The sequence below is a fragment of the Streptomyces sp. NPDC085932 genome, assembly GCF_044540525.1.
Taxonomy (GTDB): domain Bacteria; phylum Actinomycetota; class Actinomycetes; order Streptomycetales; family Streptomycetaceae; genus Streptomyces; species Streptomyces levis.
In genome coordinates, this window is record NZ_JBITSJ010000008.1 from 394810 (window position 1) to 451824 (window position 57015).

Annotated in this window: 46 protein-coding genes and 1 pseudogene (2 of these 47 cut by a window edge); 23 read left to right on the top strand and 24 right to left on the bottom strand. The window is 73.3% G+C overall.

Features of this window, described 5'->3' with window-relative positions:
- Together ACIGAQ_RS34535 and ACIGAQ_RS34540 are read left to right on the top strand one after the other, a co-directional pair.
- Positions 1–486, top strand: partial view of a hemolysin family protein gene (locus ACIGAQ_RS34535; protein ID WP_399789995.1) — the 3' end only. The gene continues 849 nt to the left of window position 1, outside the view; only the last 486 of its 1335 coding nucleotides appear in the window; its start codon lies beyond the left edge, outside the window; it ends in the stop codon at positions 484–486.
- Positions 483–1559, top strand: a complete 1077-nt coding sequence (locus tag ACIGAQ_RS34540) for a hemolysin family protein (RefSeq protein ID WP_311687818.1) — start codon at positions 483–485, stop codon at positions 1557–1559. The genes ACIGAQ_RS34535 and ACIGAQ_RS34540 overlap by 4 nt, the downstream gene beginning before the upstream one ends.
- Positions 1560–1569: 10 nt before the next feature.
- Here ACIGAQ_RS34540 and ACIGAQ_RS34545 read toward each other — a convergent pair whose 3' ends face one another.
- Entirely contained in the window at positions 1570–3432 is a 1863-nt protein-coding gene (locus ACIGAQ_RS34545) for an AAA family ATPase (protein ID WP_399789998.1), read from the bottom strand.
- Between the two features lie 432 nt (positions 3433–3864).
- Positions 3865–4521, bottom strand: coding sequence for a uridine kinase (locus ACIGAQ_RS34550; protein WP_399790001.1), 657 nt, complete (start codon positions 4519–4521; stop codon positions 3865–3867).
- A gap of 239 nt (positions 4522–4760) precedes the next feature.
- On the opposite strand from ACIGAQ_RS34550, the gene ACIGAQ_RS34555 reads away from it, so the two are divergent.
- The 3 genes from ACIGAQ_RS34555 (at position 4761) to ACIGAQ_RS34565 (ending at position 7107) form a co-directional block, all read left to right on the top strand.
- Positions 4761–6137 (top strand): peptidase C39 family protein, encoded by a 1377-nt coding sequence (locus ACIGAQ_RS34555; protein WP_399790004.1) that lies wholly within the window; start codon positions 4761–4763, stop codon positions 6135–6137.
- A gap of 91 nt (positions 6138–6228) precedes the next feature.
- Positions 6229–6375 (top strand): SCO1431 family membrane protein, encoded by a 147-nt coding sequence (locus tag ACIGAQ_RS34560; RefSeq protein WP_399790007.1) that lies wholly within the window; start codon positions 6229–6231, stop codon positions 6373–6375.
- A 75-nt stretch (positions 6376–6450) separates the two neighbouring features.
- Entirely contained in the window at positions 6451–7107 is a 657-nt protein-coding gene (locus ACIGAQ_RS34565) for a helix-turn-helix domain-containing protein (RefSeq protein ID WP_311687823.1), read from the top strand.
- A gap of 51 nt (positions 7108–7158) precedes the next feature.
- Here ACIGAQ_RS34565 and ACIGAQ_RS34570 read toward each other — a convergent pair whose 3' ends face one another.
- On the bottom strand, positions 7159–8421 hold the full coding sequence (locus ACIGAQ_RS34570; RefSeq protein ID WP_399790010.1) for a glycoside hydrolase family 18 protein: 1263 nt from the start codon (positions 8419–8421) through the stop codon (positions 7159–7161).
- A 331-nt stretch (positions 8422–8752) separates the two neighbouring features.
- Between ACIGAQ_RS34570 and ACIGAQ_RS34575 the strand changes: the two genes are divergently transcribed.
- On the top strand, positions 8753–9925 hold the full coding sequence (locus ACIGAQ_RS34575) for an acyl-CoA dehydrogenase (protein WP_362283966.1): 1173 nt from the start codon (positions 8753–8755) through the stop codon (positions 9923–9925).
- Here the strand turns inward: ACIGAQ_RS34575 and ACIGAQ_RS34580 are convergent.
- A complete protein-coding gene (locus ACIGAQ_RS34580; protein ID WP_394814353.1) occupies positions 9888–10136 on the bottom strand; it encodes a hypothetical protein in 249 nt (82 codons plus the stop codon). The genes ACIGAQ_RS34575 and ACIGAQ_RS34580 overlap by 38 nt on opposite strands.
- Before the next feature lie 167 nt (positions 10137–10303).
- On the bottom strand, positions 10304–10738 hold the full coding sequence (locus ACIGAQ_RS34585; RefSeq protein ID WP_311687826.1) for a hypothetical protein: 435 nt from the start codon (positions 10736–10738) through the stop codon (positions 10304–10306).
- Between the two features lie 268 nt (positions 10739–11006).
- Between ACIGAQ_RS34585 and ACIGAQ_RS34590 the strand changes: the two genes are divergently transcribed.
- The 4 genes from ACIGAQ_RS34590 (at position 11007) to fxsA (ending at position 15130) form a co-directional block, all read left to right on the top strand.
- Positions 11007–11447 carry an Lrp/AsnC family transcriptional regulator gene (locus ACIGAQ_RS34590; protein WP_006136660.1) on the top strand — a complete coding sequence of 147 codons (441 nt, stop codon included), beginning with the start codon at positions 11007–11009 and terminating at the stop codon, positions 11445–11447.
- Between the two features lie 55 nt (positions 11448–11502).
- Positions 11503–13104 (top strand): amidohydrolase, encoded by a 1602-nt coding sequence (locus ACIGAQ_RS34595; RefSeq protein ID WP_399790015.1) that lies wholly within the window; start codon positions 11503–11505, stop codon positions 13102–13104.
- Between the two features lie 535 nt (positions 13105–13639).
- Entirely contained in the window at positions 13640–14470 is an 831-nt protein-coding gene (locus ACIGAQ_RS34600) for a polyprenol monophosphomannose synthase (RefSeq protein ID WP_399790018.1), read from the top strand.
- An 81-nt stretch (positions 14471–14551) separates the two neighbouring features.
- The gene (fxsA, locus tag ACIGAQ_RS34605; protein WP_362283957.1) at positions 14552–15130 is read left to right on the top strand and encodes an FxsA family membrane protein; all 579 of its coding nucleotides are present in this window, start codon (positions 14552–14554) and stop codon (positions 15128–15130) included.
- Between the two features lie 136 nt (positions 15131–15266).
- On the opposite strand, the gene ACIGAQ_RS34610 is transcribed toward fxsA, so the two are convergent.
- From ACIGAQ_RS34610 to ACIGAQ_RS34625, 4 genes are all read right to left on the bottom strand, one after another.
- The gene (locus tag ACIGAQ_RS34610) at positions 15267–15641 is read right to left on the bottom strand and encodes an RNA polymerase-binding protein RbpA (RefSeq protein WP_003977404.1); all 375 of its coding nucleotides are present in this window, start codon (positions 15639–15641) and stop codon (positions 15267–15269) included.
- 266 nt (positions 15642–15907) lie between these two features.
- Positions 15908–17254 carry an MFS transporter gene (locus ACIGAQ_RS34615; protein ID WP_399790020.1) on the bottom strand — a complete coding sequence of 449 codons (1347 nt, stop codon included), beginning with the start codon at positions 17252–17254 and terminating at the stop codon, positions 15908–15910.
- Between the two features lie 49 nt (positions 17255–17303).
- Entirely contained in the window at positions 17304–18071 is a 768-nt protein-coding gene (locus tag ACIGAQ_RS34620; protein WP_311687832.1) for a glycerophosphodiester phosphodiesterase, read from the bottom strand.
- On the bottom strand, positions 18068–18721 hold the full coding sequence (locus ACIGAQ_RS34625; RefSeq protein ID WP_311687833.1) for a hypothetical protein: 654 nt from the start codon (positions 18719–18721) through the stop codon (positions 18068–18070). Before ACIGAQ_RS34625 ends, ACIGAQ_RS34620 begins: the two co-directional genes overlap by 4 nt.
- A 101-nt stretch (positions 18722–18822) precedes the next feature.
- Here ACIGAQ_RS34625 and ACIGAQ_RS34630 point away from each other — a divergent pair, with 101 nt between their 5' ends.
- Positions 18823–20322, top strand: coding sequence for a PLP-dependent aminotransferase family protein (locus tag ACIGAQ_RS34630; protein ID WP_399790024.1), 1500 nt, complete (start codon positions 18823–18825; stop codon positions 20320–20322).
- Between the two features lie 37 nt (positions 20323–20359).
- On the opposite strand, the gene ACIGAQ_RS34635 is transcribed toward ACIGAQ_RS34630, so the two are convergent.
- Both ACIGAQ_RS34635 and ACIGAQ_RS34640 read right to left on the bottom strand, forming a co-directional pair.
- Positions 20360–22354, bottom strand: coding sequence for a hypothetical protein (locus ACIGAQ_RS34635; protein ID WP_399790027.1), 1995 nt, complete (start codon positions 22352–22354; stop codon positions 20360–20362).
- A gap of 52 nt (positions 22355–22406) precedes the next feature.
- Positions 22407–22601: a hypothetical protein gene (locus ACIGAQ_RS34640; protein WP_030843336.1), complete on the bottom strand. Its 195-nt coding sequence runs from the start codon at positions 22599–22601 to the stop codon at positions 22407–22409.
- A 298-nt stretch (positions 22602–22899) separates the two neighbouring features.
- Between ACIGAQ_RS34640 and ACIGAQ_RS34645 the strand changes: the two genes are divergently transcribed.
- The 5 genes and pseudogenes from ACIGAQ_RS34645 (at position 22900) to ACIGAQ_RS34665 (ending at position 28533) form a co-directional block, all read left to right on the top strand.
- A complete protein-coding gene (locus tag ACIGAQ_RS34645; RefSeq protein ID WP_311687836.1) occupies positions 22900–23292 on the top strand; it encodes an ankyrin repeat domain-containing protein in 393 nt (130 codons plus the stop codon).
- Between the two features lie 300 nt (positions 23293–23592).
- Positions 23593–25011 carry a HEAT repeat domain-containing protein gene (locus ACIGAQ_RS34650; RefSeq protein WP_399790030.1) on the top strand — a complete coding sequence of 473 codons (1419 nt, stop codon included), beginning with the start codon at positions 23593–23595 and terminating at the stop codon, positions 25009–25011.
- Positions 25012–25197: 186 nt separating this feature from the next.
- Positions 25198–26325 (top strand): glycosyltransferase family 4 protein, encoded by a 1128-nt coding sequence (locus ACIGAQ_RS34655; RefSeq protein ID WP_399790033.1) that lies wholly within the window; start codon positions 25198–25200, stop codon positions 26323–26325.
- Positions 26322–27632: a glycosyltransferase gene (locus tag ACIGAQ_RS34660; protein ID WP_399790036.1), complete on the top strand. Its 1311-nt coding sequence runs from the start codon at positions 26322–26324 to the stop codon at positions 27630–27632. The genes ACIGAQ_RS34655 and ACIGAQ_RS34660 overlap by 4 nt, the downstream gene beginning before the upstream one ends.
- A pseudogene (locus tag ACIGAQ_RS34665) lies at positions 27629–28533 on the top strand (SGNH/GDSL hydrolase family protein). Before ACIGAQ_RS34660 ends, ACIGAQ_RS34665 begins: the two are co-directional and overlap by 4 nt.
- Before the next feature lie 222 nt (positions 28534–28755).
- Here ACIGAQ_RS34665 and ACIGAQ_RS34670 read toward each other — a convergent pair.
- The 5 genes from ACIGAQ_RS34670 to ACIGAQ_RS34690 are packed head-to-tail and all read right to left on the bottom strand — an operon-like array spanning position 28756 to position 33134.
- Complete coding sequence (locus ACIGAQ_RS34670; RefSeq protein ID WP_399790039.1) at positions 28756–29625, bottom strand: biotin-dependent carboxyltransferase family protein; 870 nt, start codon at positions 29623–29625, stop codon at positions 28756–28758.
- Complete coding sequence (locus tag ACIGAQ_RS34675; protein ID WP_399790042.1) at positions 29622–30239, bottom strand: allophanate hydrolase subunit 1; 618 nt, start codon at positions 30237–30239, stop codon at positions 29622–29624. The genes ACIGAQ_RS34670 and ACIGAQ_RS34675 overlap by 4 nt, the downstream gene beginning before the upstream one ends.
- Positions 30236–30994 carry a 5-oxoprolinase subunit PxpA gene (locus ACIGAQ_RS34680; RefSeq protein ID WP_311687842.1) on the bottom strand — a complete coding sequence of 253 codons (759 nt, stop codon included), beginning with the start codon at positions 30992–30994 and terminating at the stop codon, positions 30236–30238. The genes ACIGAQ_RS34675 and ACIGAQ_RS34680 overlap by 4 nt, the downstream gene beginning before the upstream one ends.
- A 17-nt stretch (positions 30995–31011) precedes the next feature.
- Entirely contained in the window at positions 31012–31839 is an 828-nt protein-coding gene (locus ACIGAQ_RS34685) for a putative hydro-lyase (RefSeq protein WP_399790045.1), read from the bottom strand.
- Positions 31836–33134: an MFS transporter gene (locus ACIGAQ_RS34690; protein ID WP_311687844.1), complete on the bottom strand. Its 1299-nt coding sequence runs from the start codon at positions 33132–33134 to the stop codon at positions 31836–31838. The genes ACIGAQ_RS34685 and ACIGAQ_RS34690 overlap by 4 nt, the downstream gene beginning before the upstream one ends.
- Before the next feature lie 172 nt (positions 33135–33306).
- On the opposite strand from ACIGAQ_RS34690, the gene ACIGAQ_RS34695 reads away from it, so the two are divergent.
- The 4 genes from ACIGAQ_RS34695 to ACIGAQ_RS34710 all read left to right on the top strand — a co-directional run bounded on the left by ACIGAQ_RS34695 (position 33307) and on the right by ACIGAQ_RS34710 (position 41261).
- A complete protein-coding gene (locus tag ACIGAQ_RS34695) occupies positions 33307–34002 on the top strand; it encodes a GntR family transcriptional regulator (RefSeq protein WP_362283928.1) in 696 nt (231 codons plus the stop codon).
- Between the two features lie 69 nt (positions 34003–34071).
- Positions 34072–35598, top strand: a complete 1527-nt coding sequence (locus tag ACIGAQ_RS34700; RefSeq protein WP_399790049.1) for a hypothetical protein — start codon at positions 34072–34074, stop codon at positions 35596–35598.
- Positions 35599–35707: 109 nt separating this feature from the next.
- Positions 35708–36589: a hypothetical protein gene (locus ACIGAQ_RS34705; RefSeq protein ID WP_399790052.1), complete on the top strand. Its 882-nt coding sequence runs from the start codon at positions 35708–35710 to the stop codon at positions 36587–36589.
- Between the two features lie 37 nt (positions 36590–36626).
- A complete protein-coding gene (locus ACIGAQ_RS34710) occupies positions 36627–41261 on the top strand; it encodes a hypothetical protein (RefSeq protein WP_399790054.1) in 4635 nt (1544 codons plus the stop codon).
- Between the two features lie 51 nt (positions 41262–41312).
- Here the strand turns inward: ACIGAQ_RS34710 and ACIGAQ_RS34715 are convergent, their stop codons facing one another.
- The 7 genes from ACIGAQ_RS34715 to ACIGAQ_RS34745 form a co-directional block, all read right to left on the bottom strand.
- Positions 41313–42863, bottom strand: a complete 1551-nt coding sequence (locus ACIGAQ_RS34715) for a GMC family oxidoreductase (RefSeq protein ID WP_399790057.1) — start codon at positions 42861–42863, stop codon at positions 41313–41315.
- A gap of 16 nt (positions 42864–42879) precedes the next feature.
- A complete protein-coding gene (locus tag ACIGAQ_RS34720) occupies positions 42880–44442 on the bottom strand; it encodes an APC family permease (protein WP_399790060.1) in 1563 nt (520 codons plus the stop codon).
- A 39-nt stretch (positions 44443–44481) separates the two neighbouring features.
- The gene (locus tag ACIGAQ_RS34725; RefSeq protein ID WP_399790063.1) at positions 44482–45948 is read right to left on the bottom strand and encodes an aldehyde dehydrogenase family protein; all 1467 of its coding nucleotides are present in this window, start codon (positions 45946–45948) and stop codon (positions 44482–44484) included.
- A complete protein-coding gene (locus tag ACIGAQ_RS34730; RefSeq protein WP_399790066.1) occupies positions 45923–47071 on the bottom strand; it encodes an aromatic ring-hydroxylating dioxygenase subunit alpha in 1149 nt (382 codons plus the stop codon). Before ACIGAQ_RS34730 ends, ACIGAQ_RS34725 begins: the two co-directional genes overlap by 26 nt.
- A 14-nt stretch (positions 47072–47085) precedes the next feature.
- A complete protein-coding gene (locus ACIGAQ_RS34735; RefSeq protein ID WP_399790068.1) occupies positions 47086–49536 on the bottom strand; it encodes an FAD-dependent oxidoreductase in 2451 nt (816 codons plus the stop codon).
- Positions 49537–49729: 193 nt separating this feature from the next.
- A complete protein-coding gene (locus ACIGAQ_RS34740; RefSeq protein ID WP_399790071.1) occupies positions 49730–50815 on the bottom strand; it encodes an S-(hydroxymethyl)mycothiol dehydrogenase in 1086 nt (361 codons plus the stop codon).
- A gap of 300 nt (positions 50816–51115) precedes the next feature.
- Positions 51116–51946 carry an IclR family transcriptional regulator gene (locus ACIGAQ_RS34745; protein WP_311687855.1) on the bottom strand — a complete coding sequence of 277 codons (831 nt, stop codon included), beginning with the start codon at positions 51944–51946 and terminating at the stop codon, positions 51116–51118.
- Between the two features lie 308 nt (positions 51947–52254).
- Between ACIGAQ_RS34745 and ACIGAQ_RS34750 the strand changes: the two genes are divergently transcribed.
- Together ACIGAQ_RS34750 and ACIGAQ_RS34755 are read left to right on the top strand one after the other, a co-directional pair.
- Positions 52255–52578 (top strand): bifunctional 3-phenylpropionate/cinnamic acid dioxygenase ferredoxin subunit, encoded by a 324-nt coding sequence (locus ACIGAQ_RS34750; protein WP_311687856.1) that lies wholly within the window; start codon positions 52255–52257, stop codon positions 52576–52578.
- 238 nt (positions 52579–52816) lie between these two features.
- Positions 52817–53998, top strand: coding sequence for an NAD(P)/FAD-dependent oxidoreductase (locus ACIGAQ_RS34755; RefSeq protein ID WP_399790076.1), 1182 nt, complete (start codon positions 52817–52819; stop codon positions 53996–53998).
- Between the two features lie 62 nt (positions 53999–54060).
- Here ACIGAQ_RS34755 and ACIGAQ_RS34760 read toward each other — a convergent pair whose 3' ends face one another.
- Positions 54061–54585, bottom strand: a complete 525-nt coding sequence (locus tag ACIGAQ_RS34760; protein ID WP_399790078.1) for a hypothetical protein — start codon at positions 54583–54585, stop codon at positions 54061–54063.
- 421 nt (positions 54586–55006) lie between these two features.
- Between ACIGAQ_RS34760 and ACIGAQ_RS34765 the strand changes: the two genes are divergently transcribed.
- Positions 55007–57015: the 5' portion of a nitrate- and nitrite sensing domain-containing protein gene (locus ACIGAQ_RS34765; RefSeq protein ID WP_399790081.1), read on the top strand. The gene runs 952 nt beyond the window's last position; 2009 of the gene's 2961 nt are visible here — the first part of the coding sequence; the start codon lies at positions 55007–55009; its stop codon lies off the right edge, out of view.

Genomic DNA, 57015 nt, shown 5'->3' on the forward strand with positions numbered 1-57015 from the left:
GTCGGCCGTATCGCCCGCCCGGCGCTGCTCGTCCCCGAGACCCTGCCGGTCAAGCCCCTGCTGACCCGGCTGCGCAGCGAGCAGCCCATCGCGGTCGTCGTCGACGAGTACGGCGGCACGGCCGGTGTCGTCACGCTGGAGGACATCGTCGAGGAGCTCGTCGGCGAGGTCCGCGACGAGCACGACGGACACGACCTGCCCGAGCTGGCCTCGGCGCCGCCCGAGGACGGCAGACCCGCCTGGGACGTCGACGGCAGCTGCCGAGTCGACGTGCTCCGGCGCATCGGCCTCGACGTGCCCGAAGGCCCCTACGAGACCGTCGCCGGCCTGATCGCCGACCTGCTGGGCCGGATCCCGGCCGTCGGCGACAAGGCGGAGCTGCCCGGCTGGCGCCTCGCGGTCCGCCAGGTCGGGCACTACCGCGCGGAACGGGTCCGGATCGTACGGACGGCCCCCGTGGCCGCCAGGGCGGAGGCCGTCCGATGAGCGTGCTCCAACTGCTCTTCGCCGCGCTGCTCGTGCTGGCCAACGGGTTCTTCGTCGGCGCCGAGTTCGCCCTGGTCTCCGTACGCCGCAGCCAGATCGAACCCCTCGGCACGGCCCGCGCCCGCCAGGTCCTGTACGGCCTGGAGCGGCTGCCGCAGATGATGGCGGCGGCCCAGTTCGGCATCACGGTCTGCTCCCTGACCCTGGGCGCGGTCGCCGAGCCGACCGTGGCGCACCTGCTGGAGCCCGTCTTCGAGCGGGTCCACCTGCCCGAGGGCATGATCCACCCGCTCACCTACGTGATCGCCCTGGCCGCCGTGGTCTTCTTCCACCTCGTCATCGGCGAGATGGTCCCGAAGAACCTGGCGATGGCGGCACCCGAGAAGGCCGCGCTGTGGCTCAGCCCGGGCCTGGTCTGGTTCGCCCGCTTCTGCAAGCCGGTCACCTTCGCCCTCGGCGCCGTCTCCCAGGGCATCCTGCGGCTCTTCCACGTCGAGCCCAAGGACGAGGTCGAGGCCGTCTTCACCAGCGAGCAGCTCAACCGGCTGGTGGAGGACGCGGGGCAGGCGGGCCTGCTCGACCCGGAGGAGGCCGAACGCCTGGAGGACGCGCTGGAGCTGGGCTCCCGCCCGGTGACGGACGTCCTGCTCAAGCGCGAGTCCCTGGTGACGGTCAGCCCCTCGGTCACCCCGGCGCGGATCGTCGAGCTCACCGCCCGCACGGGCTACTCCCGCTTCCCGGTGGCCACCGACAACGGCGCGTTCATGGGCTACCTGCACGTCAAGGACGTTCTGGACCTGGAGGACTCCGAGCGGGCCGTGCCGCAGCAGCTGTGGCGGCCCATGACGACCCTGCGGTCGGAGCTGCCGCTGGACGACGCGCTGACGGTGATGCGCCGGGCGGCGACGCACCTGGCCCAGGTGGCCGACGGGTCCGGCAAGGTGCTCGGCCTCGTGGCGCTGGAGGACGTACTCGAACTGCTGGTCGGGGAGGTGCGGGACCCGGCACACCGCCAGGTGCGCGAGGTACGGCTGACCGAGCCGAGGTCGGGCGAGGAGGTACTGGCGACGTAGGGCCGGTACCTCACAGTCCGGGCGGATCCTGCGGGCCCCGCCCGGACAGCACCTCCCCGTACGCCTGCATCAGGTCCGGCAGCCGCAGCGTCGCCAGGTCCTCGCGCCCCAGCACGCCGGGGTACACCGACAGCCGCAGATCCCGGTACGCGCAGCTCTTCTCGTACAGCGTCCGCAGGAACCGCCCGTTGCCCAGCTCGTCGATCCACCCCTGGTCCACCACGTGCCCGGCGATGGACCGCAGCTCGTCGAGTGCCTCCTCGTCCCAGACGTCGCCGTTCTCCGCGGCCAGCACCTTGCCGATCTCGGTGAGTTCGAGGGGGCGGTAGGACGGGAAGTCGACGCGGGTGGTGAAGCGGGAGGACAGCCCGGGGTTCGCGGCGAGCAGCCGGTCCATGCCCTCCGGGTAGCCGGCCAGGATCACCACGAGGTGGTCGCGGTTGTCCTCGGCCCGCTTCAGCAGCACCTGGAGCGCCTCGTCGCCGTAGGCGTCCCCCTTGCCGTAGCCCGAGTTGGACAGCGCGTACGCCTCGTCGACGAAGAGGACGCCGCCGAGGGCCGAGTCGATCAGCTCGTTCGCCTTCACGGCGGTCTGCCCGAGGTACTCCCCGACCAGGTCGGCGCGCTGGGCCTCCACGAGATGGTCGCCGCCGAGCAGCCCGAGGGCGTAGAAGACGCGGCCGAGGATGCGGGCGACGGTGGTCTTGCCGGTGCCGGAGGGGCCGGAGAAGACGAAGTGGCGTTTCGGCGGCTGGACGGGCAGCCCCTGACCGGCCCGCAGCCGGGCCATGTTCAACTGCGCCGACAACGCCTTGACCTGGCGCTTCACCGGCTCCAGCCCCACCATCCGCTCCAGCTCGGCGAGTGCCTCCTCCAGTAACGCGGGATCGGTGGGCCCCGTGGGCAGGGACGGCGCCGGGCCACCCCGCTCGCGGACGGTGGCACCGGTGACCGGCGGCAGGGGAGCGGAGGCGGGCGGCTCCAGGTCGGGCAGGCGCAGGTCCCGCCCCTCGATGCCGAAGAGCGGATCGAAGCCGTCCGGCCCGTCCACGGCGTCCTGCCCGGTGCCGGTCAGGGTGATCGCCGCGAGGCCGGCGGCGTCCTCGTAGCCGTCGCCCTCGGCGATCGCGGCGAGCCGGGCCGAGGTGTCCATGAACGCCGGGTCGACCCGGTGCACGGCCCGGTACAAGGGGAGCGCGGCGGCGCTGCGGCCGGTGCCCTCGTGGGCTCGGGCGAGCCAGTAGCGCAGCTCCTTGCGCTGCGGCTGCTCGCTGCGGCAGCGCATGAGCGCGGCGGACAGCAGCGGCTCGGCCTGCCCGTACATCTCCAGCCGCACCCGGGCCATGCCGCCGAACAGCCCCGCCTCGATGCCGAGCACGGGGTCGTCGAGCAGCGGGTCGGTGTGCCGGACCAACTGCTCCCAGTCCTTGACCAGATAGGCGCGGCAGGCGTGCAGGAAGCGGACCTGGTGGTCGGTGTCCACGGGCGGCAGCCCGGCGAGGGCCCGGTCCAGCTCCGGGACGTGCCGGCCGTCCAGCCAGTGGGAGGCGTGCGCGAGCAGCAGGTCGCGCGGGCTCTCCAGCACGGGCTGCACCCACCAGCCCAGCCAGTACCAGGAGTTGAGCGTGCGGCGGTAGCGGGTGCGCTGTTCCCCGAAGCGGTCCCGGTGGTGGAACATCCGCAGTAGCGCGGTCGTCGTGTCGACGCGCAGCGCGTGCAGCCCGAGCCAGCCGTCGGCCATCCCGGGGTCGATCCGCACGGCGGCCCGGAACTCCTCCTCGGCCTGCGGATAGGCGCCCATGGTGTACGCGTCCACCCCGCGCAGCCAGGCGAGGTCGGCCGGGGCCTGAGGGCCCTGCGTGCCGAAGTCCATCACGTCCCCCACGAAGCGTGCCCCCGTCGGTCTGCCAACGAGCCGTCCCCCGGTCGGCTTCCCTGCTCGAACCGCTGTGCCACGGACCGGAGTTGCACCGTGCGCGCAGCAACCGTCCGCAGGTCGCGACGAGGGCATCGTACCCGCGGGGGCGGCGCGTCCGTAGGGTGCCGCACGGGCTGTCCGTCGAGGTGGGAGGGGCCGCGGCGCGGCCGCGGCCGGTGACCGAGGGTGAGCGTTCGGCGCCGCACGGCGGCCGGAGAAGCGCGAGAAGACAGAACGAAGCCCCCGATCACGGGGGAACAACCGGGGGCTTCGCGTCCTGAGGCGGCCCTCGACGGCCGCACATTGAGAACGTAAGACCTGTACGGGCCGTCGGTCAAGCCGAGTTGAGGCACTCCGGGAAGATGCCCGGCATGCTTCTTCACAAGTTCAGCACACCGCGGGCGGTTCGTCACCCTGAGTGAGGAGTTGGTCCGGTCCTGGGGTTCTCGCAGGCCCCGGCAGCACCTCGTACCCCTGTTCCCTCTGCCGCACCAGGGCGTCGGCGAACGGCCGCGAGGGGTCATCGGCGAAATGCCGGCGCTCCGCCGGGACCCAGCCGTTCCAGAACTCCCGCTGTTCCTCCCCGTCCCGGGAGCGCCCCCGCGCCCAGGCCTCCTCGCGCGGCAGGTCCAGCCACAACAGCAGGGCCAGGTGGGGGCGGAGGGCTCGGCGTCCGGCCCCGACACCCTCCAGGAGGAGCACCGGGGCCGCAGGCAGCGGGCGGGGCGGGCCGAAGCGGCGGGCCCGCCAGTCGTAGGGGGAGTAGTGCGCGGTGCGGCCGCGGGCGAGCGGTTCGATCACCTGCTCCAGCAGGCGTCCGGTCCAGTCGAAGAGCGCGTCGTGGCTGGCGATGTCATCCAGGCGCAGCACCGGCGCGCCACCCAGCGCCGTGGCCAACTCCCCGGTGAACGTGGTCTTCCCGGATCCGGCGTGCCCGTCGACGCCGACGAGCCGGACGGGACCGCAGGAGGGCGGCAGGCGGCGGATCCGGGCGGCCAGCTCGCCGAGGGCGGGCCCCGGTGCGGGGCGGAAGGGCGCGTTCATCTCGCACAGCACTCTAACGACGGGCTCGTGTCACCCCGACCGGCGGGCTCGTGCCGCTCCGGCGACGGTGCCGTGGGCCGGTGCCACTGGTCGACGCCAATATTGGTGGGCGTGGCGCGGGTCGAAGTGCTGGCAGGACCCGGCGGGCTGTGCTCATATGTGGCGCACACACGGATGCGACCGACCGTGTGCCGGACCTGCCCCGCCCCTGCCCGACTCCGACCATCGGGGGTCCTGTCATGAGCAGAGCCGATCAGCCGTCCCGCAGAACCGTCCTGGCCGCCCTGGCCGCCGCCACCGTCACTGCAAGCGCGGGTGTGGCGGCCGCCGATTCCGAGGCCCCCATGACGACCGACTCCGCCGCCGGCCGGGCGGCCCCGGCCCGGACCGTGGACAACCGGGCCTGGTTCTCCTACGGCGACTGGTGCTCCGGAACCGCCCGGGGCACCCGTGCCGTCGCCGGCGACCCGCCGGGCCTGGCCCTCGCCGCACCCGCCGGGACCACCGAGTACACGGACCCGCACACCGGGACCACCGCCTCCTGGCAGTACGGCACCTGGACGTCCCCCACGCACCGGCTCGCCGTCCCCGCGACGGAGGCGATCGTCTCCTGGAACGCGCACACCCCGCCCGGCACCTGGATCCAGGTCGAGGCCCGGGGCACCTACACGGACGGCACCAGCAGCCCCTGGTACGTGATGGGCCGCTGGGCCGCCGGCGACCAGGACATCCGCCGCACCTCGGTCGACGACCAGAGCGACGGCCGGAGCACCGTCTGGACGGACACCCTGGCGATCGACGACCCGTCGGCCGGACTGCGCCTGACCGCCTGCCGGTTGCGCCTGACCCTGTACCGCAGGCCCGGCACCCGGGCCACGCCCACCGTCCGGCGGCTGCACGTGATGGGCTCCGACGTCCCCGCCCGCTTCACCGTCCCCGCGTCCGTGCCCGGCCTCGCGAAGGAACTGGCCGTCCCGCGCTACTCGCAGGAGATCCACAAGGGCCAGTACCCCGAGTACGACAACGGCGGCGAGGCCTGGTGCAGCCCCACCTCCTCCCAGATGATCATCGAGTACTGGGGCGGCCGGCTCACCCCGGAGCAGCTGGCCTGGGTCAACCCGTCCTACGCCGACCCCCAGGTCTGCCACGCGGCCCGGTTCACCTACGACCACCAGTACGGCGGCTGCGGCAACTGGCCGTTCAACGCCGCCTACGCGGCCACCTTCGAGGGCCTCGGGGGCGTGGTCACGCGGCTCGGCTCGCTCACCGACCTGGAGACGCTGATCGCGGCCGGGATCCCGGCCATAACGTCCCAGTCGTTCACCAAGGGAGAGCTGACGGGAGCGGGGTACGGCACGGCGGGGCACCTGATGACCGTCATCGGCTTCACCGCCGGCGGCGACGTGATCGCCAACGACCCGTACTCCGAGAGCAACGAGGCCGTGCGACGCGTCTACCGGAGGCGCGAGTTCGAGAACATCTGGCTGCGGACCAGGCGCCACAACAGCTCCGGCTCGGTCGTCTCCGGCACAGGCGGCGTCTGCTACCTCTACTTCCCGGCGGACCCGACCGCGACGCAGCGCAGGGCCCTGGCGACCGTGGGCGTTCGCGTGTGACCAAGCTCTCGACCGCAAAAGCCGCCCCGGGTGGCAAGGTGGGACAGAACCTCGGGGGAAGTCCGTCCGCACCACCGAACGAGCGAGAACCATGACCGCGCACTCCGCCACCGCCACCGCCGCCCGCGTCCGCACCGGCGGCCCTCAGGACGACGGCCCGAAGATCGTCGAGCACGTCATGGGCTGGGCCCTGGTCGTGGTCCTCGCGATGCTCGTGACCCAGCTGGGGCTGTTGTGACCTGACCCACGCCGCGGGTGTGGGGCCTGCCATACTGCGGAGGTCCCGCCCCCGCCCGTGAGACCAGGGTCGAAAGTGAATATCAGCCCCCAGCCCGCCGCGCGCCCCCGGGCCCGCGGCACCGAGCGCTCGACGGCGCGTCGTGCCGAACTCATCGCCATCGGGCGGAGGTTGTTCGCCGACACGTCCTACGACGCCCTGTCGATGGACGACATCGCCCGGCAGGCGCACGTCGCCAAGGGGCTGATCTACTACTACTTCCAGTCCAAGCGCGGTTACTACCTGGCCATCATCCAGGACTCCGTCACCGAGCTGGTCACGCTGGCGGCGAGCGGGCTCGAACTCCCCCCGGTCGACCGGGTCCAGCGCACCGTCGACAGCTATCTGCGCTACGCCGAGCACAACCAGGCCGCGTACCGCACGATCGTCAGCGGCGGCGTCGGCTTCGACACCGAGGTGCACGCCATCCGTGACGGGGTGCGCGCGGCCGTGATCGCCGCGATCGCCGAGGGCGCGTACGGCCGTGCCGACATCACGCCGCTGGCGCGCATGGCCCTGCTGGCCTGGGTGTGCAGCGTCGAGGGCGCCACGCTGGAGTGGATCGACCGTCCGGAACTGCCCCGCGCGACCATGTGCGAGCTGCTGGTGAAGACGCTCGGCGGCGCCCTGCGGGCCATCGAGGAGCTGGACGCGGCCTACCGGGCCCCGGAACCCGCCCGCCGGGGCGCATGAGCAAGGGGCGGAGCGTCCGCTCGGACTCTCCGCCCCCTCGGTCGCCCGGGGCTACTTGATGGCCTTGATCAGCTCACCGTTCGCGGTGTCGCCGCTCAGCTCCCAGAAGAACGTCCCGCCCAGCCCCTGCTGGTTCTTGTAGTTCATCTTGGTCGCGATGGTGGACGGGGTGTCGTAACTCCACCAGTCGCTGCCGCACTTGGCGTACGCCGTGCCGGCCACCGTCCCCGTCGCCGGGCACTTGGTCTTGAGGACCTTGTAGTCCTCGATGCCCGGCTCGTAGGTGCCGGCCGCCGGGCCCGTGGCGGTGCCGCCGGGGGCCGCCTGGGTGACGCCGGTCCAGCCGCGGCCGTAGAAGCCGATGCCGAGCAGCAGCTTCGAGGCGGGGATGCCGAGGCCCTTGAGCTTCGCGATGGTCGCCGCGGAGTGGTTGTCCGCCTTCGGGATGCCGACGTACGAGGTCAGCGGCGAGTGCGGGGCCGTCGGTCCGGCGGCGTCCCAGGCGCCGAAGAAGTCGTACGTCATCGGGTTGTACCAGTCGACGTACTGGGCGGCGCCCGCGTAGTCCGCGGCGTCGATCTTGCCGCCCGGCGTGGCGTCGGCGGTGATCGCCGCGGTGACCAGGTTCTTCGTGCCGAACTTGGCGCGCAGCGCCTGCATCAGGTCCTTGAAGGCGGCCTTGCCGCTGGTGTCGCAGGTGGCGCCGCAGGCGTTCGGGTACTCCCAGTCGATGTCGATGCCGTCGAAGACGTCGGCCCACTTGGAGTTCTCGACCAGGTCGTAGCAGGACTGGGCGAAGGCGGCCGGGTTCTTCGCGGCCTCGCCGAACCCGGCCGACCAGGTCCAGCCGCCGAAGGACCACAGCACCTTGAGGTTCGGGTGCTTCTGCTTCAGCTTGCGCAGCTGGTTGAAGTTGCCGCGCAGCGGCTGGTCCCAGGTGTCGGCCTTGCCGTCGACGGACTCGGCGGCGGTGTACGCCCGGTCGGTGGCCGCGTAGGCGTCGCCCATGGCGCACTTGCCGCCGGTGACGTTGCCGAAGGCGTAGTTGATGTGGGTGAGCTTGGCGCCCGAGCCGGACGTCTCGATGTTCTTGACGTGGTACTTGCGGTCGTAGGTGCCCCATTCGGTGAAGTACCCGAGGACCTTGGAGCCGGCCTTGGCCTGCGGGGCGGCCTGGACGTCTGCGGCGGCCTCCTGAGCCGAGGTCGCCGCGGTGGCGGTGGTGCCCGCGCCGGCCAGCAGCCCGGCGCCGAGCACGGCGCAACAGGCGGCGGACACGATGGCCCGGAAGCGGGAGGGGTGGGGGGTGTGCATCCGGTGTCTCCTCGTGGGGAGAGGGGAACGCCGCGTTCATTGGCATGAACGCGGTGAGTCGGTGGAGCGAAACAGTAGGAGGACTAGACCAGTTGGTCAATGGTGCGGACCAATTTCGGGGCCCGGGGGCGCTCGGCCATTTCTTGGAGTAAGCGGTCGTTAACTGGTGACGGGATGCCTCCGATCGGGCATACTCACAGCGCACAGCCGCTGGTCAGCAGCTTCCGCGACCCGGGACTGCAAGCATCGGCCAGGCACCAGAACGACCCGGCGGCGCCGCCCCCACCCTTGGGCACGTCCGCCAGCGCCCGACAGGGAGGAGAGCGTCGCCATGCCCGACCGCGCCCCGCAGCCGGTGGACCGGCAACTGCCCACGGAGGAGGCCCGGGACCTGATCTCGCTCGTCCGCGACATCGCGCAGCAGGAGATCGTCCCGACCGCGGCCGAGGAGGAGGACGCCGGCCGGTTCCCGCGCGAGCTCTTCACCCTGCTCTCGCGCTCCGGCCTGCTCGGCCTGCCCTACGACTCCGAGTACGGCGGCGGCGACCAGCCCTACGAGGTCTATCTCCAGGTCCTCGAAGAACTCGCGGCGGCCCGCCTCACCGTCGGCCTGGGCGTCAGCGTGCACACCCTGGCCTCCTACGCCCTGGCCGCCTACGGCACCAAGGAGCAGCAGGTCGAGCACCTGCCCGCGATGCTCGGCGGCGGTCTGCTCGGCGCCTACTGCCTGTCCGAGCCGCACTCGGGCTCGGACGCCGCCGCCCTGCGCACCAGGGCGGTCCGGGACGGCGACGACTGGGTGATCACCGGCTCCAAGGCCTGGATCACCCACGGCGGCATCGCCGACTTCTACACGGTCATGGCCCGCACCGGCGCGGAGGGCCCGCGCGGGATCACCGCCTTCCTGGTGCCCGGTGACGCGCCGGGGGTGAGTGCCGCGCCGCCCGAGAAGAAGATGGGCATGAAGGGCTCGCCCACGGCCCAGGTCCACTTCGACGGCGTCCGCGTCCCCGACGCCCGCCGCATCGGCGAGGAGGGGCTGGGCTTCGCGATCGCCCTGTCGTCCCTGGACTCCGGACGGCTCGGTATCGCGGCGTGCGCGATCGGCCTGGCCCAGGCGGCGCTCGACGAGGCGCAGTCCTACGCGGCCGAGCGGCGTCAGTTCGGCAAGCCCATCGCCGACTTCCAGGGCCTGCGCTTCATGCTCGCCGACATGGCGACGCAGATCGAGGCGGGCCGCGCCCTCTACCTCGCGGCGGCCCGGCTGCGCGACGCGGGCCGGCCGTTCGCGCGGCAGGCCGCCATGGCCAAGCTGCACTGCACGGACACGGCGATGCGGGTCACCACCGACGCCGTGCAGATCCTCGGCGGCTACGGCTACACCGCCGACTTCCCGGCCGAGCGCTACATGCGCGAGGCCAAGGTGCTGCAGATCGTGGAGGGCACCAACCAGATCCAGCGCATGGTCATCGCCCGCCACCTGCTGGGTCCAGAGGAACGCTGAACTGGTCGAGGCCCCGCCAGGGCGCCGCGAGCCGCATCCACTCCGGGTCGTGCCGGCCCGGCAGGGTGCGGCCGCCCTCGGCCCAGGTCCGCATCAAGTCGCGGTAGATCGGCGGGTCCTGATACCGCGGCGGACCCGGCCGAACCGATTCTGCGGGCGGCGGGACGAACAGAAGGCGCTGACGCCCGGTCGCTGAGGAGATGGGGGTCATACCCGGGCAACGCGGCAGAGGCCGGACAGGTCACCGGGTGGGGGAATCGGGCGTGCGTTCCCCGTGCACCCGGCCCCGGACGCACCGGACCCGCACCACGGCAGTCAGGGCGCCGTGGCGCGGGGCCAGTCATCGGGGTGGAGCGAACGGGCGGTGAAGGCCCGCGCTCAGGCCGCGTCGCGGCGCATCACCGGGACCCTGATCGGGCGCGAGCCCGGGCCGCCGACGTGCGAGAAGGGCTGGGTGCGCCAGTCGAGCCCCTGAGGGAGCGTCAACAGCAGGGCGGTGTCCTGCTCCTGCGGCTCCACGGACTCGTCGGCGGGGCGGGCGTCAGCGGCCCTGCGGCCGGTGCCGGCACAGACCGTGAGCCCGAACGGGTTCCACGGGGAGGCGCACAGCGCGTGCTCCGGCAGCACCTCCTCGTCCGCCAGCAGGGCGATGGGCTGCGCGCAGTCCGGGCAGACGACCCGGAACATCTCGAAGGTGTCGTAGGCGTCGAGTTCGTCGTCGAACGCGTCGGGTTCGACGCCCTCCGGCTCGGGCTCGACGACGAGCTGGGGCCGCTTGGGTGCGGTGCGACCAGGGCGCTTAAGACTCTGCATGGGTTCTCCCCCTCGGGCTGGGCCGTATCAGGCGCTGCGGCCTCGACCACAGCAAGCACTTCCCGTCACCCCTGGGCGGTAATCACGAGAACATTACGGAGACTGTTCGAGCGCTGTGGCGTTCGTCACATGCCGAACGCAGGTGCCCGCTCCGGCGGGTTTGTCCCCCGGGCGGGTGACCGTCGCCTTCCGGCCAGATCACGGACCGGGCATGACCTGGGCTCCTCAGGTATCCCGGGAGATCGACCGCCCTGTAGGTTCTTGCGCCATGGAGGAGCTGGACCGACAGATCGTGCAGCTGCTCGTCAAGGACGGGCGGATGAGCTACACCGACCTGGGCAAGGCCACGGGGTTGTCCACCTCGGCCGTGCACCAGCGCGTGCGGCGGCTGGAGCAGCGGGGGGTCATCCGCGGCTACGCGGCGGTCGTGGACCCGGAGGCCGTGGGGCTGCCCATGACCGCGTTCATCTCGGTGAAGCCGTTCGATCCGAGCGCGCCGGACGACATCGCCGACCGGCTGGCCGGGGTGCCGGAGATCGAGGCCTGCCACAGCGTGGCCGGCGACGAGAACTACATCCTCAAGGTGCGGGTGGCGACCCCGCACGAGCTGGAGGAGCTGCTGGCGCGGGTGCGGTCGCTGGCGGGCGTGTCCACGCGCACGACCGTGGTGCTGTCCACGCCCTACGAGGCGCGGCCGCCCAGGATCTGACCGGCGGTCCCACCCCTTCGCGGGCGGGGCGGCGGGGCCTGTGAAACTGTGCTCCATGAGTGAGTCCCGTACGCCGCCCCGGACCGTCCTGCTCCGATGCGGAGAGGTCCACAGCCCCGCCGATCCCTTCGCCACCGCGATGGTCGTGGAGCGGGGGCAGGTCGCCTGGGTCGGTTCCGAGGGTGCCGCCGACGCCTTCGCGGACGGCGTCGACGAGGTCGTCGACCTCGACGGGGCGCTGGTCACCCCCGCGTTCACGGACGCGCATGTGCACACCACCGCGACCGGCCTCGCCCTGACCGGCCTCGACCTGTCGAACGCCCCCTCCCTGGAAGCCGCCCTCGCTCTCGTCCGGGACTTCGCCGCCGCCCGCCCGCGGGACCGCGTGCTGCTCGGGCACGGCTGGGACGCCGCGCGCTGGCCCGGCGGCCGCCCGCCCACGCGGGCCGAGCTGGACGAGGCCACCGGGCACCGGCCGCTGTACCTGAGCCGGATCGACGTCCACTCGGCGGTCGCCACGACCGCCCTGCTCGACCTCGTCCCCGACGCGCCCCGCGCGGACGGGCCGCTCACCGCCGACGCCCACCACGCGGTCCGGGCCGCCGCGTTCGCGGCCGTGACGCCCGCCCAGCGCACCGAGGCCCAGCGCGCCGCCCTCGCGCACGCCGCCTCCCTCGGCATCGGCACGGTCCACGAGTGCGCGGGCCCGGAGATCTCCTCCGAGGACGACTTCACCGGCCTGCTGCGCCTCGCCGGCGACGAGCCCGGCCCCCGCGTCGTCGGCTACTGGGCCGAGCAGGACGTCGCCAAGGCCCGGGAACTGGGCGCCGTCGGCGCCGCCGGGGACCTGTTCGCCGACGGCGCCCTCGGCTCGCACACGGCCTGCCTGCACGAGCCGTACGCCGACGCCGGCCACACCGGCCGGGCCTACCTAGACGCCAGTGCCGTCGCCGCACACGTCGTCGCCTGCACCGAGGCCGGGCTCCAGGCCGGCTTCCACGCCATCGGGGACGCGGCCGTGGACGCCGTGGTCGAGGGCGTGCGCGCCGCCGCCGACAAGGTGGGACTCGCCCGGATCCGGGCGGCCCGGCACCGTGTGGAGCACGCCGAGATGCTCACCCCGGAGTCGATCGCCGCCTTCGCCGAACTCGGGCTCACCGCCTCCGTCCAGCCCGCCTTCGACGCCCTGTGGGGCGGCGAGGACGGCATGTACGCCCAGCGGCTCGGGGTGGAGCGGGCCCGCGGCCTCAACCCCTTCGCGGCCCTGCTGCGCGCCGGTGTGCCGCTCGCCTTCGGCTCCGACAGCCCGGTCACGCCGCTCGACCCCTGGGGCACGGTCAGGGCCGCCGCCTTCCACCGCACGCCGGAACACCGCGTCTCCGTGCGCGCCGCCTTCACGGCGCACACGCGCGGCGGCTGGCGGGCCGTCGGACGGGACGACGCGGGGGTCCTCGTCCCGGGTGCCCCGGCCGACTACGCCGTGTGGCGCACCGGCGAACTCGTCGTCCAGGCCCCGGACGACCGGGTCGCCCGCTGGTCGACCGACCCCCGCTCCGGCACCCCGGGGCTGCCCGACCTGACCCCGGGCCGCGACCTGCCCGTCTGCCTGCGGACGGTGGTGGGCGGGCGCACGGTCTTCGTACGGCCGGGCGAGTGATCTACGGGGGTGGCGCGCACGCGATCCTGCGCCGCGCCCCCCGCGTGCGACCTGCGCATCCACCGCACTGACCAGGGCTTTGCCGCGGAATGCGCAGGTCAAACGGCTGTTGACAGGCAGCCGCAGGAGGCCGGTAGGTTCGGCCGAGTCCACCACCGGACGCCCGACCGGGGAGCGTTCGCACACTCGCCGCAGCGCCGCCGGGTCAGGGACGGTGTGCCGCACCGGGGCACCGCCACTGGGAGCCAGGCTCAGGCCGGCGCAGCGCCGAGGGAACGTTCCGGCCGGTCGGGGAGGTGTGACCCGGGTGGGGCCCGGGCGCTCAGTAGACAACGGCTTTCGGTCGATCCGCAGCCAGCGGATCCCAGGTCGGCCCGAAGGGCGCCGGGCCCCCATCCGCCGTCCGCGCGCGCCGCGAGGGCGCATTCCTACCCGCGTTCCGCGGATTCGACACCACCATTCGAACGTCCTGTCACGTCAGCGCAGGCGAGGGCCACTATGGTGGACCCCTGCGTACGGACATGAAGGGGCAGCAGTGAACGACGGCGACGGCACCCTCGCGGCAGGAGCCCAGGGGAGGAAGTTCGGCCCGCTCGGCACGGCCTTGGTGATCATCCCGACCTACAACGAGGCGGAGAACATCAAGAGCATCGTCGGCCGGGTGCGCGAGGCCGTCCCCGAGGCGCACGTGCTCGTGGCCGACGACAACAGCCCGGACGGCACGGGCAAGCTCGCCGACGAACTGGCGGTCTCGGACGACCACGTCCACGTGCTGCACCGCAAGGGCAAGGAGGGCCTGGGCGCCGCCTACCTCGCGGGTTTCCGCTGGGGCCTGGAGCGCGACTACGGCGTGCTGGTCGAGATGGACGCCGACGGCTCCCACCAGCCCGAGGAGCTGCCCCGCCTGCTCACCGCCCTCAAGAACGCCGACCTGGTGCTGGGCTCGCGCTGGGTGCCCGGCGGCCGGGTGGTGAACTGGCCGAAGTCCCGCGAGGTGATCTCCCGGGGCGGCAGCCTCTACTCCCGGCTGGCGCTGGACCTGCCGCTGCGCGACATCACCGGCGGCTACCGCGCCTTCCGCCGCGAGACCCTGGAGGGCCTCGGCCTCGACGAGGTCGCCTCGCAGGGCTACTGCTTCCAGGTGGACCTCGCCCGGCGCGCCGTCAAGGCCGGCTACCAGGTCGTGGAGGTGCCCATCACCTTCGTCGAGCGCGAACTCGGCGACTCCAAGATGAGCCGCGACATCCTCGTCGAGGCGCTGTGGCGGGTCACGGCCTGGGGCGTGGGGGAGCGCGTCGGCAAGGTCACGGGGCGCGGCGCCAAGCCGCCCGTCGCGGGGCGCGGCGGCGAGCCGCCGAAGCCGTAGCCGCTCCGGGTCCGGCCACGCACAGGATCGCCTGATCGGGGCCTTATCCCGTGCTGAGCCGGGGCCGGGCACACTGGTGTCATGACGACTGGCGCTCAGACCCCCAGCCACCCCGCCCGGCCCCGGCGCTCCCGCCTGCGCAGGTTCCTTCCGCTGGGCGTCGCCGCGTGGCTCGTGCTGGAGATCTGGCTGCTCACGCTGGTCGCCGGGGCGTCGAACGGCCTGGTGGTCCTCCTGCTCCTGCTGGCGGGTCTCGTCCTCGGCTCGGTGGTCATCAAGCGGGCCGGCCGGCGTGCCTTCCGCAGGCTGTCCGAGGCGCTGCAACAGCAGCAGAGCGGTGCGATGCCCGCTGCGGCCCGGCCCGACAGCGAGGGCAACGGCCTGATGATGCTGGGCGGCCTGCTCCTGATGATCCCCGGCCTGGTCTCCGACGCCGTGGGGCTGCTCCTGCTGCTGCCCCCGGTGCAGAAGGCCGTGAGCCGCTCCGCCGAGCGCACCTTCGAGCGCAAGCTCCGCGAAGCCGACCCGGGCACCCTGGGCGGCGCCTTCCAGCAGGCCCGCATGTACCGCCCCGACGGCAAGGTCGTCCAGGGCGAGGTCGTCCGCGACGAGCCGGGCGGCGGCGCCCCGGAGCAGCCGCGCCCGCCGCTGACCCGCTGATCCGGCCGGGGATCAACCGCGTTTCACTGATCCGGCCGTGAGAAGGAACCCATGAAAAACCGCGGGCGCCGTACTTCACGTACGGCGCCCGCGGTTGTCGATGTGCGCTGATCTGTCCGCCAGGCCTTGCGGGGACCTAGGCCGACTTGCGGCTGTCCCGGGGATGAACCGCGATGTTCATCGCTCCGGAGCGAAGAACCGCCAGGCGCTCCTCGAGGACCTCTTCGAGTTCCTCGCGGGTGCGCCGCTCCATCAGCATGTCCCAATGCGTACGCGCGGGCTTGGCCTTCTTCTCTTCCGGGCCGTCGCCGTCCACCAGGAGTGCCTGGGCCCCGCAGACCTTGCACTCCCACTCCGGCGGGATCTCCGCCTCGACCGAGAAGGGCATCTCGAAGCGGTGCCCCTTCTCGCATGCGTACTCCACGGCCTGGCGCGGGGCCAGGTCGATGCCGCGGTCCGTCTCGTAGCTGGTCACCACGAGGCGCGTGCCGCGAAGAGCTCGCTCACTCATGAATCGTGCCTCCCGGGCTTGTCGCCCACAGGACAGGTGTCGCTGTCGTCGTCATCCGGTCAACGTCCGGTCGGCGGTAAAGATTCCCGTTCCGAGTCCCGTTCCGGGTCATGCGTCGCCGTCGTAGCCGCCCTTGTTGTACCCACCAGCGCCCGGTTTGTCACATCTGCTAGCAGATGTAACCCAGCGTTTCGGCATCTTTGACGCGCAGTAACGGTACGCCTGGCAGGCCAAACGCGTACACTACAGCCCTTTCGCGTCGAGTGCTAAATCCTGTCAGGAACCGAATTCCCCGCTTCTTCGATCGCACGCCGTACCGGCACCCGGGCGAGCAGGGCGAATCCGAGTACGAAGAAGATCACCAGCGAGATGATCGCGTCCCGGTAGCTCCCGGTGAGCTGATAGGTCAGCCCGAACAGCAGCGGGCCCAGCCAGCTCATGCCGCGGTCGCTCAGCTCGTACGCGGAGAAGTATTCGGCCTCCTTGCCCGGCGGGACGAGGTGGGAGAACAGGGAGCGGGACAGCGCCTGGCTGCCGCCGAGCACCAGACCGATCCCGGCGGCCAGGACGAAGAACCACACCGGCGCGCCGGCCGGCAGGAAGAACCCGGCCGCGAGCGTCACCGTCCAGGCGACGAGCGAGCCCAGGATCGTGCGCTTGGCGCCGTAGAGCCGGGCCAGCCGGCCCATCGTCAGCGCGCCCGCCACGGCCAGCACCTGCACCAGCAGCACGGCCCCGATCAGGGTGGACTGCCCGAGGCCCAGCTCCTTCGAGCCGTAGACCGACGCCTGGGAGATCACCGTCTGGATGCCGTCGTTGTAGACGAGGTAGGCGAGCAGGAAGGTGAGCGTCAGGGGGTGGCGGCGCATGTCGCGGACGGTCGCGGCGAGCTGCCGGAAGCCCGGCAGGGCCGCCGCCTCCCGCGGCGCGGCCCTCCGGTCGCGCAGCCGGGTGAGCGGGATCAACGCGAAGGCGCCCCACCACAGCCCGGCCGACGCCAGACAGATGCGCACGGCCGTGCTCTCCGAGACGCCGAAGCCCTCATGGCCGGTGTACAGCACCAGGTTGGCGACGAGGACCAGCGCGCCGGCCGCGTACCCGAAGGCCCAGCCCCGCGACGACACCGCGTCCCGCTGCTCGGGCGGGGCGATCTGCGGCAGGTAGGAGTTGTAGAGCATCATCGCCACGGACTGCGCGGCGTTGGCGACGACCAGCAGGGCGCCGCCGAGCAGGTAGCGGTCGCCGTCCAGGAAGAACATGGCCGTCGTCGCGCCGGCTCCCGTGTACGCGGCGGCCGCGAGAAGCGGCTTCTTGCGGCCGGTGCGGTCGGCGGCGGCGCCCACCAGCGGCATCACCAGCACGGCCACGATCACCGACAGGGACACCGAGTACGCGAAGAAGGACCCGGCGCGCACCGGGATGCCGAGCGGGTGGACGTACCCGTCGCCGTCCGCGGCCGACTCCGCGACCGACGTCAGATAGGGGCCGAGGAAGACGGTGAGCACGCTCGTCGAGTAGACGGAGCACGCCCAGTCGTAGAAGTACCAGCCGCGTTGCTCGCGTCCGAGCTCCGCCCCGCCGGCGGGCGGTGTCCGCAGGGTGTCGGTGCCCACCCGTGCCCTCGCTTCCCCGTGTCCGCGCGAAGGCGTCGGGCCCGGGGTCTCAGACCCAGACGCCGCGGTCCTCCATGACCTTGCGCAACGTGTCGATGTGATCGGTCATGATGCCATCCACGCCGAGGTCCAGAAGCCGGTGCATGCTCTCGGGCTCGTTCACCGTCCAGACGTGCACCTGGAGCCCGCGCGCGTGGGCGGCGCGTACGAAGCGGTGGTCGACGACCTGGATGCCGGACTGCACCTCCGGCACCTGCGCGGCCACCGCCGAGCGGCGCACCGCCGCCGGCAGCCCCCAGGAGCGCAGCCGCAGACCCAGCACGCCCCGGGTGCCGTACGACGTGGCCAGCCGCGGGCCGGCCAGGCGCTGGGCGCGCACCACGCGTGCCTCGGAGAACGAGCCGAGGCAGACCCGGTCCCAGGAGTCGGTCCGGCCGACCAGGTCGAGGAAGGGGAGCAGGGCGGCCTCCGCCTTGACGTCCACGTTCCAGCGCACGTCCGGGAAGGCCTCCAGCAGCTCCTCGAAGAGCGGCAGGGGTTCCCGGCCCGCCACGCGCGCCTGCCGCACCTCCTGCCACGGGAGGTCCGCGATCCGGCCCGCGCCGTCGGTCACCCGGTCCAGGGTCGTGTCGTGGAAGGCGACGAGGGTGCCGTCCCGGGTGGTGTGCACGTCGGTCTCGATGTACCGGTAGCCGGCCTCGACGGCGGCGCGGAACTGCCGCACGGTGTTCTCCAGGCCGTCCGCGGCCCCGCCCCGGTGGGCGAACGGGATCGGACCGGGATGGTCGAGGTAGGGGTGGCGTATCGGCGGGGTCACGGACGCAGTATCGCCCCTTCCGGTTGACCGGTGGCAACGACCGTGCTGCCGACGGGTGCCGCGGGGACGGCGAACAGCCGCAGGAACAGCTGGGCGAGCGGCCCGATGGACAGCGCGTACAGCAGGGTGCCGACCCCGACGGTGCCGCCCAGGGCGAAGCCGGTCGCCACGACGGTGAGCTCGATGCCCGTGCGGACCAGACGGATCGAGACACCCGTGAGCTGGTGCAGTCCGGTCATCAGGCCGTCGCGCGGGCCCGGGCCGAAGCGCGCGGCGATGTAGAGACCGGTCGCCGCGCCGTTCAGGACGATCCCGGCCGTCATCTCGGTCACGCGCAGGGCCCAGCCGTGCGCGTCGGGCACCACGGCGAGGGTCGCGTCCATCGCCATGCCGATCACCAGCACGTTGGAGATCGTGCCCAGGCCCGGTCGCTGGCGGAGCGGGATCCACGCGAGCAGCACGGCCGCGCCGACGATCGTCAGGACGACGCCGATCGAGAGCCCGGTCCGCTCGGCGAGGCCCTGGTGCAGGACGTTCCACGGCTCCAGGCCGAGGCCCGACCGGACGAGCAGCGCGGAACTCGCGCCGTACAGCGCGAGACCGGCGTAGAGCTGGACGAGCCGCCGGGTGAGATGCCCCCGCGTGGCCATGATGTGCCCCCCGTGTGGTGGTAGTGGACTGATGCATGACACCCTGTGGCGTGGATGGAGCGGCCATCCAGGGCCAATCCGGGGAAGGTGGACTGATTCCGATGGCGCAGTGGACCTCGGCCGTGGGGGCGGCGCAGCTCGCCCGGTTGCTCAACAGCCAGCAGGACCGTCCGGCGGGTCCCGGCACGCGCCGCCCGCCGGCCTATCGCGCGCTCGCCGACGGCATCCGCCTGCTGGTGCTCGAAGGGCGCGTCCCGGTGGCCGCCCGGCTGCCCGCCGAACGGGAGCTCGCCCTCTCCCTCAGTGTCAGCCGTACGACGGTCGCCGCCGCCTACGAGGCGCTGCGCAGCGAAGGGTTCCTGGAGTCGCGGCGGGGCGCGGGCAGCTGGACCGCCGTGCCCGCCGGGAACCCGCTGCCCGCGCGGGGACTGGAGCCCCTGCCGCCGGAAGCCCTCGGCTCGATGATCGATCTCGGTTGCGCCGCGCTGCCCGCACCCGAGCCCTGGCTCACCCGGGCCGTGCAGGGCGCGCTGGAGGAGCTGCCGCCGTACGCGCACACGCACGGCGACTATCCCGCCGGGCTGCCCGCGCTGCGGGCGATGATCGCCGAGCGCTACACCCTGCGCGGCATCCCCACCATGCCCGAGCAGATCATGGTGACGACCGGCGCGATGGGCGCGATCGACGCGATCTGCCACCTCTTCGGCGGGCGGGGCGAGCGCATCGCCGTCGAGTCGCCTTCCTACGCCAACATCCTCCAGCTGATGCGGGAGGCCGGGGCCCGGCTGGTGCCCGTCGCGATGGCCGAGGGGCTCACCGGCTGGGACATGGACCGCTGGCGGCAGGTCCTGCGGGACGCCGCGCCCCGGATCGCCTACGTCGTGGCCGACTTCCACAACCCGACCGGCGCGCTCGCCGACGAGGACCAGCGGCGGCGGCTGGTGGACGCGGCACGGTCCGCGGGGACGGTGCTGATCGCCGACGAGACGATGAGCGAGTTGTGGCTCGATCCTGAGGTGGAGATGCCGCGGCCGGTGTGCGCCTTCGATCCCGCCGGGTCGACCGTGATCACGGTGGGCTCGGCCAGCAAGGCGTTCTGGGCCGGGATGCGCATCGGGTGGGTGCGGGCCGCGCCGGACGTGATCCGCAGCCTGGTCGCGGCCCGGGCCTACGCCGATCTGGGCACGCCCGTGCTGGAGCAGCTGGCCGTCAACTGGCTGTTCGGCACGGGGGGCTGGGAACAGGCCGTGCAGGTGCGCCGGGAGCAGGCCCGGTCGAACCGGGACGAACTGGTGGCGGCCGTGCGCCGGGAGCTGCCCGGGTGGGAGTTCGAGGTGCCGCGCGGCGGGCTCACCCTCTGGGTGCGCACCGGTGGGCTGTCCGGTTCGCGGCTGGCGGAGGCGGGGGAGCGCGTGGGCGTGCGCGTGCCGTCCGGGCCGCGGTTCGGGGTGGACGGGGCGTTCGAGGGGTACGTGCGGCTGCCGTTCACCGTGGGCGGGGCGGTGGCCGAGGAGGCGGCGGTACGGCTGGCCGCGGCGGCGGGTCTGGTGGAGTCGGGCGGCGTGGGGGGCACGGAGGCGCCGCGCACGTTCGTGGCGTAGGGAGGCGCGACGCCGCGTCCCTACGCCACGACAGGCCCTAGCCTCGGCCCTGCTGCGCCTCCGTCGGCTTGGTGAGGACGGGGACGGGGTCGGGCAGGGGGGCCTTGGCGAGGACCGGGGCCGGGTTGGGGGCGGGGTCCTTGGTGAGCACCGGGACCGGATCCGGCAGGGCGGCCTCGGTGAGCACGGGGACGGGGTTCGACACCGGCTCCCCAGTGAGGACCGGGACGGGGTTCGACACCGGCTTCTCGGTGAGGACCGGGACCGGGGTCGACACCGGCTCCTCGGCGAGGGCCGGTTCCGGCTGGGACTCCGGCTGGTCGGCGGTCACCGCCACCGCGGTGGGCTCGGTGGTCACGGCCGCCACGCTGGGTTCCGCCGTCACCGCCACCGCCCTGGGCTCCGCGGTCACGGCCGCCGGCTCCGGTTCCCGTTCCGTCGGCACCGGCTCCGTCGGCACCGGCCCCGTCGGCACCGGCTCCGGCTCGCCGGGTGACCCGTCCGGCTCCGGGACCGTCTCCCCGTCCGCCGGGGTCGTGCGGGGCGGGAGAAGGGCCAGGACCGCCTCGCGGTGCGCCTCGGGAGCCGCGTCGTCGAAGGGGTTCGGCGTGGCCGGGACCTGGAGGCGGTGGACCGGGCCGTTGCCCAGGCGGGCGTAGCCGCGCCCGGGCGGGATCAGGTCCACGGGCGTGGTGTGCGGGGGCGCGCCCAGCACCGACTCGAGCTGTTCGGCCGTGGCCGGGCCGAGGACCACGCGTGCGCGGGTGTGCCGGTGCACCGGCTCGCCGAGGGCCTCGAAGCCGTCCAGCTGGTCGGCCACCACCACGGTCACGTTCGCCGGCCGGCCGTGCCGCAGCGGGACCTGGAGAAGGGACTGCGGGTCCTTGCGGTCGTCCGCCGCGGCCAGGTGGGTGAACGCGGTGGGGCGGTCCAGGAGGATCCACAGCGGCCGCTTGGGCGGGGGATGCCCCGCCTGGTGGGCACGGTTGGCGGCGATGAGGCGGCGCTCCGTCTCCGTCGCGGCCCACTCCAGGCTGGCCGTCGCGCCACTGAGTCCGCACTCGACGGCCAGGACGCCGTCCCGGCCGGTCAGGCAGGCGTACTCGCCGGTGCCGCCGCCGTCGACGATCACCACGTCGCCGTGCCGGAGGGCCTGCAGCGCGATGGAGCGCAGCAGCGTCGAGACGCCGCTGCCGGGCTGGCCCAGGACGAGCAGGTGCGGCTCCGTGGAGCGCAGGCCCGTGCGCCAGACGACCGGGGGCACGTCCCGCCGCTGCTCGCCGTGGCCCAGGGGGAGCGTGCGCCGGACCCGGGTCGGGTCGGTGACGCCCAGGACCGTCTCGCCGGGGGCGGTGACGAAGCGCTGGGCGGTGATGTCGACGGGGAGGGGCAGCAGCACGCCGAACGTCAGCTGGTTGCCCTCCTCGTCCCAGGTGAAGTGGTACTCGCGGCCGCGGCCGGACTTGGCCGCGAGGAGGTGCTCGATCCGCGCGCGGGCCTCGGCCTCGCCGTCGGTGAAGTACGCCGGGTAGCGCACCACCAGGTGGGAGATCCGGCCGCCGCCGTCGAACGCGTAGGTGGGGAAGGCCTTGTCCCACGCGCCGCCGTGCGCGTACAGCGGCTCGGGGTCCTCGGCGGTGGAGAAGTACGGCACGAGCGCCTCGTACAGCGACTTCAGGCGCTCGCTCTGGGACTCGTCGGGCCCGTCGGGAGCCGCCGGCGTGCGGTCCCGGCCCTTCCAGGCCGCTGCCGCCATCAGGGTGATGGCGGCCAGCAGCGGCCCGTACGGCATCAGGGCCACCACGAGGATCACGGAGGCCACCAGGAACAGCAGCGCCCCCCGTTTCTCCTTCGGGGTCTCGGTCCATCTGCGCCGCCCGGCCGCTGCCAGCCGGCGCAGACCCCGCGTGATCGTGATCAGCGGGTGGAGGACGTCGGTGGCGCTGTCGGCGGCCGTCCGGGCCAGCTCCCGGCTCCGGGCGAGCTGGGCGCTGCCGTTGCTCAGAATGCGGGGGAGGGGGCGCCGGGCCACTGCTGCCTCCAGTCGATGCGTACGGGCGGGGTGCGTACGGGGTGCGGGGTCGTCAGAACTTGATGCCGCCGAGGAGGCTCGCCAGGCTCTCGCCGCCCGCCTTGATGCTCGGGGCGATGGCCGTGCTCGCCAGGTAGAAGCCGAAGAGCATCGCCACCACCGCGTGCGAGGCCTTGAGGCCGTCCTTGCGGAAGAAGATGAAGACGACGATGCCGAGCAGGACCACGCCTGAGATGGACAGGATCATTTGAGTTCTCCTGGTTCGCGGGGACAGTCACCATGAGTACTTCCAGGCTCACAGGATGTATCCATACGATAAAAGGTGCAACTGGGTGAAATTCGGACGATTTCCCCCGAGTGGCGGAGTGGTCCGTGGTCCCTGCGGGCTCGGCTGTTGCGCCCGGCCACGTCTGTGGTGATCTTTACCTCGGGCACATCGGGTCATGTGCCGCGCGAGCCAGTACCCTGGCGATTCACTCGTACGGCTGCACCCGGCGCGGCCGTACGCACCCGACGTGACGTGTAGTGGAGAGGCGGTCCGGCAGATGACCGAAGTCCCCGACCCCGAGGTCGTGGAGCTGGCGACCAAGGTCTTCGATCTGGCCCGGCGGGGACAGACCGAGGCGCTCGTGGCGTACGTCGACGCGGGAGTTCCGGCCAACCTCACCAACGATCGCGGCGACTCGCTCGTGATGCTCGCCGCCTACCACGGCCACTCCGACGCGGTGCGCGCGCTGCTCGCCCGCGGCGCCGAGGCGGACCGCGTGAACGACCGGGGTCAGACCCCGCTCGCGGGGGCCGCCTTCAAGGGCGAGACGGACGTGATCAAGGCCCTTCTGGAGGGCGGCGCCGACCCGGCCGCCGGCACGCCGTCGGCCGTCGACACGGCCCGGATGTTCGGCCGGACGGAACTGCTCGAACTGTTCGGCGAGCACTAGGCCGACCGTTCCGACCTGGAACGACACGAGAAACGGGGGAGGCGGAACGGGGCCGCCGAAATTTCGGTCGCGGCAGACGGAAGTGCCGAGTCATCATGACGACGTGGTTCACGGACGTGATGGTTGGGCAGGTGTTGCCGCACCGCGCGGGCCGTGACGCGGTCCGCAAGGGCCACCGACGAGAGGCAGAGGAAGATGGTCTACAGCAAGCAGGAAACGGCGGGCACTCCGACGTGTTGTCGCGCGGCCAGGTAGTACACGTCCCCGGTTGCGTCGACGCTTGATGTGAGGCTGTTTCCCATGTTCGATCCGGTCATAGCGCCCAGCGGTACGCTGCTCGGCCTGCTCCAGCGGGGCCGCGGCGACGGCACACTGCACGCGCTCACCGCCCCGCGCCCCGAGGCGCTCGCGGCGCTCAACCACTGCGTGCTGCGCGATCCCCGCCACGACTGGCAGGTGGAGAACCGCTCCCTCTACTACGCCCGCCTCTACCTCGACCTCGACGGCGAGCTGGACGAGATCGAGGCCCACCTCTTCGACGCCGAGGACGTCCTCGACACCGACGAGTCGCGCACCGGGCTCGCCCTCGCCGTCCTCGGGCACCTCGCCTCCTACGGCCGGCGGGACGCGCTCGAACTGCTGCGCAGGTACGCCGCCCACGGCACCAACTGGGCCTGGGCCCTCGACGAACTGGCCCTGCGGGACGACGACGCGGGCCTGCGCGCCCTCGCCGCCCCCGTCCTCGCCCGGTTCCCGGCCGACCCCGAGGGCGAGGCCGAGCTGGCCGCCGCCGTCCGGGACGCCTTCGAACCCCGGCCGTGGCGGCTGTGGGCCGAGGACTCCCGCGCCTCTGTCGCCACGCGCGTGCGTGCCGCCCACGAAGCCGGCTGTTTCGACCGCTGGCAGCGGCAGATGCGCCCGTCCGGGCCGCGCCCCGGCTGGAGCGTGCGAGCCGTCTTCGAATGGGCCCAGCAGGGCCTCGATCGCGGCGCCGCGCTGCACGTGCCGGCCGCCCGCTGCCTGACCGCGGTGGCGGGACCCGAGGACCGGGACGAGATCGTCCGGGCCGCGCGGGACGGCGGTGACGGCGCCCGGTGCACCGCCCTGCGCTACCTCGCCGACGGCAACGATCCCGACGCCCTCGACCTGATCGAGGGCGCCGTGGCCACCGGCTCGACGGTCGTCGTCGACGCCGCCGTCGACGCCTTCGAACGGATGCGCTCCGTCGCCGCCGTCGACCGGGCACGCGGCTGGGCCCGGCGGCCCGACGCCCTCGGCGCCGCCGCCGGACGCGTCCTCGCCTGCCGGGGCGGCGCCCAGGACCGCGACCTGGTCCTCACCGCCCTCCGCGAGGCCGTACGGGGTGAAGGCCCCGACGCACCGACCCTGTGGACCCTCGTCGACGGCACCGGACGGCTCGGCATCGCCTGTGCCGCACCCGTCCTGCGCCACGTCTACCGCGAGACCGCCTCCTCCCACCTGCGCGGCCGGACCGCCCGTGCCCTCGCCGCCACCGACCCCTCCTTCGCCACCGGTTTCGCCGTCGAGTGCCTGTGGGACTGCGAGGAGACCACCCGCGAACTCGCCGCCCGGCACGCCGAGACCGGAGACGCCCGCGTCGTGGAGCGCCTGCGCCGGCTCGCCGCCGACCCCGCCGAGGAGGCCGAGGTCCAGACGGCCGTCCGCAGCCGGATCGGCCCGGAGGAAACCGCCGTGTGACCCCCTCCACGCAGGATGGCCAAGGCCGCATCAGGCCAGGGAGATGAACGTCGGGTGACCCGCGGGTCAGGAGGGCGTGGACACGGCCTGACCTGCGCGGGTGTGCATCGGAACGCTCATGGGACGTTCCTCGGCCGGAAAGATCGACGTTGACGCGGCCACGTCCGGCACGGCGACAACACCGGTATGCGTGTCGTCATCGTGACCGAATCCTTTCCCCCCGACGTGAACGGCGTGGCCCACTGCGCGCTCCAGACCGCCCGGCACCTCGTCGAGCGCGGTCACGCCCCCGTCGTCGTCGCCCCGGCCCCCGCACCGGGCAACAAGCCCGACGCGTCCGCGCCGTGCCCCGTCGTCCACGTCCCCTCCCTCCCGCTGCCCGGTTACCCCCAGGTCCGCGTCGCCCTCCCCAGCCGCCGCCTGGCCGCCACCCTCGTCGAGCACCGTGCCGAGGTCGTCCACCTGGCCAGCCCCTTCGTCCTCGGGGTGCGCGGCATGGCCGCCGCCGCCCGCCTCGGCATCCCCGCCGTCGCCGTCTACCAGACCGACCTGGCCGGATATGCCCGCACCTACATGGGCGCCGGAGAGGCCGCTGCCTGGCGGCGCATCCGCTCCGTCCACGGCGCCGCCGACCTCACCCTCGCCCCCTCCAGCGCGGCCCTGCACGACCTGCAGACCCACGGAGTGCCCCGGGTCGAGCTGTGGCCACGCGGTGTCGACACCGAACGGTTCCGGCCCGACCGCCGCGACGAGACCCTGCGCCGCGAACTCGCGCCGAACGGCGAGCTGATCGTCGGATACGTCGGCCGCCTCGCCCCCGAGAAGCACGTCGAACTCCTCGCCGGCGCCTGCGGCCTGGACGGCGTGCGCGTCGTGATCGTCGGGGACGGTCCCAGCCGGCCCTCGCTGGAGCAGGCGCTGCGGGGAGCCGTCTTCCTCGGCCGCCGCACCGGTGACGACCTCGCCCGGGTCTTCGCCTCGCTGGACCTCTTCGTGCACACCGGCCCCTTCGAGACCTTCTGCCAGACCGTCCAGGAGGCCATGGCCAGCGGGCTGCCCGTGGTGGCACCCGCCGCGGGCGGACCGCTCGACCTGGTCGCGCACGGACAGACCGGGCTGCTGGTGCCGCCGCGCGACGCGGCCGCCGTCCGGGACGCCGTACGGGCCCTGGCCGCCGAGCCGGCGCTGCGCGCCGCCTTCGGCGCCGCCGGGCGCGCCACGGTCGAGGGCCGCACCTGGGCCGCCGTCGGGGACCGGCTCATCGGCCACTACACCGACGTCCTCGCCGGACGCCGGACGGCGGTGGCGGCATGAACGCGCACACCGCGGGGCGCGAGGGCGGCGTGAACGCCCAGGCCGCAGACCGTAGTGGCGGTGTGAACGGGCACGCCGCAGGGGGCGATGGCGGTACGGACGCGCACACCGCGGGCCGCAGTGGCGGCGCGGACGCACACGCCGCAGGGCGCGGCTCGCTCCGGATCGTCCGGCTCGCCAACTTCGTCGCCCCGTCCTCCGGCGGTCTGCGCACCGCCCTGCGCGAGCTCGGCAAGGGCTACCGGGCGGCGGGACACGAGCCCGTCCTCGTGGTGCCCGGCGAGCGGACGAGCGACCGCGAGACCGAGCAGGGGCGGGTGATCACGCTGCCGGGGCCGCTGCTGCCCGGTACCGGCGGCTACCGCGTCCTCGCCGACAGGCGGCGGGTGGCCCGGCTCCTGGCGGAACTCGCGCCCGACCGGCTGGAGGTGTCCGACCGCACGACCCTGCGATGGACCGGCAAATGGGCGCGGCGCGCCCGGATCCCGGCCGTGATGGTCTCCCACGAGACCGCCGACGGCGTCCTGCGCACCTGGGGCCTGCCCGACGGGGCCGCCCGGCGCGCCGCCGACGCCCTCAACGTCCGTACGGCCCACACGTACGCGCGCGTGGTGTGCACCACCGAGTTCGCCGAGCGGGAGTTCGTGCGGATCGGGGCGCGCAACGTCGTCCGGGCGCCGCTCGGGGTCGACCTGGTGCAGCGGCACCCTGCCCTGCGCGACCCCGCGCTGCGGGCGCGGCACGCGCGCGAGGACGAGACGCTGCTGGTGATGTGCTCACGGCTGTCCGTGGAGAAGCGGCCCGGCACGGCGCTGGACGCCCTGGAGGCGCTGCGGCGGCGCGGACGCCGGGCGGTGCTCGTCGTGGCCGGGGACGGCCCGCTGCGGTCGCGGCTCGAACAGCGGGCACGGGAGAGCGGCCTGCCGGTCACCTTCCTCGGGCACCTCTCCGACCGCGCCCTGCTCGGCGCGCTCCAGGCGTCCGCCGACGTGGCCCTGGCGCCCGGGCCCGCCGAGACCTTCGGGCTCGCCGCGCTGGAGGCCATGGCCTGCGGCACGCCCGTGGTGGCGAGCGCCTCGTCGGCGCTGCCGGAGGTGATCGGCTCGGCCGGGGCCGTCGCCGCGGACCACGGGGAGGCCTTCGCGGACGCCGTGGACCTGCTGCTGGAACGGCTGGAGGCGGACCGCCGGGGGGCGGCACGCGCGCGTGCGGAGTGCTTCGGGTGGGATGCCGCGGTCGACGCGTTCCTCGCCGCCCATGACGCGGCCGTCCCGGCGCGGCCGTTCGTGCCCGGAGGCGTGGCATGAGACCCGCACCGAGGGAGGCGGCCGCACGCCGCGACGGGCCCTGCGGGAGCGGAGGGTCCTTGAGGTTCGTGGCTCTCGGGGACTCCTTGACCGAGGGCGTGGGCGACCCGGTGGACGACGGGTGGCGCGGCTGGGCGGCGCTGCTCGCCGCCGGGCTGGGGACGGGAGACGTCCGGTTCACCAATCTCGCGGTGAGCGGGGCACAGACCGGCGACGTGCTCGAACGGCAGCTCCCCGCCGCACTCGGACTGCGGCCCGACCTCGTGTCCGTCGTCGTCGGCGCGTCAACGACACCTTGCGCTGCACCTTCGACATCCAGGCCGTGGCGGCCCGGCTCGACCGGATCTACGCGGCCTGTGCCGGGCAGGGCGCGACGCTGCTCACGGCCTGCCTGCCCGACCCGGGCACGATGCTCGGGCTGCCGGGGGCCCTGGCCCGTCCGCTGGCGCGGCGGCAACGGGCCGTGAACGCGGTCGTCCACGCCCTGTCCGACCGGTACGGGGCGCTGCACCTGCACGCCTGCGCGGGCGACTGGATCACCGACCGGGCCATGTGGAGTGCGGACCGGCTGCACCCGGGGGAGCGGGGGCACCGGCAGCTGGCCCTGCGCTGCCACGCCCTGCTCGCCGAGCACGGGCTCGCCGCCGGGCCCGGGCCGTCGCCGGAGCCGGAGTCCCCCGGCCCGACGAGGTCGGCGAGCCTGTGGTGGCTGGCGACGGCCGGCACCGGCTGGGTGGCCCGCCGGTGCACCGACCTGCTGCCACAGCTGCTCACCCTCGCCGCCGACGAGCTCCGGCACCGTGCCCGGGGCACCAGCGCCCGGCTCGACCTGCGGGCCTCGGCGGCCGTGTCGGCGGCCCTGGCCGCGCTGTCGGTGGGCGAACAGACGGAGGCGGCCTGACCGACCCGCCCCCCAAGGGGCGCGGGGAACTGCGCGCACAGGCACCACCGCCCGGCAGACGGCACGCCACCGAGACTGATGCCGGGGTACGCCTGCCGGGTCGGGCGCGCCCGACACCCGATGCGCCCGTCGGGTCCCACCGCGCCCGGCATCCCGTTGCGCCTGCCGGGTCCGCCGCGCCCGGCACCCCGGGCCCGGTCCTTCCCCGGCGGCGCGCCCGGGCTAGCGGCGGCGTACCGCCACGAAGCGCACGGCCGTGCCCGGCATCGCCTGGGCGGCGGCCGGCAGGTCGGCGGGGCGGACGACGGCGATCACCGGGTAGCCGCCGGTGGTCGGATGGTCGGCCAGGAACACCACCGGCCGTCCGTCCGGCGGGACCTGCACCGCGCCCAGCACCATGCCCTCGCTGGGCAGCTCCCCGGGCCGGCCGCGCTCCAGGGCGGGCCCGTCCATGCGCAGGCCGATGCGGTTGCTCGCTGGGGACACCCGGTAGGCGCGGGAGACCAGGGTCCGTACGGCCTGCGGCGTGAACCAGTCCGCGCGCGGGCCGAGGGTCACCCGCAGGACCAGCTCGGCCGGAGGCGCCGGCTGCGGGGCGACGTCCACGCGCGCGTGCACGCCCGAGGGCCGGCCCAGCGGCAGCACCGTGCCGTCCGTGAGAGGCACCGGGCCGAGACCGGACAGCAGGTCGGTCGAGCGGCTGCCGAGCACCGGCTCCACGGCGATGCCGCCCGAAACACCCAGGTAGGCGCGCACGCCCGCGACGGCCGGACCGACGTCCAGCAGCGCACCGCCCGGCACCCGCACCGGCGCACCCCAGGCGGCGGGCCGTCCGTCCACCGTGACCCGGCAGGGCGCGCCCGCCACCGCCACCGTGACATCCGAACGGGGCCGCACGGCACAGCCGTCGAGGGTCGTCTCCAGCACGGCCGCTCCGGGCGGATTGCCGGTCAGCCGGTTGACGAGCGCCGCCGCCGGCCCGTCCAGCGCTCCGGAACGGGGCACCCCGAGGTGCGCGTGCCCGGGGCGGCCCCGGTCCTGCACGGTGGTGAGGGCCCCGGCGCGTACGACGGCGAGCGCGCGGTCCGTCATGACCGCGCCCCGGGAACGAACCGCACGCGCGCGCCCGGCGACAGCAGCGCGGCCGGCACGCGCGCGTGGTCCCACAGCACGGCGTCCGTGGTGCCGATCAACTGCCAGCCGCCCGGCGAGGAGCGCGGATAGACACCCGTGTACGGGCCCGCCAGGGCCACCGACCCGGCCGGGACGGAGGTGCGCGGGGTGGCGCGGCGCGGGACGTCGTAGCGGGGCGGCAGGCCCGTGAGGTAGCCGAAGCCGGGTGCGAAGCCGCAGAAGGCGACCCGGAACTCGGTGCCCGCGTGGATGCGGGCGACCTCCGGCTCCGGCACGCCCCAGTGCGCGGCGACGTCGGCCAGGTCCGGGCCGTCGTAGCGCACGGGGATCTCGATCACGTCACCCCCGGGCGGGGGAGCGGGCGGGAGGTCGGCCGCGGTCAGTTCGGCGGCGACCCGGCCCGGTGCGTCGAGGCCGTCCAGGAGGACCGTGCGGGCCGCCGGGACGATCTCGCGTGCCGTCAGCGAGCCCTCGGCGCGCCGCCGCAGCAGCTCCGCGTGCAGGGCCTGGGCCTCGTCGCCCGAGGAGACCTCGACGAGCAGGGCGTCGTCGCCGACGGGCAGCACCTTCATGCGAAAGCCTCCACCCGGACCCCGGACGACTCCAGCCGCTCCCGGACGCGGCGGGCCAGGTCCACCGCGCCGGGCGTGTCGCCGTGCAGGCACAGGGACCGCGCGCGCACCTCGATGCGCGCCCCGGACCCGGACACCACCTCGCCGGAGGCGGCCAGGCCCAGGGACCGTTCCACGACGGCGTCCGGGTCGGTGATCACCGCGCCCTCCCGGGAGCGGGGCACGAGAGTGCCCGCGTCGGTGTAGGCGCGGTCCGCGAACGCCTCCGGGACGGCCGGCAGCCCCGCCTTCCCGGCCAGCTCCAGCAGCCGTGAGCCGGGCAGGCCCAGGACGGGCAGCGCGGCGTCCGCCAGGAGCACGCCCTCGACGACCGCGGCGGCCTGCTCCTCGTCGTGCACGACCCGGTTGTAGAGCGCGCCGTGCGGTTTGACGTAGGCCACGCGGGAGCCGGCCGCACGCGCGAACACCTCCAGGGCGCCGATCTGGTAGGCGACCTCGGCCGCCAGTTCGGCGGGCGGCACGTCCATGGCGCGCCGCCCGAACCCGGCCAGGTCCCGATAGGACACCTGGGCGCCGATGCGCACCCCGCGTTCGGCCGCCAGCGCGCACACCCGGCGCATGGTGACCGCGTCCCCGGCGTGGAAGCCGCAGGCCACGTTGGCGCTGGTGACGACGGACAGCAGACGTTCGTCGTCGGTGAGCCGCCAGCGGCCGAAGCCCTCGCCGAGATCGGCGTTCAGGTCGATGCAGGCCATGATTCCAGTGTCTCCTGTCAGGCCACGCGGTACTGCTCGTCGCGGGCGTCGGTGAGGAACATCTGCCCCGGGGCGTGCGTGAGCGCGAAGGGCGGGCGGGAGGCCATGACGGCCGCCTGCGGAGTCACCCCGCAGGCCCAGAACACCGGGATGTCGTCCGGTTCGGCGGCCACCGGGTCGCCGAAGTCGGGGCGGCCGAGGTCCTCGATGCCCAGCCCCGCCGGATCGCCGCAGTGCACCGGGCTGCCGTGCACCGCCGGCAGCAGACTGCTCTCCCGGATCGCCGCCCCCAGATGCCGGGGCGGCACCGGCCGCATCGACACCACCAGGGGCCCGTGCAGCCGCCCCGCCGGACGGCACTGCCGGCTCGTCACATACATCGGCACGTTGCGGCCCTGCTCGACGTGGCGGATCGGCACGCCCGCCTCGCCCAGCGCCCACTCGAAGGTGAAGCTGCATCCGATGAGGAACGAGACGAGGTCGTCGCGCCAGTACGCGCGCACGTCGGTCGGCTCGTCCACCAACTCACCGTCCCGCCACACCCGGTAGCGCGGCAGGTCCGTGCGCAGATCGGCGCCCTCGGCGAGCACGGTCGTCCAGGACCCGGCGTCGGTGACGTCGAGGACGGGGCACGGCTTGGGGTTGCGCTGGCAGAACAGGAGCATGTCGTAGGCCCAGTCGGCGGGCACCGAGATCAGGTTGACCTGGGTGTGGCCGCCCGCGACCCCGGCGGTGGGACCGGTGAGGCCGTCACGGAAGCGGGCCCGGGCCGTCTCCGGGCTCCACGCGCGCGCGTGCTCCTCGACCAGGACCACGGGCCGGTCCCCGGTGCTCGTGCGGTTCACGTGAGCTCCTTCCCGCGCGTCTCGGGCAGCCCGAGCAGCGCCAGTGCCGCGATGCCGTAGCCGATGGCGCCGAAGACCAGCGCGCCGCCCACGCCCCAGCTGTCCGCCAGGAAGCCGACCGTCGTCGGGAACACGGCACCCACCGCGCGCCCGGTGTTGTACGTGAAGCCCTGCCCCGTGCCGCGCACGGCCGTCGGGTACAGCTCGGACAGGTACGAGCCGAAGCCGCTGAAGATCGCCGACATGCAGAACCCGAGCGGGAAGCCGAGTACCAGCAGCAGGGTGTTGGCGCCGCTGGGGATGTTCGCGTACGCCAGGATGCAGAGCGCCGACAGCAGGGCGAAGAGCCAGATGTTGCGCCGCCGGCCCAGCTTGTCGGTGAGGTAGCCGCCGGTCAGGTAGCCGATGAAGGCGCCCGAGATGAGGAACGTCAGATAGCCGCCGGTGCCGACGACCGACAGGTCACGCTCGGACTTCAGGTACGTCGGCACCCAGGTGGCCAGGGTGTAGTAGCCGCCCTGGACACCCGTCGACAGCAGTCCGGCGAAGAGCGTGACCCGCAGCAGGCCGGGCCGGAAGATGGCCTTGAACGAGCCCTTCTCGGCGCTCTGTTCGCGCGCCGCGGTCGCCTCGGGCGCGTCGTGCACACTGCGCCGCAGCCAGACGACGAGCAGCGCGGGCAGTGCCCCGGTCCAGAACATGATGCGCCAGGCCAGGTCGTCGCCGGCCAGCGAGAAGACCACCGTGTAGACGATCACCGCGAGGCCCCAGCCCACCGCCCAGGAGCTCTGGATCACGCCGAGGGTGCGGCCCCGGTGCTTGGCGCTGGCGTACTCGGCGACCAGGATCGCGCCGACCGCCCACTCGCCGCCGAAGCCGAGGCCCTGCAGGGCGCGGAAGACCAGCAGCGTCTCGTAGTTGGGCGCGAAGCCGCAGGCGACGGTGAAGACCGCGTACGTGATCACCGTGATCATCAGGGCCTTGACCCGGCCGATGCGGTCCGCGAGGACGCCCGCGAGGGCGCCGCCGACCGCGGAGACCACCAGGGTGACCGTGGTGAAGAGGCCGGTCTGACCGCTGTTGAGGCCGAAGTAGGCCGACAGGGCGACCATGCTCAGCGGCAGCGTGAAGTAGTCGTACGAGTCCAGGGCATAGCCGCCGAAGGCGCCGGCGAAGGCGCGGCGGCCGCGCGGGCCCAGGGCCCGCAGCCAGCCGAACGCCCCGTCGTCCGAGGCCGGTTCGGACGTGGCGCGGGTCCCGTCGGTCAGGGCCTGCGGTGGAGGGGTCGTGCTCATGGGCACCTCGCAGAGGGAGGACGGAGGGTGCTTGGGAGGTGAGCCGTGCCGTGCGGAAGCGGTCGGCGCCGCGGTGAGGAGACGACGCCGTGCGTAGCACCGTAGAGGATTGTTCAACGATCCCTCAATACCCATGTTGGTTCGTTCTTGGGATCTGCGATTGAATTCCGGCATGGCAGAGCAGCTGAAGGACCTCGCCGACGACCGGGCTCTCCTGGGGCGCACCAGCACCGCGGAACGGGTCTCGGACATCCTCAGGAGCCGCATCGCCGAGGGCTACTTCCCGCCCGGCACCCGGCTGTCGGAGGACAGCATCGGGGGCGCGCTCGGGGTCTCCCGCAACACGCTGCGCGAGGCGTTCCGGCTGCTCACCCACGAACGTCTGCTCGTCCACGAGCTGAACCGGGGCGTCTTCGTCCGGGTCCTGACCGTGGAGGACGTCGAGGACATCTACCGCACCCGGCGGCTCGTCGAGTGCGCCGTGGTCCGGGGCCTGGGGGAGCCGCCCTACGGGCTGGACGGACTCGCCGCCGCGGTGGAGGAGGGGCGGCGGGCGGCCCGCGAAGGTGACTGGAAGGGAGTGGGCACGGCCAACATCCACTTCCACCGGGAACTGGTCGCGCTCGCCGCGAGCGAGCGCACCGCCGAGCTGATGCGGAGCGTCTTCGCCGAACTGCGCCTGGCGTTCCACGTGGTGGACGAGCCGCAGCGGCTGCACGAACCGTACATCGCACGCAATGTCGCCATCCTCCAGGCCCTTCAGGCCGGGGACCGCGCACAGGCCGAGAACCTGCTCGCCGGTTACCTCGACGACTCGCTGGAACGGGTCGTCGAGGTGTACCGCCGCCGTGTCGGCGAGGACGGCTGACGCCGGGCGCCGCCGAGGCGTACCGCGTCGTTTGGGTCGATGTCAGACCCAGGACCTAGTCTGTGCACCGTGACTTCGCCTGCATCGACGGACAGCGTTCCGCCCCAGCTCAGCGCGGGGCCGCGCCCCGCCCCGGGGCCGGCCGCCGACGAGGGCCTGGCGCGGCGCCTGCGCGCGCTCGCCTGCACCGCGCCGCTGCACGACCTCGACGCGCGCAAGGCCAACCTCGCCGGCGAGTACTCGGTGTACGGCATGGCGGAGGTCGCCCTCGCGGCCATCGACCTCGTCACGCTGAACATGGACTTCGACACGGGCGCCGACCACGACCAGATCGTCGCGCGCCTCATCCCGCGCATCGCCGCCCAGGCCCCGCAGCGCCCCGCCGCCGAGCACGAGCGGGTGGCCCGCTGGGTCCTGGAGAACCTGATCAACGTCGGCAGCGTCGACCGCGGCTTCCGCGCGGTGTACGGCACGTTCGGGGCGGACGGCACCTATGTGCGCCGCGACTACGACTTCAAGCTGATCGAAGAGGTCCCCGGCCCCGGCGGCACGGTGTATCTGCGGACGACGGACGAGGCGGTCAACGTCCTCGTCGGCGCCCTCGACACGGACGTCACCAGCGCGCAGATCGCCGCCGAGGTCAAGCTGGAGGTGCTGATCAGCCGCGGCCGGCTCGCCGACGCCCAGCTCGCGGCCGAACAGGCCCGCTACCGCACGGTGCAGTACTCGGAGACGCTCCGCAAGGCCCTGGACGCGACCCGGCGCAACGTCCGCGCGGTCGACTGGCTCAGCACGGTCCCCGACATGATCGCCGAGGCCCTGGAGCACGTGGCCGACCGCTACCGCCACGAGAACGCGATCCTCACGAACATCCGCAAGGCGCGCGACGAGTCCGAGGACCCGGAGCACAAGCGCCGCGCCGCCGAGCTGGTCGACATCGTCAAGGACTGCATCCGGCGCCACACGCAGTTGCAGTCCCGGCTGCTGGAGGCCGGGCCGCTGTTCCGCGCCGAGCAGGACCGGCAGGCCTTCGCGACGCCGATGACCACCTCAGGAATAGACCTCTACGGACACCTCGTCTCGCCCGTCCTGCCCCTGCCGCTGGAGCAGGCCGTACGGGTCACGGACGCGTTCTTCGGCCGGGGCACCGGGCTGCGCACGCCCGTGTCCGTCCGGGTCGCCGACCTCGTCGACATACTGCTCACGCCGCCCGTCGAGCGGGAGCACCTCGGCGCGGAGATGCCCGAGCCGGACCTCATCGCCACGCCGGACGACAGCCGGTTCAGCGACGAGCAGCTGGCGGCGGCGCTGGAGCTGCTCGACCTGCCGGCGGACGCGCCGCGGCGGTTGTCCGGGCTGCTGGCCGAGGCCCGCACGCAGGACCCCGAGCTGCCGTACCTGGTCGCGTTGCTGGCGGTGCACGCCGCGAGCCCGCCGGTCGGCACGGCGTACCGGCAGGGGGAGCAGAAGCTGCTGTTCGCCGTGGACGACGGCACGGAGCTGGACGATCCGGAGTTCGGCGGTGCGGACCTGATCGTCGGGACGGCACTGCTGGACGCGGCGGGGATGGCGGCGGACAGGACGGAGGCCGCGTGATGCTTCCCCCGGTGGCCTGCCGCGGCGCCGTCGTGGCCGGTCGCGCAGTTCCCCGCGCCCCCGAGGGCGTGGCCCGCACTCTCGTCTACAAGGTCAAGGAGTTCACGTCGTGAGCGAGCACGTCGAGTGGAGCGAGCCGGAGGGCACGGCCCCCGTGGCCACCGCCGCCGTCACTCCCGCCGACGCCGCCGACGCGGCCCGGCTCGTCTCCTTCGGGCTGCAGCCCAAGCTGCAGCCCGCCCGCGACCAGGAGTACGCGGACCTGCTGCGGCGCTACCGCGAGGACCCGCCGTTCGCGCGGCTCGCCGACGCCGTGGCGACCGGCCTCGGCCTGATCGTGCTGGAGGTGTCCCCGCGCGCGGGCATGGCCGTGACCGCCGCCGAGGACTCGGTGTTCGCCGTCCGCATGGGGGACTACGCGCGTCGTACGTCCGCCGACGGCGGCGACCGCTTCCTGCACGGACTGGCCCATCTCGCCGTCGCCGCCATGGCGTTCCCCCGCCCCGAGGACCTCGCCGACGACGGCTACATCGGCCGCGTCACGGTCAACGGCGTCGACGCCTTCGTACGCCAGGCCTGCCGCCGCCTGGAGGAGCGCGCCGCCGAGCAGGGCGAGAACACGGACCCGGCCACCGACGCGCCGGGCCTGGAGGCCGCCTGGCGGATCTGGGTGCGGCGCAGCGCCACCGGCGCCACCAAGGACGCCCGCCGGCTCGCCGGTTCCACCACCGGCATCGTCGCCAAGGCCGTCGCCTTCCTCACCGACTCCGGCTTCCTCCAGCGCACCGGCGACGACAACGGCGGCACGTACCGCACCACCGCCCGCTATCAGCTCCAGGTCCGTGACCTGGCCGGCAGCGCCGCCCTCGCCGAGCTGCTCGAACTGGGCATCGTCCCGGTCACCGACGGCACCCCGACGCTGCTGCCCCCCGAGGAGAGCGACGACCTGGATCTGGTCGCCGACGCCGGTCTGCCGTTCCACTCCTCCTGAACACCCCCCACCTGACGAAGACTTACGAGAGTCCGCCATGTACGAGCTGTCCCGCGTCCGCCTCTACTCCATCGGGCCCGCCGGTGCGCGCTACGCCGACACCGTGCTCGACCTGCGGGGCGTGGGCGAGATCGTGCCCGACCCCGCGCCCACACAGGCGGAGTTCTTCGAGGAGGAGCCCGTAGGACCGCCGCGCCGTCCCGCCCCCGCGGGCGTGCTGTTCCTGGAGAACGGCGGCGGCAAATCGGTGCTGCTCAAGCTGATCTTCTCCGTGATGCTGCCGGGCCACCGCAACACCCTCGGCGGCGCCAGCTCCGGCGTGCTGCGCAAGTTCCTCCTCGCCGACGACTGCGGACACGTGGCGCTGGAGTGGCAGCACGTGCTGACCGGCGAGTGCGTGGTCGTCGGCAAGGTCAGCGAGTGGCGCGGCCGGCAGATCTCCAACGACCCGCGCAAGTTCGCCGAGGCCTGGTACTCCTTCCGCCCCGGCCCCGGACTGAGCCTGGACAACCTCCCCGTCGCCGAGTCCACCGCCGTACGGCCCCCCGTCGAAGGGCAGTCGGGGGCGCGCGGCCGGCGCCGCACGATGAAGGGCTTCCGCGACGCCCTCACCGAGGCGGGCAAGACCTACCCGCACCTGGAGGTGCACTGGGAGGAGATCCACGACCGCTGGATCGAGCACCTGGGCGACCTCGGCCTCGACCCCGAACTCTTCCGCTACCAGCGTGAGATGAACGCCGACGAGGGCGAGGCCGCCGGTCTCTTCGCGGTCAAGAAGGACGCCGACTTCACCGACCTGCTGCTGCGGGCCGTCACCGACACGCGGGACACCGACGGACTCGCCGACCTGGTCAGCGGCTTCGGCAACAAGCTGGGCCGGCGCGCCGAGCTGATGGCCGAACGCGACTTCACCGCCGGATCCGTCGACCTGCTGGGCCGGATCGTCGAGGCCGCCGTGGCCCGCTCACGCGCGCGGGACGTCCACACGGCGGCCGAGCGCCGCACCCGCACCCTGGCCCGCAGGCTCTCCGCACGCGGAGTGCAGGAGCGCGCCCGCGCCGCCGACCTCGCCCAGCGCGTCACCGCCGCCGCGTACGCCGTCACGCACGCCGAGGCGGCCCGCGAGCGCAGCGCCCTGATCTCCGCCGAACTCGCCTACCGGCACGCCTCCCTGGCGCTCGCGGCCGCGGAGAAGTCCGCCGCCGCCCAGAAGCGCGAACTCGCCGACGCCCGCACGCTGTACTCGGCCTGGCAGGCCGCCGAGGCCGTGCTGCGTCACCGCGCCGCCGCCGACCGCGTCGCCCGCGTGTCCGCCGCGATCCAGGAGGCGGAGCGGGACGCCGCCCCGGCGCTGGCCGCCCGCGCCAGGGCCGCCGTCGACCTCGTGCGGGCCCTGCACGCGGCCGCGGAGAAGGCCGAGCACCACGCCAACGAGGAGGAGGAGCGCTCCGCCGCCCTCCAGGAGGTCAGCGACGCCGCCTACCGGGACTCCACCGCCGCCGCCACGCAGGCGCAGCGGGCCCGCAGCGAGATCGGGCACCTCAAGCAGCGCCTCGCCGAGGTGGAGCAGGAGACCGCCGAGGCCGTCCGGGCCGGCTGGCTCGACGACAGCGCGCCGGACGCCGACCCGGCCCGCGCGGCCCTCGCCGCCAGCGACGCCGAGAAGACCGCCGTGGCGGCCTGGGACTCCGCCCGCGAGGCCTCCCGCCGCGCCACGGAGCACGCGCGCGAGGCCGCCGCCACCGAGACCCGGGCCGAACTGACCGCGGCCCGCGCGGCCGACGCGGCCACGGCCGCGGAGCGGGCCCACGAGGCCGAGCGCCGCACCGCCGAGGCGCTGGCGCGCGAGGAGCGGCTCGCGGAGCTGCTCGGCCTGACCCCCGGGACGCGCCCCGGCATCCCGCAGCCCCGCCACGGCACGGACGGCGAGCAGCCCCCGCCGGCCACGGCGCACGAGGGGCTCGGCCCCGAGGAACTCGACCGCTGCGCCGACGACCTGCGCGCCCTCCTCGACGACGCCGTCTCCTCCGCCGAACGTCAGCTGTTCGACCTGCGCACGGCCGCCGCCGACGACGCCCGCATCCTGGGCGCGCTCGGTGACGGCGGACTGCTGCCGCCCGGCCCGGACGTGCTCGCCACGGTCGAGTTCCTCGGCGAGCACGGCATCCCCGCCCTGCCCGGCTGGCGCTACCTCGCCCAGGCCGTCGACCCGGCCGACCACGCGCGCGTGCTGGCCGCCCGGCCCGAACTCGTCGACGGCGTCATCATCACCGACCCCGGCTCGCACGCCCGCGCCCGGGAGGCACTGGGCGACGCCGCGCTGCTGCCCCGCTCCGCCGTGGCCGTCGGCACCGCCGCCGCCCTGCTCGCCCCGACGCCCGCCCCGGACAGCGACGACGGCGACGTGTTCCTGGTGCCGCCGAACCCGGCCATGCACGACGAGCACGCGGCCGACGAGGAGCGGCAGGCGCTGCGCGCCCGGGCCACCGCGCGGGACGAGGAGATCCGCACGCTCGCCGCCCGGCTCGGCAAGGACCGCGAGCTGGCCGCCCGGCTCGCCTCCTGGCGCACCGGCTGCCCCGCCGGCCGGCTGACCGAACTGGCACAGGCGGCGCACGACACGCGCGCGTTCGCCGAGGAGGCCGAGGCCGAGCTGGCCGAGGCGCGGACCGTCCGCGCCGAGGCCGACGAGGCCGCCGCCGAGGCGGCCCGCGTCCGCGACGAGCGGCAGGAGACCGCCCAGAAGGCACGCCGCTCCGCCGACGCCCTCGCCGGGCTCGCCTTCCGGCTGCGCGAACGGGCCGGCTGGCAGGTCAAACTGCGCGAACTGGCCGACGAGGCGGCCGAGTCCGAGGCGGGCGCCCAGGCCTGCCTGGACCGGGCCCGGGCCGCCGACGAGGACCGGCGCGCCGCCCAGCGCGCCGCCGACGACGCCCGCCGCACCGCCCGCGCCCTGCGCGCCGAGCGCTCCGAGATCGCCGGCGCCCCCGACGACGTGCCCGAGGACGACACCGGCACCCCGAAGGCGTCCCTGCCCGCGCTGCGCGAGGCCTACCGGGCCGCCTCCCAGGTGTACGAGAAGGTCGGCGTGGGCGCCGACCTGCGCGCCGAACAGGCCCGCGCGGAGAGCGACGAGAGCGCGGCCCGAGCGGAGCTGGACCGGCTGAGCAACAAGGTCCGCACGCGCGCGGAGCAGCTCCTCGAATCCCCCGACGGCTCCGACGGCCCCAGCCGCCAGGCCGCCGCCGCCCGGGCCGAGGAGCTGGTGCAGCTGCTGGAGACCCGGATGTCGACCGCGAGCGAGCAGCTCGGGCGGCTGCGCGGCGAGGCCGAACGGCTCGCTCCCGAGGACGGCGAGGCCCACACCGACCTCCCCGAGGAGCTCCGGCCGCGTGACGCCGAGCACGCGCAGACCCTGCTGCGCACCGCCACGGCGGAACTCGCCTCCCACACCGAGGCGCTGAACCAGGCCCGCGAGGCGCACGCCGAGCTCCTCGACGCCCACCGCGCCGCCGAGGACGCGGCGAGCGGCTTCGACGAGATCGCCGCGATGCTCCGCGACCTGCTGCGCGAGCACACCACCGAGGAGGAGCAGGAGGAGACCGAGCCGTACCCAGGCAGCCCGGAGGAGGCCCGGCAGTCCGCCGCCGAGGCCCGCCGGTCGCTGCGCGGCTGCGCCGCCGACCTGTCCTCCGCCGAGGCCGCCGTCCGTGAGGCCAGTGACGTCCTCGTCCGGCACGCCAACTCCACGCGCTACGAGCAGGTCCGCACCCCGGCCCGGCAGCAGATCCGCGAACTGCCCGCCTCCGCGCTGCCCGAGCACGCCCAGAAGTGGGCGGACGCCTTCGCGCCCCGCCTGAGAGTCCTCACCGACGAGCTGGAGCAGTTGGAGCGCAACCGCGACTCGATCGTGGACCGGCTGCGCGGCCTGGTCGAATCGGCCCTGGCCACGCTGCGCTCCGCACAGCGGCTCTCCCGGCTGCCCGAGGGCCTGGGCGAGTGGTCGGGCCAGGAGTTCCTGCGCATCCGCTTCGAGGAGCCGGACCAGGCCACGCTCACCGAGCGGCTCGGCGAGGTGATCGACGAGGCCACCCGCGCGGCCGTGAAGAAGAACTCCGACCTGCGGCGCGACGGCATGTCCCTGCTGCTGCGCGGGGTGGCCGCCGCCTTGCAGCCCAAGGGTGTGGCCGTCGAGATCCTCAAACCGGACGCGGTGCTGCGTGCCGAGCGCGTGCCCGTCGGGCAGATGGGCGACGTCTTCTCCGGCGGCCAGCTGCTCACCGCCGCCATCGCCCTGTACTGCACGATGGCCGCGCTGCGTTCGAACGACCGGGGCCGCGACAAGCACCGGCACGCGGGCACGCTGTTCCTCGACAACCCCATCGGCCGTGCCAACGCCACCTACCTGCTGGAACTGCAGCGGGCGGTGTCGGACGCCCTCGGTGTCCAGCTCCTGTACACCACGGGTCTGTTCGACACCACCGCGCTGGCCGAGTTCCCCCTGGTCATCCGCATGCGGAACGACGCCGACCTCAGGGCGGGCCTGAAGTACATCAGCGTCGAGGAGCACCTCCGCCCGGGCCTGCCGCAGCAGCCCCAGGCGGGAGAGGCGGTCCACAGCGAGATCACGGCGACCAGGATGTACAAACGCCCGGCGCCCGCGACGCCCTGAGGGCGCGGGGAGCCGCGCGGCCGGTCACCACGGTCGCGCGGTCGTCCCCCGTCAGGCGTCCTCCCGCAGGAGATCCGCGCACTTCTCGCCGATCATCATCGTCGTGATGCACGGGTTGACGGTGACGAGGTCCGGCATGACCGAGCCGTCCGCGACCCGCAGCCCCTGGACGCCCTTGACGCGCAACCGGGCGTCCAGGGGAGCCGACGGATCGTCGTCCGCGCCCATCCTCACCGTGCAGGACGGGTGGTACACCGTGTTGTGCGTCGTGCGGATGTAGTCGAACAACTCGTCGTCCGTCCGCACCCCGGGCCCGGGGGCCAGCTCCGCGCCGGCCCACCCGCTCAGCGCGGGCTGCCCGGCGATCCGCCGTGCCAGCTTCAGCCCGTACGTCATCACCCGCACGTCGTGCTCGTGGGTGAAGTACCGCGGATCGACCTTCGGCTTGTCCCGGTGGTCCCGGGTCCGCAGCCGCACCGTCCCGCGCGACCTGGCCCGCGTCACGTTGGGCGTGAGACAGAACGCGTTCTCCGAGGTGGGGTAGCCGTGCCGGGCCGTGTTCAGGTCGAACGGCACGGAGCCGTAGTGGAACATCAGGTCCGGCCGGTCGAGGCCGGGTTCGGTGTCGTAGAAGATGCCCGCCTCCCACCACTGGCTGGACGCGGTGGTCATGGGCTGCCGGGCCTCCCACATGATCACGCCCTCGGGGTGGTCCTGGAGGTTCTCGCCGACACCGGGTGCGTCCACGATCACCTCGACGCCGGTCTCGCGCAGATGCCCGGCCGGTCCGATGCCCGACAGCATCAGCAGCTTCGGCGAGTCGATCGCCCCGCACGAGACGATCACCTCGCGCCGGGCCCGTACCGTCCGCGTGTGGATCAGGTCCGGGTCCAGGTACTCGGCGCCCACGCAGCGCCGCCCGTCGAGCACCAGCCTCTTGGCGCGCACCCCGGTGCGCACCTCCAGGTTGGGCCGCTTGCCGAGGACCGGGTGCAGATAGGCGACTGAGGACGACTGGCGGATGTTGTTCTCGTCGGCGTTGATCTGGAACCAGTTGGCGCCCCGGATCACCGTCCGGCCGGTGTTGAAGGGGACGGTGGGGATGCCCGCCTGCGCGCACGCGTCCAACAGGGCGGTGCCGCACGGGTCGTCGCTCTTGAGCGTGCGCAGCTTCACCGGGCCGGTGCGGCCGTGGTGGTCGCCGGGCGCGTCGTTGTTCTCCAGCCGCCGGTACAGCGGGAACAGATCGGCCGCGCTCCAGCCCGTGCAGCCCGCGGCCGCCCAGTCGTCGAGGTCCTCGGTCGGGGCCCAGAAGGCGATGCAGGAGTTGTGCGAGGAGCAGCCGCCGAGCACCTTCGCACGGGCGTGCCGCAGGAAGCCGTTGCCGCGGGCCTGCGGCTCGACCGGGTAGTCCCAGTCGTAGCCGGACTCCAGCAGGCCCATCCAGCGTTCCAGGCGCAGGACGTCGTCGTCGCCGACGTCGCTCGGGCCGGCCTCCAGCACGCACACCGTGACGGAGGGGTCCTCGGAGAGCCGGGCGGCCACCACGTTGCCCGCGGTGCCGCCGCCGACGACGACGTAGTCGCACTCATGCGTACTCACGGTCCTCCTTCGGTCCTCAGTCGGCCGCCGGTGCGGCGAGGGGAGCGGGGGCCGTCGCCTCCGAGCGGTGCTCGGCGAGCACGCCGGTGCGGTGCCGCTGGACGAACCAGTAGTAGGCGAAGCCGCCGCCCGCGATGACGGCGACGAACAGCACCGCGCCCCAGCGCAGGTACCAGTGGTAGGGCTCCGTGGCGTTGTAGACGGCGGCCCGCGGCCAGATCAGGTTCAGCGTCATCGCCCCGCCCCACAACACGGCCAGGATGTTGACCGGCAGGCCCCAGCGGCCCAGCGAGAAGCGGCCCTCGCCCGCGGGCTGCCACTTCCCCCGCAGCCGGGCGACCAGCAGCGGCACGGTGACGCCCAGGTAGGCGAGGTAGATCATGATGATGCCGATGCTGGTGACGACGGTGAAGATCTGCGGCTGACGGATGTTGACCACCAGGATCGCCAGCGCCAGGATTCCGATGATCACGGTCGGCAGGACCGGCGTCTGGAACCGCGGATGGCACCTGGCGAGCTTCGCGGACGCCGGCAGGTTGTTGTCGCGGGCCATCGCGAACGCCAGCCGGACCGCCGCCGTGTGCACCGCCAGCGCGCACACCGTGACCGCGATCAGCACGCACCACAGCATGGCCTTGCCGGCCGTCGGGCCGAGCACGTCCAGCACGATGTACTGCAGCCCGTCCGTGGACAGCTTCTCGCCGTTCAGACTGGACACGCTCATCAACGCAAGCAACAGGATCAACCCGCCCAGGACGAACGACGCGACGATCGCCCGGATGATCGCCCGGGGCGCGTTCCGGGTCGGGTTCAGCGATTCCTCGCCGAGCGAGGCGGCGGTGTCGAAGCCGTACATCACGTACGCCGAGGCCAGCGAGGCCACCAGGAAGGCGCCCAGGTACCCGTTGCCGTAGCCCGCGCCGGTCCCGTGCGTCTCCATGACGACCTGCGGCCCGCGCGTGATGTGGACGGCGAGCAGGATGATCAATACGACAGTGGCGATCAACTCGATGAACACGCCCGCCGTGTTGATCCGGGCCATCAGCCTGACGCCGAAGGCGTTCACCAGGGTGGTGAACAGGATCAACACCGCGGCCAGGATGACCGCGTTGGTCGCCACGTCGTACGTACCGGTGCCGTCCCCCACGAACTGGAAGAACGACGAGATCTGCGGCAGCGTCAACTGATAGGCCAGCGCCACGGCCGATATGGACACGATCGAGGCGATCAGCATCATCCAGCCGGCGAGCCAGCCTAGGTGCGGATTGCCGATCTTCTTCGACCAGTTGTAGACGGAACCGGCCACGGGATAGCGGGCGGCGAGCTCCGCGAAGCACAGCGCCACCATGAACTGGCCGGCGAAGACCATCGGCCACGACCACCAATAGGCGGGGCCGCCGCTGCCGTAGCCGAAGTAGAAGAGCTGGAACGTTCCGGTCAGGATGGAGATGTAGCTGATGCCGGCGGCGAAGGTGTGGAAGTTGCCGAGGGTGCGTTTCAGCTCGGGTCTGTAGCCGAACTCGGTCAGTTCGGCGTCGTCGTTGCCGTGGGTGTCGGTGGAGTGCGCGGCTTGTCTCATGGGCGGTTCCTCAATGGGTGTGTCCTCGGGGCGGTTCGGTCAGTCGAACCAACCCTGGCGGGTGGGGCGGGTGTTGCGCCAGATGTGCTTCGTCTCGCGGTACTCGGCGAGCCCCGCGGGCCCGAGCTCGCGTCCGAAGCCTGACTGCTTGAATCCGCCCCACTCCGCCTGCGGGACGTAGGGGTGGTAGTCGTTGATCCAGACCGTGCCGAGCCGCAGCCGGGCCGCGACGCGGGCCGCGCGGGCCTCGTCGCTCGTCCACACCGCGCCGGCGAGGCCGTAGACCGTGTCGCCGGCCAGGCGCAGGGCCTCGTCCTCGCTCGTGAACCGCTCGACGGTGAGGACCGGTCCGAAGGACTCCTCCCGGACCACCGACATGCCGGCCGAGCACTCGTCGAGCACGGTCGGCAGGTAGTAGAAGCCGTCCGCCAGGTCCGGACGGTCCGGCCGCGCGCCGCCGCAGCGCAGCACCGCGCCCTGCGCGAGACCCCGGGCGACGTACCGCTCCACCTTGTCGCGGTGTGCCGCCGAGATCAGCGGCCCGGTCCGCGCCCGCTCGTCGAACGGCCCGCCCAGCCGGATGGCCCGCGCCCGGCGCACGAGCTCGTCGACGAACCGGTCGTGCAGCGAGTCCTCCACGAGCAGCCGCGCACCGGCCGAGCACACCTGCCCGGAGTGCAGGAACACGGCGGTCAGCGCCATGTCGACGGCCGCGTCGAAGCCGGCGTCGGCGAACACGATGTTCGGGTTCTTGCCGCCCAGTTCCAGCGCCACCTTCTTGACCGTCCCGGCGGCGGCCGCCATCAGCCGGCGGCCCGTCTCCAGACCGCCGGTGAAGGACAGGAGGTCCACGTCCGGGTGGTCGGCGAGCGGGGCGCCCACCTGCGGCCCGGCGCCCAGGACCAGATTCCCGGCACCCGGCGGCAGCCCGGCCTCGGCCAGCAGCCGGAGCAGGTGGAGCGCGGTGTGCGGGGTGAGTTCGCTCGGCTTGAGCACGAAGGTGGCGCCCGCCGCCAGGGCCGGGGCGACCTTCCAGGCCGTCTGCAGCAGCGGGTAGTTCCAGGGGGTGATGAGACCGCACACCCCGACCGGCTCGTACACCACCCTGCTGTCCACGTCCGCCCGGCCGGTGTCCACGACCCGGCCGGTCTCGCTCGCCACCAGCCGCCCGAAGTAGCGGAAGCAGTTCGCGACGTCGTCGATGTCGCAGGTGCTCTCCACGAGCCGCTTGCCCGTGTCCAGGGACTCGGCGCGGGCGAGTTCCTCCTTGTCCCGCAGCAGGAGGTCCGCGACGCGCAGCAGCAGGTCGCCGCGGGCCTGGGCCGGGGTGTGCGGCCAGGGGCCTTCGTCGAAGGCGCGGCGGGCCGCGGCGATCGCCTCCGCCGTGTCCTTGCCGTCCGCCTCGTCCACGACCCCGACGAGGGAGCCGTCGGCCGGGCAGCGGATCTCGCGGGTGCGCCCGTCGAGCGCGGCCCGCCACTCACCGTCGATGAACAGGTCCGGCATGCTCGCCTCCCAGCCGTCCGAGGAGCCATGCGTGGAAGATCCCGATGTGGTGCTCGTTGGGGACCAGCACACCGCCCTCGCGGTAGGCGCGGGAGGACATCGCGGGCTGCGTCCTTTCACAGGCGGCGAAGTCCTGGGCGTTCACCCGGTGGAAGAGCTCGACGGACTTCGACACGTCCGCCCCCGACTCCACCACCTCCGGCGCGTACAGCCAGTCGCACTCGACGACCGTGCGGTCCTCGGCGAGGGGGAACATGCGGTGCAGGATGACGTGGTCCGGGACGAGGTTGACGAACACGGTCGGCTTGACCGTGATGGCGTAGTACCGGCGGTCCTGGTCGGCGCCGACCGCGGGGAGCCTGCCGAAGCCCTCGCTGCCGTCGACCGTGAAGCCCTTGACCGCCTCGCCGAACTCGGCGCCGTGTCCCACGTAGTACTGGGCGGCGTAGCCGTCGGCGAACTCGGGGAGCACCTCCGTCAGTTCGGGGTGGATCGTCGCACAGTGGTAGCACTCCATGAAGTTCTCGACGATCAGTTTCCAGTTCGCCTTCACGTCATAGGTGATGCGTTTGCCGAGCGCGAGGTTGTCCGTGCCGTAGTGCTCGATCGCGGCGGCGTCGCCGAGCCGCTCGACGGCGGCGTGCACGACCGTGTCCTCGAAGGACGGCGGTTCGTCCGCCAGGCACACCCAGGCGTAGCCCAGCCACTCGCGCAGCTCCACCTTGATCAACCCGTACGCGACCCGGTCGACGTCCGGCATCCTGATCAGGTTGGGTGCGGCGATCAACGTGCCGTCGAGACCGTACGTCCACGCGTGGTACGGGCATTGCAGGGTGCGGCGTATCTCGCCGGACTCCTCCGTGCACAGCCGGGCCCCGCGATGCCGGCAGACGTTGAGGAAGGCGCGCAGGTCCCCCTTGCGGGTGCGGGTGATGATGACGCTCTCGCGGCCGACCTGGACGGTCCGGAACGCGCCCGGCCGGTCCAGGTCGGAGCCGCGGACCGCGCAGAACCACAGCGACTCGAAGACGTGCTCCTGCTCCCGGCGGAAGACCTCCGGGTCGGTGTAGTAGCGGCCGGGGAGGGTGGCGATCAGGCTCGGGGTGCTCGGGGTCGTCGTCACGAGGGAAACGCCTCCTACCGGCGAATACGGGTCATCTTCGGGTCGAACAGCGGCTCGTCGGCGACCGTGGCCGGGACCTTCTCGCCGAAGTACTCGATGTGCACGCCGGTGCCGGTGGCGAGCCCGGCGGGCAGCCAGGCGTAGGCGACGCAGCGGCCGAGCGTGTAGCCGTACGACGCGCTGGTGACGTATCCGGCGGGCGTTCCGCCGACGTACACGGGCTCCTTGCCCAGGACGACGGCGGCCGGGTCGTCGAGGAGGAGGGGCGTGAGCCGGCGGGTGGGTTCCGGGCGGTCCCGGAGCGCGTCCTGCCCGACGAAGTGCTCCTTGTCCATGCGCACGGCGAAGCCGACGCCCGCCTCGAACGGGTCGTGCTCGTCGGTCATGTCGACGCCCCACGCGCGGTAACCCTTCTCCAGACGCAGGGAGTTGAACGCCGAACGGCCCGCCGCGATCACGCCGAGCCCCCGGCCGGCCTCCCACAGCGTGTCCCAGAGCCTGAGCCCCAGGTCGGCCGTGGTGTACAGCTCCCAGCCCAGCTCGCCCACGTAGCTCAGCCGCAGCGCGGTCACCGGGACGTGCCCGAGGTAGGTCTCCTTCGCCCGGAAGTAGCCGAACGCCTCGTGCGAGAAGTCGTCCCGGGTGAGCGGCTGGACGAGTTCCCGGGCGAGCGGGCCCCAGACGCCGACGCAGCAGGTGCCGGAGGTGATGTCCCGGATGTGGACGTCGGCCGGGGCGTGGCGCAGGAGCCGGTCGAGGTCGGCGGGGGAGTTGGCACCGACCTGGAAGCGGTCGGGGGCGAGACGGGCCACGGTGAGGTCGGAGCGGATGCCGCCCGCCTCGTCGAGCAGCAGGGTGTAGGTGACCGCGCCGGGCTTCTTGCGGAGGTTGTTGCTGGTCATGCGGTCGAGGAACGCGAGGGCTCCCGGGCCGGTGACCTCCAGGCGGCGCAGGGGCGTCATGTCGTAGAGGGCGACGCCCTCGCGGGTGGCCCGTGCCTCGGCCGCTGCGACCGGGGACCAGTGGCGGGCCGACCAGGCGTCCCGCTCCGGGAGGGCTCCGAGGGCCTCCACCAGCGGGGCGTTCGCCTCGTACCAGTGTGGACGCTCCCAGCCCCCGCCCTCCAGGAAGTACGCGCCGAGTTGCTGCTGCCGGACGTGGAAGGGGCTGACCCGCAGTGGACGCGGCCGTTCCATCGGCTGGAGCGGATGGATCACGTCGTACACCTCGACGAACTGCTGAGCACCGCGCTCCAGGACGTACGACGGCGAACGCTGCGCCTCCTCGAAGCGCGTGACGTCGCACTCGTGCAGGTCGAGCGAGGCCCGCCCGTCCACCATCCATTCGGCGACGGCCCGGGCGACCCCCGCGGAGTGGGTGACCCAGACGGCCTCGGCCAGCCAGAAGCCACGCAGCCGACGCGACTCGCCGAGCAGGGGCATACCGTCCGGGGTGAAGGAGAAGACGCCGTTGAAACCGGACTCGATCTCCGCGTCCCGCAGGGCGGGCAGCAGACGCCGGCAGTCCTCCCAACCGGGCGCCCAGTCCTCCGCCGTGAACGGGTACGAGGAGGGCATGTCCATGTCCCGGGCGCGGGCCTCGTCGTACGGCAGGACCGCGAACGGGTCGACGGGCAGGGGCCGGTGCGCGTAGGAGCCGATGCCGATGCGGTCGGTGTGCTCGCGGAAGTACAGGTCCCGGTCCTGGAAGCGGAGGATCGGCTTCGAGGCCTCGGCGGTCGCGCCGCCGAGCGCCGGGAGCGGCCCGGTCCTGGCGTACTGGTGGGCCAGCGGCTGCAGCGGCACGTCGACCCCGGCCATGCGGCCGATCACCGGGCCCCAGAAGCCGGCCGCCGAGACGACGTGGTCGGCCGGGAAGGTGCCCCGGTCGGTGACGACGCCGGTGACCCGCCCGTGCCGCTGCTCGATGCCGGTGACCGTGTGGCGTTCCAGGAACCGGGCGCCCCGCGCGGAGGCCCGGGCCATCTGGGCGCGGGCCGCGAGCAGGGCGCGGGCCAGACCGTCGTCCGGGGTGTGGAAGCCGCCGAGGACCACCGACGCGTCGAGCAGCGGCCACAGTTCCTTGCAGCGAGCGGCGGTGACGACCTCGCCGTGCACGCCCCAGGAGGCGGCGTACCCGGCCCTGCGGTGGAGTTCGGCGAGGCGCTCGGGCGTGGTGGCCAGTTCCAGGCCGCCCACCCGCTGGAAGCAACCGACGCCGTCGACGTCGAGGGAGCCGAACTTCTCGACCGTGTAGCGGGCGAAGGCGGTGAGGGTCCTGGACGGGCTGGTCTGGAAGACGAGCCCGGGCGCGTGCGAGGTGGAGCCGCCGGGGGCGGGCAGCGGGCCCTGTTCGAGGACGGTGACGTCGGTCCAGCCGCGGGCGGTGAGTTCGTCGGCGAGGGAACAGCCGACGATGCCGGCGCCGACGACGACCACGCGGGGATTCTCGGGTGTGCTGGACATGCCCCTCCTTGCCGGGACGGTGTGAAGGCGGTGGGGGAGTGGGGCGTTCACATGGCTTCGGGTGCTTCCGGCGCTTCCGGGTCTTCCGGCGCTTCCGGGTCTTCAGGGGCTTGAGGGGATTCAGGGGGTTGAGGGGATGCAGGCCGTCGAGCGGACCGAGCAGGAGAGGCAGCGCACTGCACGCGCACGGCGGTCACAGGACGACCACGGAGCGCAGCACCTCACCCCGCCGTATCCTGGCGAACGCCTCCTCCGCCCGGTCCAGCGCGATCGTCTCGCTGACGAACGCGTTGAGGTCCAGCAACCCGTAGAGGTACTGGTCGACGAGGAAGGGGAAGTCGCGGCTGGGCAGGCAGTCCCCGTACCAGGACGACTTGATCGCGCCGCCCCGTGAGAACACGTCGATCAGCGGCAGTTCGACCTTCATGTCGGGCGAGGGCACACCGACCTGCACCAGGACACCCGCGTGGTCGCGCATGAAGAACGCCTGCCGGAAGGTCTCCGGCCGGCCCACCGCGTCGATGGCGATGTCGACGCCGAACCCGTCGGTCAGGGCCCGCACCGCCTCGACCGGGTCGGTGCCATGGGAGTTGACGGTGTGCGTCGCGCCGAACTTCTCGGCCTGGTCGAGCTTGCGGTCGTCGATGTCCACGGCGATGACCTTCATGGCGCCGTTCAGGCAGGCACCCGCGATGGCGGCGTTGCCGACACCGCCACAGCCGATCACGGCCACCGAGTCGCCGCGGCCCACGCCGCCCGTGTTGACGGCGGCGCCGTAACCGGCCATCACGCCGCAGCCGATGAGACCCGCCGCCTCGGGGCGCGCGGCCGGGTCGATCTTCACCGCCTGTCCCGCGGCGACCAGCGTCTTCTCGGCGAAGGCCCCGATCCCCAGCGCACTCGTGAGCGGCGTCCCGTCCCGCAGGGTCATCGGCTGTGTCGCGTTGCGCGAGTCGAAGCAGTACCAGGGGCGGCCGCGGCGACAGGAACGGCAACTCCCGCACGGGGCGCGCCACGCGAGCACCACGTAGTCGCCCGGCTGGAGGTCGGTGACCCCCGCGCCGGCCGCCTCGATCGTGCCGGCCGCCTCATGCCCCAGCAGGAACGGGAAGTCGCCGGTGATCGCGCCCTCCCGGTAGTGCAGGTCCGTATGGCAGACCCCGCAGGCCTGCACCGTGACGAGGACCTCCCCGGGGCCCGGATCGGGAACCACGATCGTCTGCACCTCGACCGGTGCGCCCTGCTCGACAGCGACTACGGCACGGACCTCGTGTGGCACGGCCAAGCTCCTCTGCTTGTTGCGCAATGCACGATGGGTTGCGCGATGAGGAACATAGTGAGAACGCCATCGAAGGCCGTCAAGAGGCACGGGCCCGGTTCGCGTCAAGCTTGGGAAAACCGGCCGGGGCCCGGGAAACACGCCCGACACACGACAGCGCGGGACCAGGTGAGACACCTGGTCCCGCGCTGTGCGCTCCACGCCGTGGGCCACCGGTCCGGGCCTCGCCGTGGGCCCACCGGCTGGACCAAGCAGTGGTCCACCGGTTCGGCTACGCCGTGACCACCTGCCAGGGCTACGTCAGAAGCCGTACCCCATCCGGCGGGACAACTCGGCCGCCGCCGCCTCCGTCCGCTTCGCGACTTCCGGCAGTCGCTCCGGGCTCAGCCGGTAGACCGGCCCCGAGACGCTGAGCGACGCGATGACCTTGCCGTCGTGCGCCCGGACCGGGGAGGCCGCGGCCGCCAGCCCGATCTCCAGCTCCTCGACCGTGATCGCGTACCCCTGCTGCACCACGGTGTCCAACTCGCCGCGCAGCATGGACGCGACCGTGACCGTGCGCTCCGTGAATCGGTGCAGCGGACGCGCGAGGAGACCTTCACGCAGGGTGGGCGGCAGGTGGGCGAGCAGCACCTTGCCGCTGGAGGTGGCGTGCAGCGGGGTGCGGCGGCCGAGCCAGTTCTGCGCCGTGACGGAGGCGGTGCCCCGGGCCTGCATGATGTTGACGGCCGCGTCGTCGTCCAGCACCGCGATGTTGACCGTCTCGCCCAGTTCGTCGGCGAGCTCCCGGCAGACCGGGACGCCCTCCTGGGAGACGTCCAGCCGTACTGCCGCCGCCCCCGCGAGGCGCAGTACGCCGGCTCCCAGGTAGTACTTGCCGCGGTCCTTCGCCTGGGCCACCAGGCCGCGGTTCTCCAGAACGCCGAGCAGCCGGAACGCCGTGGACTTGTGCACGTCCAGTTCGTCGGCGATCTCGGTGACGCCCGCCTCGCCGTGCCGGGCGAGGATCTCCAGCACACTCACCGCGCGGTCCACCGACTGCACGGCGCTCGCCGCGCCTCTGCCGCTCTGCTTCGCCCCGTCGTCCCTCGGACGCTCCTCGCGGGAGGCCTGCTTCTGCGTGCGGGCCATGGCCAACTCTCACCACCTGCCGGCCCTGTTTGGGCCGCATCTCAGGGAACCCCTTGACGCGACGGTCGCCCCGCCCGGATTCTGTTGCGTATAGCGCTTGCTCATGCGCGATGTGAAACATCATGTTACCGAAGCGTCCGTATCCCGGAAGGGCACGAGCGCCCTCCCGGGGCTCGGCACCGACGGCCGGGCCGGACGACGTGCACCATCACCCTTTCGTGCCCGGAACCACCCCGGTCCGGCACTTCACACACTGTCTACAGTCTGGCCGAACGGTCCGGCCCCGCCCCGGACCGAGAGGGGGGCCCGTGATTCCCGTCTGCCGCCTCGACGACCTCCCCAAGGGCGAGTCCGTCCGCATCGAGACGACACCGCCCGTCGCCGTGTTCCACACCGACGACGGCGAACTCCACGCCATCGACGACACCTGCACCCACCAGGACGCCTCCCTCTCCGAGGGCTGGCTGGAGGGCTGCCTGGTCGAATGCCCGCTGCACGCCGCCTCGTTCGACCTGCGCACCGGCATGCCCACCTGCCTCCCGGCCCGCCGCGCCGTCCGCACCCACCGCGTCACCGTCGACGACGGCGTCATCCACGTCCACCTGGCGGCGGAGGAGGGGACGGCCGCGTGAGCCCTGGCCGGGGCGAGCGCACGAGCCCCGAAGGGGACGGTGGGACGGACCCCGAACCGTACGGTGGCCCGGGACGCGAACGGGACGGCCGTGTCAGCAGCCGACGCCGGGCAGGGACGCCGCACGCCGCGCCGACCCCGCTCTCCCCGGCCCGCGGCGCGATGCGCCTCGCATGCCGGCCGACCGCCGCAGGCGGACGCGGCAACAACGCGACTCGCAGCGCGAGGAGGCACCCCGCATGCGCACCGTGACCATCGTCGGCGCCTCACTCTCCGGCCTCTACGCCGCCCGGGAACTGCGCGCCCAGGGCTACGACGGGCGTCTCGTCCTCATCGGCGACGAACCCCACCACCCCTACGACCGTCCCCCGCTCTCCAAGGACTTCCTCACCGGCCGCGCCGACGAGAAGCAGCTCGCTCTCACCGACGCCGAGGAGAGCGCCGAACTCGACGTCGAGTGGCTGCTCGGCGTCCCCGCCCGGGCGCTGGACCCGCGAGGCCGCACCGTCGTACTGGACGACGGCCGTACCGTGTCCACCGACGGCCTCGTCATCGCCACCGGAGCCCGCGCCCGGCGCCTGCCCGGCGACGAACTCGCCGGAGTCCACACGCTGCGCACACTCGACGACGCCCGGGCGCTGCGCGAGGAACTCACCCGGGGCCCACGCCGGGTCGTGGTCATCGGCGGCGGCTTCATCGGTGCCGAAACCGCTTCCTCCTGCACCTCGCTCGGCCACCACGTCACCGTCGTCGAGGCCGCCCCGCTCCCGCTCGTGACCCACCTGGGCGCCGACATGGCCGCCGTGTGCGCCGCGCTGCACCGCCGGGGCGGCGCGGACCTCGTCACCGGCACCGGCGTCGCCGGGCTCCGCGGCACCGTCACCGTCAGCGGCGTGGAACTCACCGACGGGCGCACGCTCCCCGCCGACATCGTGATCGTCGGCATCGGTGTCACCCCCGACACCTCCTGGCTGGCCGGTTCGACCCTCGCCCTGCGCGACGGCGTCCTGTGCGACGACGGGTGTGTGACGGCCCTGCCGCAGGTGGTCGCCGTCGGCGACGTCGCCCGTGTCGGCGGCGTCCGCGCCGAGCACTGGACGTCGGCCACCCAGCAGCCCCGCGTCGCCGTGACCAACCTGCTCGCCGGGCGCACGGTCGCGACCGCGGACGCCGTGCCCTACTTCTGGTCCGACCAGTACGGCGCCCGCATCCAGTTCGCCGGCCGGCGCGGCGACGGCGACACCGTCCGCGTCACCGAAGGCGAACTCTCCGACGGCGCACCGGCCGAGGGCGGGTTCCTCGCCCGCTACGAACGCGACGGCCGTACGACGGCGGTGCTCGCGGTGGACCGCCCCCGCCCCTTCATGCGGGCGCGACGTGAACTCACCCGTGAGACCGCTGTCGCCGTCCCCCGGGAGTAGCGCGAAGGCGCCTCCCGGCGACCGGGCAGCGCTGCAGAGGGCAGCGCTACGAGCGGGCGGTGCTACGAGTGGGACAGCTGCCCGGCCCCGCCGCGTCGGCGTATCCGCGTCTGCGTCCGCGCCATGGCCCGCTCCTGGCGCCGGGCCCGGCGCCGCTCGCGCCGCAGCGCCCGCGCCGTGCTGCTCGGCTCGGACACCACACCGTGGCGCTGGTTCCAGACCTGACGAGTCACCCACACGTCCAGAGCACCCCACGTGGCCGCGATGGTGCTGACCACACTGCTGATCACCATGGGGAAGGCCAGCCAGGACCCGGCCATCGTGCACAGGAAGGCCACCATCGCCTGAATCAGCGTCACCGCTATGAGAAGAACCGCTCGCACGGCCGCCGTACGGACCGGATCCGGCAACCGGCGCCTGCGCGCCGGCTCCTCGACCCAGAGGGGCCGGTCATACCGCTGCCCCTCGGCCGGGTTCTCCGCCTCGTCCGCCGCCCTGCCGCGATCGGTCGCCCCGGAGGTCCGATGCCCCGTCACCCGCATCCCGTCGGCCCTCGACGCTTCGCGCCGCCGCTCCGCCGTGCCCATCACCGTGTCACTCCCCACCGCCAGCAGACCGCTCGCTCGTTTCCGAAGACCCGTGCTTCCCAGTGGCTGCCCGGCTTGCGCTGTTTTACGCTGCCCGGGTGCAGGATGCGGCTCCTGTTGTCGATTCCGCCCCCGTTTCCCGTAGTGAAGGACGAACGACCCGTCACGAAGATTCCCGGGAATCGAAAAAAATCGGCCAACCGCCTTGGCCGACCCCGACGATGGCCCCTCGCTGTCACCATCGGTTTCGTGGAGACAACTCCCGCAATGCCCGGACAACTCGGCATGCCTCGTCGCTGGCGCGGAAGTTCGGCCTCTGGCCCGGTCTTCGAGTTCCCTGTGCGTCGGTAGTAGGCTCGCGCCGTTTGTTGACGCACATGTGTACCCCCGGTAGGCCGGGGGGCCCGAGCTGGGGGAGGCCATGCGCTTTCGCGGGAAGTCCATCCGCCGGAAGATCGTGGCGCTGCTTCTCGTGCCGCTGGTGTCCCTGACCGCGATCTGGTCCTTCGCCACCGTGCTCACGGGGCGTGAGGCGGGCGACCTGTTCAACGTGTCGACCGTCGTGGAGAAGATCGGCTACCCCATCGAGGACACCGTCCGCGTCCTCCAGGAGGAACGCCGCCAGACGCTGGTCCACCTCGCCGACCCCCGCGCCTCCGACGGGCTCGCCGCGCTCCGGCGCAGCCGCACCGCCACCGACGAGGCCGTGGGCGGCATTCGCCGCAACGCCGAGAACCCGGACGTGCGCGACGCGATGGGCGAGGCCACCGACGAGCGGCTGACCGCGGTCCTGGACGCCTTCGAGGGGATCGAATCGCTGCGCCGCAGTGTCGAGGACGGCACCGTCAACCGCTCCCAGGCCCTCGACCTCTACAACCGGCTCGTCGACCCGTGCTACGTGCTCCTGGCCAATCTGCACGTGGTCGACAACGTCGAACTCGACAAGCAGTACCGCGCGCTGGTCAACCTCGCCCGCGCCCGCGAACTGCTCTCCCGCGAGGACGCCCTCCTGGGCTCCGCCCTGATCGTCGGTCGGATCACCCACTCCGAAGAGCGCGACATCTCCGACCTCGTGGCCCAGCGCACGCTGATGTACGACGTCAACCTGCAGTTGCTGCCCGTCGCCGAGCGCGACCGGTACCAGACCTTCTGGAAGAACGCCTCCTCCGCACCGCTGCGCGTGGCCGAGGAAGCGGCCCTCGACTCGGGGGCCGGGACGCCCCGCGGCGTCACCGCCAAGAGCTGGGACACCGCCGCGGGCAACGTGCTCGACGAACTCGGTACCCTCAACGACCAGGCCAACGACCGCTACCAGGAGCGCGTCCACCCGGTGGCCGTGGGCGTCATCGCCAAGGCCGTCATCGCCGGCGCCCTCGGCCTGATCGCCCTGCTGCTCTCCCTCTTCCTGTCCGTGCGCGTCGGCCGCACCCTCATCCGCGACCTGCGGCAGTTGCGTCTGGAGGCCCACGAGGCGTCCGGCGTACGGCTGCCCAGCGTGATGCGCCGCCTCTCCGCGGGCGAGCAGGTCGACGTCGAGACCGAGGTGCCGCGCCTGGAGTACGACAAGAACGAGATGGGCGAGGTCGGCCAGGCCCTCAACACGCTGCAGCGCGCCGCCGTCGAGGCCGCCGTCAAGCAGGCCGAGCTCCGCGCCGGCGTCTCCGAGGTCTTCGTCAACCTCGCACGCCGCAGCCAGGTCCTCCTCCACAAGCAGCTCACCCTGCTCGACGCCATGGAGCGCAGGACCGAGGACACCGAGGAACTCGCCGACCTGTTCCGCCTCGACCACCTGACCACCCGCATGCGCCGGCACGCCGAAGGCCTCGTGATCCTCTCCGGCGCCGCGCCCTCCCGCCAGTGGCGCAAGCCCGTCCAGCTCATGGACGTCGTCCGTGCCGCCGTCGCCGAGGTCGAGGACTACGAGCGCATCGAGGTCCGCCGTCTGCCGCGGATCGCCGTCACCGGCCCGGCCGTCGCCGACCTCACGCACCTCGTGGCCGAACTGCTGGAGAACGCCACGGTCTTCTCGCCGCCGCACACCGCCGTCCAGGTCCTGGGCGAACGTGTCGCCAACGGCTTCACCCTGGAGATCCACGACCGCGGTCTGGGCATGGCGGCCGAGGCGCTGCTCGACGCCAACCTCCGGCTCGCCGAGACGCCGGAGTTCGAGCTGTCCGACACCGACCGGCTCGGCCTGTTCGTGGTCAGCCGGCTCGCCCAGCGGCAGAACGTCCGGGTCTCCCTGCAGCCCTCCCCGTACGGCGGCACGACCGCCGTCGTCTTCATCCCCGACGCCCTGCTCACGGACGACGTGCCCGACACGAACGGCATCGGCTTCCGGCTCGACCGCCCCCAGCTGACGGCGCACGGCGGCGAGTCGCAGGACGGCCGCCGCGTCGCCCTGTCCAAGGCGCCCGCGGCGCGTCCCGG

What these genes read in the sequence shown, in the direction of transcription:
- ACIGAQ_RS34670 (WP_399790039.1), bottom strand. Translation starts at nt 29,625, where the DNA reads ATGACGGACCGCGCGCTCGCCGTCGTACGCGCCGGGGCCCTCACCACC.
- ACIGAQ_RS34630 (WP_399790024.1), top strand. Translation starts at nt 18,823, where the DNA reads ATGGCGCAGTGGACCTCGGCCGTGGGGGCGGCGCAGCTCGCCCGGTTG.
- ACIGAQ_RS34735 (WP_399790068.1), bottom strand. Translation starts at nt 49,536, where the DNA reads ATGTCCAGCACACCCGAGAATCCCCGCGTGGTCGTCGTCGGCGCCGGC.
- ACIGAQ_RS34760 (WP_399790078.1), bottom strand. Translation starts at nt 54,585, where the DNA reads ATGGGCACGGCGGAGCGGCGGCGCGAAGCGTCGAGGGCCGACGGGATG.
- fxsA (WP_362283957.1), top strand. Translation starts at nt 14,552, where the DNA reads ATGACGACTGGCGCTCAGACCCCCAGCCACCCCGCCCGGCCCCGGCGC.
- ACIGAQ_RS34710 (WP_399790054.1), top strand. Translation starts at nt 36,627, where the DNA reads ATGTACGAGCTGTCCCGCGTCCGCCTCTACTCCATCGGGCCCGCCGGT.
- ACIGAQ_RS34745 (WP_311687855.1), bottom strand. Translation starts at nt 51,946, where the DNA reads ATGGCCCGCACGCAGAAGCAGGCCTCCCGCGAGGAGCGTCCGAGGGAC.
- ACIGAQ_RS34640 (WP_030843336.1), bottom strand. Translation starts at nt 22,601, where the DNA reads ATGATCCTGTCCATCTCAGGCGTGGTCCTGCTCGGCATCGTCGTCTTC.
- ACIGAQ_RS34695 (WP_362283928.1), top strand. Translation starts at nt 33,307, where the DNA reads ATGGCAGAGCAGCTGAAGGACCTCGCCGACGACCGGGCTCTCCTGGGG.
- ACIGAQ_RS34550 (WP_399790001.1), bottom strand. Translation starts at nt 4,521, where the DNA reads ATGAACGCGCCCTTCCGCCCCGCACCGGGGCCCGCCCTCGGCGAGCTG.
- ACIGAQ_RS34560 (WP_399790007.1), top strand. Translation starts at nt 6,229, where the DNA reads ATGACCGCGCACTCCGCCACCGCCACCGCCGCCCGCGTCCGCACCGGC.
- ACIGAQ_RS34610 (WP_003977404.1), bottom strand. Translation starts at nt 15,641, where the DNA reads ATGAGTGAGCGAGCTCTTCGCGGCACGCGCCTCGTGGTGACCAGCTAC.
- ACIGAQ_RS34570 (WP_399790010.1), bottom strand. Translation starts at nt 8,421, where the DNA reads ATGCACACCCCCCACCCCTCCCGCTTCCGGGCCATCGTGTCCGCCGCC.
- ACIGAQ_RS34755 (WP_399790076.1), top strand. Translation starts at nt 52,817, where the DNA reads ATGCGCACCGTGACCATCGTCGGCGCCTCACTCTCCGGCCTCTACGCC.
- ACIGAQ_RS34580 (WP_394814353.1), bottom strand. Translation starts at nt 10,136, where the DNA reads ATGACCCCCATCTCCTCAGCGACCGGGCGTCAGCGCCTTCTGTTCGTC.
- ACIGAQ_RS34625 (WP_311687833.1), bottom strand. Translation starts at nt 18,721, where the DNA reads ATGGCCACGCGGGGGCATCTCACCCGGCGGCTCGTCCAGCTCTACGCC.
- ACIGAQ_RS34585 (WP_311687826.1), bottom strand. Translation starts at nt 10,738, where the DNA reads ATGCAGAGTCTTAAGCGCCCTGGTCGCACCGCACCCAAGCGGCCCCAG.
- ACIGAQ_RS34645 (WP_311687836.1), top strand. Translation starts at nt 22,900, where the DNA reads ATGACCGAAGTCCCCGACCCCGAGGTCGTGGAGCTGGCGACCAAGGTC.
- ACIGAQ_RS34675 (WP_399790042.1), bottom strand. Translation starts at nt 30,239, where the DNA reads ATGAAGGTGCTGCCCGTCGGCGACGACGCCCTGCTCGTCGAGGTCTCC.
- ACIGAQ_RS34575 (WP_362283966.1), top strand. Translation starts at nt 8,753, where the DNA reads ATGCCCGACCGCGCCCCGCAGCCGGTGGACCGGCAACTGCCCACGGAG.
- ACIGAQ_RS34650 (WP_399790030.1), top strand. Translation starts at nt 23,593, where the DNA reads ATGTTCGATCCGGTCATAGCGCCCAGCGGTACGCTGCTCGGCCTGCTC.
- ACIGAQ_RS34595 (WP_399790015.1), top strand. Translation starts at nt 11,503, where the DNA reads ATGAGTGAGTCCCGTACGCCGCCCCGGACCGTCCTGCTCCGATGCGGA.
- ACIGAQ_RS34545 (WP_399789998.1), bottom strand. Translation starts at nt 3,432, where the DNA reads ATGGACTTCGGCACGCAGGGCCCTCAGGCCCCGGCCGACCTCGCCTGG.
- ACIGAQ_RS34725 (WP_399790063.1), bottom strand. Translation starts at nt 45,948, where the DNA reads ATGCCGGACCTGTTCATCGACGGTGAGTGGCGGGCCGCGCTCGACGGG.
- ACIGAQ_RS34540 (WP_311687818.1), top strand. Translation starts at nt 483, where the DNA reads ATGAGCGTGCTCCAACTGCTCTTCGCCGCGCTGCTCGTGCTGGCCAAC.
- ACIGAQ_RS34690 (WP_311687844.1), bottom strand. Translation starts at nt 33,134, where the DNA reads ATGAGCACGACCCCTCCACCGCAGGCCCTGACCGACGGGACCCGCGCC.
- ACIGAQ_RS34590 (WP_006136660.1), top strand. Translation starts at nt 11,007, where the DNA reads ATGGAGGAGCTGGACCGACAGATCGTGCAGCTGCTCGTCAAGGACGGG.
- ACIGAQ_RS34680 (WP_311687842.1), bottom strand. Translation starts at nt 30,994, where the DNA reads ATGGCCTGCATCGACCTGAACGCCGATCTCGGCGAGGGCTTCGGCCGC.
- ACIGAQ_RS34655 (WP_399790033.1), top strand. Translation starts at nt 25,198, where the DNA reads ATGCGTGTCGTCATCGTGACCGAATCCTTTCCCCCCGACGTGAACGGC.
- ACIGAQ_RS34720 (WP_399790060.1), bottom strand. Translation starts at nt 44,442, where the DNA reads ATGAGACAAGCCGCGCACTCCACCGACACCCACGGCAACGACGACGCC.
- ACIGAQ_RS34660 (WP_399790036.1), top strand. Translation starts at nt 26,322, where the DNA reads ATGAACGCGCACACCGCGGGGCGCGAGGGCGGCGTGAACGCCCAGGCC.
- ACIGAQ_RS34555 (WP_399790004.1), top strand. Translation starts at nt 4,761, where the DNA reads ATGAGCAGAGCCGATCAGCCGTCCCGCAGAACCGTCCTGGCCGCCCTG.